This is a genomic window from Promicromonospora sp. NPDC057488 (assembly GCF_042802395.1).
Taxonomy (GTDB): domain Bacteria; phylum Actinomycetota; class Actinomycetes; order Actinomycetales; family Cellulomonadaceae; genus Promicromonospora.
In genome coordinates, this window is sequence record NZ_JBHVEG010000005.1 from 1 (window position 1) to 57,187 (window position 57,187).

General features: G+C 73.4%; 48 protein-coding genes and 1 pseudogene (1 of these 49 cut by a window edge). 24 read left to right on the forward strand and 25 right to left on the reverse strand.

Annotated elements, in window-relative coordinates:
- Nucleotides 1-58: 58 nt before the first annotated feature.
- The 3 genes from ACFU5G_RS01850 to ACFU5G_RS01860 all read right to left on the reverse strand — a co-directional run bounded on the left by ACFU5G_RS01850 (nt 59) and on the right by ACFU5G_RS01860 (nt 4,918).
- Entirely contained in the window at nt 59-2,629 is a 2,571-nt protein-coding gene (locus ACFU5G_RS01850; RefSeq protein ID WP_377240184.1) for an amylo-alpha-1,6-glucosidase, read from the reverse strand.
- Nucleotides 2,630-2,922: 293 nt separating this feature from the next.
- Nucleotides 2,923-3,576 carry a response regulator gene (locus ACFU5G_RS01855; RefSeq protein ID WP_377240186.1) on the reverse strand — a complete coding sequence of 218 codons (654 nt, stop codon included), beginning with the start codon at nt 3,574-3,576 and terminating at the stop codon, nt 2,923-2,925.
- Nucleotide 3,577: 1 nt separating this feature from the next.
- A complete protein-coding gene (locus tag ACFU5G_RS01860) occupies nt 3,578-4,918 on the reverse strand; it encodes a sensor histidine kinase (RefSeq protein WP_377240189.1) in 1,341 nt (446 codons plus the stop codon).
- A gap of 131 nt (nt 4,919-5,049) precedes the next feature.
- Between ACFU5G_RS01860 and ACFU5G_RS01865 the strand changes: the two genes are divergently transcribed.
- The 3 genes from ACFU5G_RS01865 (at nt 5,050) to ACFU5G_RS01875 (ending at nt 10,390) form a co-directional block, all read left to right on the forward strand.
- Complete coding sequence (locus ACFU5G_RS01865; protein WP_377240191.1) at nt 5,050-6,714, forward strand: glycosyltransferase family 2 protein; 1,665 nt, start codon at nt 5,050-5,052, stop codon at nt 6,712-6,714.
- 183 nt (nt 6,715-6,897) lie between these two features.
- Nucleotides 6,898-8,151 carry a LacI family DNA-binding transcriptional regulator gene (locus tag ACFU5G_RS01870; protein ID WP_377240193.1) on the forward strand — a complete coding sequence of 418 codons (1,254 nt, stop codon included), beginning with the start codon at nt 6,898-6,900 and terminating at the stop codon, nt 8,149-8,151.
- Between the two features lie 37 nt (nt 8,152-8,188).
- Nucleotides 8,189-10,390, forward strand: a complete 2,202-nt coding sequence (locus ACFU5G_RS01875; RefSeq protein ID WP_377240195.1) for a beta-galactosidase — start codon at nt 8,189-8,191, stop codon at nt 10,388-10,390.
- A 13-nt stretch (nt 10,391-10,403) separates the two neighbouring features.
- Here ACFU5G_RS01875 and ACFU5G_RS01880 read toward each other — a convergent pair whose 3' ends face one another.
- A complete protein-coding gene (locus ACFU5G_RS01880; protein ID WP_377240197.1) occupies nt 10,404-11,084 on the reverse strand; it encodes a MarR family winged helix-turn-helix transcriptional regulator in 681 nt (226 codons plus the stop codon).
- Nucleotides 11,085-11,257: 173 nt separating this feature from the next.
- Here ACFU5G_RS01880 and ACFU5G_RS01885 point away from each other — a divergent pair, with 173 nt between their 5' ends.
- From ACFU5G_RS01885 to ACFU5G_RS01895, 3 genes are all read left to right on the forward strand, one after another.
- Nucleotides 11,258-11,704 (forward strand): pyrimidine dimer DNA glycosylase/endonuclease V, encoded by a 447-nt coding sequence (locus ACFU5G_RS01885; protein WP_377240199.1) that lies wholly within the window; start codon nt 11,258-11,260, stop codon nt 11,702-11,704.
- Nucleotides 11,705-11,802: 98 nt separating this feature from the next.
- Complete coding sequence (locus tag ACFU5G_RS01890; RefSeq protein WP_377240201.1) at nt 11,803-13,944, forward strand: MMPL family transporter; 2,142 nt, start codon at nt 11,803-11,805, stop codon at nt 13,942-13,944.
- 288 nt (nt 13,945-14,232) lie between these two features.
- Nucleotides 14,233-15,891, forward strand: coding sequence for a DUF222 domain-containing protein (locus ACFU5G_RS01895; protein ID WP_377240203.1), 1,659 nt, complete (start codon nt 14,233-14,235; stop codon nt 15,889-15,891).
- Between the two features lie 181 nt (nt 15,892-16,072).
- Here the strand turns inward: ACFU5G_RS01895 and ACFU5G_RS01900 are convergent, their stop codons facing one another.
- From ACFU5G_RS01900 to pcaC, 3 genes and pseudogenes are all read right to left on the reverse strand, one after another.
- On the reverse strand, nt 16,073-16,789 hold the full coding sequence (locus ACFU5G_RS01900) for a ferredoxin reductase (protein WP_377240205.1): 717 nt from the start codon (nt 16,787-16,789) through the stop codon (nt 16,073-16,075).
- 166 nt (nt 16,790-16,955) lie between these two features.
- Entirely contained in the window at nt 16,956-17,618 is a 663-nt protein-coding gene (locus tag ACFU5G_RS01905) for a sulfite oxidase-like oxidoreductase (RefSeq protein ID WP_377240207.1), read from the reverse strand.
- A gap of 256 nt (nt 17,619-17,874) precedes the next feature.
- Nucleotides 17,875-18,234, reverse strand: a pseudogene (gene pcaC / locus ACFU5G_RS01910) (4-carboxymuconolactone decarboxylase); the annotation flags it as partial.
- Between pcaC and ACFU5G_RS01915 the strand changes: the two are divergent.
- Nucleotides 18,193-18,372, forward strand: coding sequence for a hypothetical protein (locus tag ACFU5G_RS01915; RefSeq protein ID WP_377240324.1), 180 nt, complete (start codon nt 18,193-18,195; stop codon nt 18,370-18,372). The pseudogene pcaC and the gene ACFU5G_RS01915 overlap by 42 nt on opposite strands.
- A gap of 272 nt (nt 18,373-18,644) precedes the next feature.
- Here the strand turns inward: ACFU5G_RS01915 and ACFU5G_RS01920 are convergent, their stop codons facing one another.
- The 4 genes from ACFU5G_RS01920 to pcaH form a co-directional block, all read right to left on the reverse strand.
- On the reverse strand, nt 18,645-19,487 hold the full coding sequence (locus tag ACFU5G_RS01920; protein ID WP_377240209.1) for an alpha/beta fold hydrolase: 843 nt from the start codon (nt 19,485-19,487) through the stop codon (nt 18,645-18,647).
- A gap of 71 nt (nt 19,488-19,558) precedes the next feature.
- On the reverse strand, nt 19,559-21,601 hold the full coding sequence (locus ACFU5G_RS01925) for a lyase family protein (RefSeq protein WP_377240211.1): 2,043 nt from the start codon (nt 21,599-21,601) through the stop codon (nt 19,559-19,561).
- Entirely contained in the window at nt 21,594-22,574 is a 981-nt protein-coding gene (locus ACFU5G_RS01930) for a hypothetical protein (RefSeq protein ID WP_377240213.1), read from the reverse strand. The genes ACFU5G_RS01925 and ACFU5G_RS01930 overlap by 8 nt, the downstream gene beginning before the upstream one ends.
- A complete protein-coding gene (gene pcaH / locus ACFU5G_RS01935) occupies nt 22,567-23,571 on the reverse strand; it encodes a protocatechuate 3,4-dioxygenase subunit beta (RefSeq protein WP_377240215.1) in 1,005 nt (334 codons plus the stop codon). Before pcaH ends, ACFU5G_RS01930 begins: the two co-directional genes overlap by 8 nt.
- 18 nt (nt 23,572-23,589) lie before the next feature.
- On the opposite strand from pcaH, the gene ACFU5G_RS01940 reads away from it, so the two are divergent.
- Complete coding sequence (locus ACFU5G_RS01940) at nt 23,590-23,781, forward strand: hypothetical protein (protein ID WP_377240217.1); 192 nt, start codon at nt 23,590-23,592, stop codon at nt 23,779-23,781.
- Here ACFU5G_RS01940 and ACFU5G_RS01945 read toward each other — a convergent pair.
- From ACFU5G_RS01945 to ACFU5G_RS01970, 6 genes are all read right to left on the reverse strand, one after another.
- A complete protein-coding gene (locus tag ACFU5G_RS01945; RefSeq protein ID WP_377240219.1) occupies nt 23,739-25,199 on the reverse strand; it encodes an FAD-dependent monooxygenase in 1,461 nt (486 codons plus the stop codon). The genes ACFU5G_RS01940 and ACFU5G_RS01945 overlap by 43 nt on opposite strands.
- 127 nt (nt 25,200-25,326) lie before the next feature.
- Complete coding sequence (locus tag ACFU5G_RS01950) at nt 25,327-26,085, reverse strand: IclR family transcriptional regulator C-terminal domain-containing protein (protein ID WP_377240311.1); 759 nt, start codon at nt 26,083-26,085, stop codon at nt 25,327-25,329.
- 67 nt (nt 26,086-26,152) lie between these two features.
- Nucleotides 26,153-27,085, reverse strand: a complete 933-nt coding sequence (locus ACFU5G_RS01955) for an ABC transporter ATP-binding protein (RefSeq protein WP_377240221.1) — start codon at nt 27,083-27,085, stop codon at nt 26,153-26,155.
- 1 nt (nt 27,086) lies between these two features.
- Entirely contained in the window at nt 27,087-27,872 is a 786-nt protein-coding gene (locus ACFU5G_RS01960; protein ID WP_377240223.1) for an ABC transporter permease, read from the reverse strand.
- Nucleotides 27,873-27,976: 104 nt separating this feature from the next.
- Complete coding sequence (locus ACFU5G_RS01965) at nt 27,977-28,789, reverse strand: ABC transporter permease (RefSeq protein WP_377240225.1); 813 nt, start codon at nt 28,787-28,789, stop codon at nt 27,977-27,979.
- Nucleotides 28,786-29,769 carry an ABC transporter substrate-binding protein gene (locus ACFU5G_RS01970; RefSeq protein WP_377240227.1) on the reverse strand — a complete coding sequence of 328 codons (984 nt, stop codon included), beginning with the start codon at nt 29,767-29,769 and terminating at the stop codon, nt 28,786-28,788. Before ACFU5G_RS01970 ends, ACFU5G_RS01965 begins: the two co-directional genes overlap by 4 nt.
- Nucleotides 29,770-30,077: 308 nt before the next feature.
- On the opposite strand from ACFU5G_RS01970, the gene ACFU5G_RS01975 reads away from it, so the two are divergent.
- Nucleotides 30,078-30,962 (forward strand): NPP1 family protein, encoded by an 885-nt coding sequence (locus ACFU5G_RS01975; protein WP_377240229.1) that lies wholly within the window; start codon nt 30,078-30,080, stop codon nt 30,960-30,962.
- A gap of 234 nt (nt 30,963-31,196) precedes the next feature.
- Here ACFU5G_RS01975 and ACFU5G_RS01980 read toward each other — a convergent pair whose 3' ends face one another.
- Nucleotides 31,197-32,159, reverse strand: coding sequence for a sigma-70 family RNA polymerase sigma factor (locus tag ACFU5G_RS01980; RefSeq protein ID WP_377240232.1), 963 nt, complete (start codon nt 32,157-32,159; stop codon nt 31,197-31,199).
- A 493-nt stretch (nt 32,160-32,652) separates the two neighbouring features.
- Between ACFU5G_RS01980 and ACFU5G_RS01985 the strand changes: the two genes are divergently transcribed.
- Both ACFU5G_RS01985 and ACFU5G_RS01990 read left to right on the forward strand, forming a co-directional pair.
- Complete coding sequence (locus ACFU5G_RS01985) at nt 32,653-33,810, forward strand: alpha/beta hydrolase (protein ID WP_377240234.1); 1,158 nt, start codon at nt 32,653-32,655, stop codon at nt 33,808-33,810.
- Nucleotides 33,807-34,523, forward strand: a complete 717-nt coding sequence (locus tag ACFU5G_RS01990) for an alpha/beta fold hydrolase (protein ID WP_377240236.1) — start codon at nt 33,807-33,809, stop codon at nt 34,521-34,523. The genes ACFU5G_RS01985 and ACFU5G_RS01990 overlap by 4 nt, the downstream gene beginning before the upstream one ends.
- 130 nt (nt 34,524-34,653) lie before the next feature.
- Here the strand turns inward: ACFU5G_RS01990 and ACFU5G_RS01995 are convergent, their stop codons facing one another.
- Together ACFU5G_RS01995 and ACFU5G_RS02000 are read right to left on the reverse strand one after the other, a co-directional pair.
- The gene (locus tag ACFU5G_RS01995; RefSeq protein ID WP_377240239.1) at nt 34,654-35,487 is read right to left on the reverse strand and encodes a helix-turn-helix transcriptional regulator; all 834 of its coding nucleotides are present in this window, start codon (nt 35,485-35,487) and stop codon (nt 34,654-34,656) included.
- A 55-nt stretch (nt 35,488-35,542) separates the two neighbouring features.
- Nucleotides 35,543-36,571, reverse strand: a complete 1,029-nt coding sequence (locus ACFU5G_RS02000) for an SDR family oxidoreductase (RefSeq protein ID WP_377240313.1) — start codon at nt 36,569-36,571, stop codon at nt 35,543-35,545.
- A gap of 313 nt (nt 36,572-36,884) precedes the next feature.
- On the opposite strand from ACFU5G_RS02000, the gene ACFU5G_RS02005 reads away from it, so the two are divergent.
- A complete protein-coding gene (locus tag ACFU5G_RS02005; RefSeq protein WP_377240242.1) occupies nt 36,885-38,420 on the forward strand; it encodes an NAD(P)/FAD-dependent oxidoreductase in 1,536 nt (511 codons plus the stop codon).
- Nucleotides 38,410-40,044 carry a cytochrome bc complex cytochrome b subunit gene (locus tag ACFU5G_RS02010; RefSeq protein ID WP_377240244.1) on the forward strand — a complete coding sequence of 545 codons (1,635 nt, stop codon included), beginning with the start codon at nt 38,410-38,412 and terminating at the stop codon, nt 40,042-40,044. The genes ACFU5G_RS02005 and ACFU5G_RS02010 overlap by 11 nt, the downstream gene beginning before the upstream one ends.
- Here the strand turns inward: ACFU5G_RS02010 and ACFU5G_RS02015 are convergent.
- Together ACFU5G_RS02015 and ACFU5G_RS02020 are read right to left on the reverse strand one after the other, a co-directional pair.
- On the reverse strand, nt 40,007-40,186 hold the full coding sequence (locus ACFU5G_RS02015; protein ID WP_020015117.1) for a hypothetical protein: 180 nt from the start codon (nt 40,184-40,186) through the stop codon (nt 40,007-40,009). The two genes, ACFU5G_RS02010 and ACFU5G_RS02015, sit on opposite strands and share 38 nt — an antisense overlap.
- Before the next feature lie 133 nt (nt 40,187-40,319).
- Nucleotides 40,320-41,162: a phosphotransferase gene (locus ACFU5G_RS02020; protein ID WP_377240246.1), complete on the reverse strand. Its 843-nt coding sequence runs from the start codon at nt 41,160-41,162 to the stop codon at nt 40,320-40,322.
- Nucleotides 41,163-41,446: 284 nt separating this feature from the next.
- Here ACFU5G_RS02020 and ACFU5G_RS02025 point away from each other — a divergent pair, with 284 nt between their 5' ends.
- The 10 genes from ACFU5G_RS02025 to ACFU5G_RS02070 all read left to right on the forward strand — a co-directional run bounded on the left by ACFU5G_RS02025 (nt 41,447) and on the right by ACFU5G_RS02070 (nt 52,639).
- On the forward strand, nt 41,447-42,541 hold the full coding sequence (locus tag ACFU5G_RS02025; RefSeq protein ID WP_377240316.1) for a type I restriction enzyme HsdR N-terminal domain-containing protein: 1,095 nt from the start codon (nt 41,447-41,449) through the stop codon (nt 42,539-42,541).
- A gap of 392 nt (nt 42,542-42,933) precedes the next feature.
- Nucleotides 42,934-44,256, forward strand: a complete 1,323-nt coding sequence (locus ACFU5G_RS02030; protein ID WP_377240248.1) for a hemin ABC transporter substrate-binding protein — start codon at nt 42,934-42,936, stop codon at nt 44,254-44,256.
- A gap of 161 nt (nt 44,257-44,417) precedes the next feature.
- Nucleotides 44,418-45,419, forward strand: coding sequence for a FecCD family ABC transporter permease (locus ACFU5G_RS02035; protein WP_377240319.1), 1,002 nt, complete (start codon nt 44,418-44,420; stop codon nt 45,417-45,419).
- Complete coding sequence (locus ACFU5G_RS02040) at nt 45,416-46,336, forward strand: heme ABC transporter ATP-binding protein (protein ID WP_377240250.1); 921 nt, start codon at nt 45,416-45,418, stop codon at nt 46,334-46,336. The genes ACFU5G_RS02035 and ACFU5G_RS02040 overlap by 4 nt, the downstream gene beginning before the upstream one ends.
- Complete coding sequence (locus ACFU5G_RS02045; protein WP_377240252.1) at nt 46,333-47,664, forward strand: hypothetical protein; 1,332 nt, start codon at nt 46,333-46,335, stop codon at nt 47,662-47,664. The genes ACFU5G_RS02040 and ACFU5G_RS02045 overlap by 4 nt, the downstream gene beginning before the upstream one ends.
- 59 nt (nt 47,665-47,723) lie before the next feature.
- Nucleotides 47,724-49,073 (forward strand): hypothetical protein, encoded by a 1,350-nt coding sequence (locus ACFU5G_RS02050; protein ID WP_377240255.1) that lies wholly within the window; start codon nt 47,724-47,726, stop codon nt 49,071-49,073.
- A gap of 43 nt (nt 49,074-49,116) precedes the next feature.
- Nucleotides 49,117-50,835 (forward strand): HtaA domain-containing protein, encoded by a 1,719-nt coding sequence (locus ACFU5G_RS02055; protein ID WP_377240257.1) that lies wholly within the window; start codon nt 49,117-49,119, stop codon nt 50,833-50,835.
- 6 nt (nt 50,836-50,841) lie between these two features.
- Entirely contained in the window at nt 50,842-51,930 is a 1,089-nt protein-coding gene (locus ACFU5G_RS02060; RefSeq protein ID WP_377240260.1) for a WxL protein peptidoglycan domain-containing protein, read from the forward strand.
- Nucleotides 51,927-52,310, forward strand: coding sequence for a YidH family protein (locus ACFU5G_RS02065; RefSeq protein ID WP_377240263.1), 384 nt, complete (start codon nt 51,927-51,929; stop codon nt 52,308-52,310). Before ACFU5G_RS02060 ends, ACFU5G_RS02065 begins: the two co-directional genes overlap by 4 nt.
- Nucleotides 52,307-52,639 (forward strand): DUF202 domain-containing protein, encoded by a 333-nt coding sequence (locus tag ACFU5G_RS02070; RefSeq protein WP_377240266.1) that lies wholly within the window; start codon nt 52,307-52,309, stop codon nt 52,637-52,639. The genes ACFU5G_RS02065 and ACFU5G_RS02070 overlap by 4 nt, the downstream gene beginning before the upstream one ends.
- A gap of 145 nt (nt 52,640-52,784) precedes the next feature.
- Here ACFU5G_RS02070 and ACFU5G_RS02075 read toward each other — a convergent pair whose 3' ends face one another.
- Entirely contained in the window at nt 52,785-54,011 is a 1,227-nt protein-coding gene (locus ACFU5G_RS02075; protein WP_377240268.1) for a family 16 glycosylhydrolase, read from the reverse strand.
- A 382-nt stretch (nt 54,012-54,393) separates the two neighbouring features.
- On the opposite strand from ACFU5G_RS02075, the gene ACFU5G_RS02080 reads away from it, so the two are divergent.
- Nucleotides 54,394-55,566 carry a MarP family serine protease gene (locus ACFU5G_RS02080; RefSeq protein ID WP_377240269.1) on the forward strand — a complete coding sequence of 391 codons (1,173 nt, stop codon included), beginning with the start codon at nt 54,394-54,396 and terminating at the stop codon, nt 55,564-55,566.
- Here ACFU5G_RS02080 and ACFU5G_RS02085 read toward each other — a convergent pair.
- Nucleotides 55,563-56,495, reverse strand: a complete 933-nt coding sequence (locus ACFU5G_RS02085; protein ID WP_377240271.1) for a DNA-3-methyladenine glycosylase family protein — start codon at nt 56,493-56,495, stop codon at nt 55,563-55,565. The genes ACFU5G_RS02080 and ACFU5G_RS02085 overlap by 4 nt on opposite strands.
- 32 nt (nt 56,496-56,527) lie before the next feature.
- On the reverse strand, nt 56,528-57,187 hold the 3' portion of the coding sequence (locus ACFU5G_RS02090) for an esterase/lipase family protein (protein WP_377240273.1). Its footprint extends 36 nt past the window's final position; the window shows 660 of its 696 coding nt (coding positions 37-696); its start codon lies off the right edge, out of view — the gene reads right to left on this strand; the stop codon is at nt 56,528-56,530.

Genomic DNA, 57,187 nt, shown 5'->3' on the forward strand with positions numbered 1-57,187 from the left:
CAGGTCACCAGAGTGACCTGAGGGTCTGACACGTCTGCCGGGATCCGACGGTCTCGGGTCACCAGGTCAGGTGGGTGTCACCCTTCTTGACCTGGAAGACGCGCGGCGCCTTGCCCGGGACGGTCACCGTGATCGTCGTGCGCGACGTCGCCGTGACGTCCATGCCGTTCTCGCCGCGGGCGGCGTCGAGCACCACGTTCCGGGCGACGACCCGCCCGCCGACGGCGCGCACCACGGTGCGGCCGTCCCGCTCCAGCGTCGTCGTCCGCGGACCCGCTGTCACGGACCACGCGTGCCCCTTCAGGGGCACCTCGGAGACCGTGTTGGTGCCGGGCAGGCCGAGCGTGCCGAAGCGGAAGCCGGCGGCGTCGCCCCACGGCTCGTCCGCGATGAGCTCCTGCGTGCTCATCAGCGGCATCAGGTTGGACCACGAGTAGGTGCGCCACGCGGTGTCGGTCGCCACGTTGTTGATGAGCTGACCGGGCTCGGCGTCGAAGTACTCCGGGAACCAACCGATCTCCTGGTACGAGGTCAGCCACATCTTGGTCGACTTCGTCGCCAGCTCGGCGGCGGCCTCGTCCAGGCCGTACCGCTTGAGGCCGTCGTAGACGGTCGCGTTCATGGGCGGCCAGGCCGCGCCCTGCCACTCCTCGCAGGAGTCCTCCTCGCCCGGCGACTGGAAGTACCGGTACGCCTCCGTGGACGGGTTGGCCCGCCCGGCGCAGAACGCCGGGTCGTTGCGCGCGACGCTCGGGATCACGAACTCGCCGCCGTACTCCTCCGGGTTCTGCAGGTGGTCGCGCACCAGGATCTCCGCGCGCTCCGGCGTCGCCAGCCCGCCGAACAGCGGGTAGAACACCGTGGGCGTGTTGGTCGGCTCCCAGCTCCCGTCGAGGTACCGGTTGAGGTAGAGGCCGCGCTCCTCGTTCCACAGGTGCTCGTTCATGCGCACCTCGAGCCGCTCGTGCAGCGCCGTGTACCGCTCGGCCCCGGCGGTGTCGCCGAGCTCCGTGGCCATCTGGGCCAGGTTCTCGGCCATGAGCCCGTAGTAGGAGTTGAGGGCGACGTCGGTCAGGTTCGTGTTCTCGCGCGTGTCCGTGCCGCCGTCGCGCGGGACCTCGACGTAGTTCCAGTACTGCGGGCTGTCGTCCAGGCCGAGGTGGTTGCCGCGGCCGCCGCGGCGCTCCTCGACCCACGGGCTCTCCAGGAGCCCGTCCTGGTCGGTGTCGAACTCCGGCATCCGCTCGATGTACCGGGTCATGATCGGGTAGACCAGCTCGAGGATGCTGCGGTCCCCCGTGCGCGTGTACGCCCGCCAGGCGGCATAGGTGTGCATCGGCCCGGCGTGGAGCTGGTCGTAGCGCGGGCCCTTCTGGTCGTAGAAGTCGCGGATGTGGTCGAGCGCCGTGGCCGGGTCGACGCTCAGCTCGGTGATCGCGTCCCAGGCCGAGTCCCAGCCGAGGAAGATGTCGTCACCGCCGCCGCCGAGGCCCCACATCACGAACGACCGGTCGTACTTCTCGTCCCAGTTGTCGTTCAGCGACATGGCGTCGCGCATGTAGGTGGCGGCCTGGCCGGTCGGACCGCGGCCGTTCAGGTTGTCGTCGTCGGCCCGCGCCTCGGCGCGGTCCAGGATGCGCGTCACGTCGCGGGTGCTCAGGCGCGAACGCTCGGGCGCCGACGTCGAGACGGCGGCGTGGAACGCGACCGTCTCGCCCTCGTCGAGGGCGTACCGCTGCGCGACGGCACCCTCGCCCGCCGCGTACTCCTTGCCCACCAGACCCTTGAGGAGCTCCGCGACGCTCGCGTAGCCGGTGGTCTCCTCGGGCGTCTCGGTGGAGTCGAGCCGGAAGCTGCCCACCTGGGACGCGTCGCGCACCCCCGCCGACGTCGCGACGATCGAGCGCTCCCCGTCGGGCCGGTAGGTGCTCGGCTCCGCCCAGGGCGGGCTGGCCTGGAGGAACACCTCGGTGTGGTCGGTCAGCGCGGTGGCCGAGCCGACGATCTCGCCGTCGTCCGTGGTCGAGAACCGCAGCCGGACGGTACGGGTGTCGCGCAGGGCGGCCTCGTACGCGGCCTCCTGGACCGGCAGCTGCTCGCGCGCCTTGGCGACCTCGGCGTCGGACCAGTCCTCGGGGTGGGCCAGCACCGCGCGCAGGGCGCCGATGGTCTCGGGCGTGATGTTGCGGTTGTCGGTGGTCATGTCGATCTCGTAGTACGAGCCGTCGGGCGTGACCGTCCCGATGCGCTTGATCCACGGGACCATGTTGTCGTCGAGCACGCGGCCCGCCGGCGTCACCATGTTGAACGCCAGCGAGAACCGGGCGTGCCCCTCGCCGACCAGGAGGGCGCCGTCGAACTCCTGCTCCTTGAAGCCCGGCAGGGCGAACGGGAGGGAACGCGGGGCGTACTCGTCGTCGGACGAGCCGGCTCCGGTGCCGGCGGCTTCGGTGGACTGCGGGGCGGTCGTGCTGGTCGCAGTGGTGCTGGTGGCTGTGGTGGCGGCGCCGTTGCCGTCTCCCTGGACGCTGGTGCCGTCGGCGGCCAGCGCGCCCGCTGCCAGCGGGACGGTGACCAGGGCGCTCGCCACGAGGGCAGCGCCGAACCGGGCGGTCGTTCGTCGGTTCATCTATGAACCTTTCACGTCGATGTGAGCGCTAACAACCCGAACAGTAGATGCTGGTCACATGACACACAAGTGCCAAGTGAGGGGTTTCGCCGGGCAGGCCAGGAGCCGCCGACGGGCCAGGCGGACCCGAGCCGGCCCGCCGCCGGTGCCGTCGATGTGCGCTTCTACCCCGTCATTCGGCCAGGAAACATCGTGATTTCGGGCCCAATGACTGGGTAGAAGCGCACATCGGCGGCCCATCCGCCGTCCGGCGGGCGCGCTGCTCAGCCGGCGCCCGGTCAGCCGGCGCCCGCTCAGCCGCGGAGGTACGCGAGCACGGCCCGCACCCGGCGGTGTCCGGTCTCGTCGACGGTGAGGCCGAGCTTGGCGAACACGTTGCCGATGTGCTTGGCCACCGCGGCGTCGCTCACCACGAGCCGCTGGGCGATCTCCGGGTTGGACCGGCCCTCGGCCATGAGCGCGAGCACCTCGCGCTCGCGGGGCGTCAGAGAGTCCAGCGGCGACGCCCGCCGGTCGAGCAGCGACCTGACGATCTGCGGGTCGATGACCGTCCCGCCGGCCGCCACGACCTCCAGCGACGTCATCACGTCGCTCACGCGCCCGATCCGGTCCTTGAGCAGGTAGCCGATACCGCCCGCGGATCCCGCGAGCAGATCGCGCGCGTAGGCGTCGGCCACGTACTGGGACAGCAGGACGACGGGCAGGGCGGGATGGTGGCGCCTGAGCTCCGCCGCCGCGTCGATGCCGTCGTTCTCCAGCCGGGGCGGCATCCGGACGTCCGTCACGACGAGGTCGGGCAGCTCGCCGTGCACGCCGTCGGCGAGCACCAGGCGCACGAGCTCGTCGGCGTCGCCGGTCACGTGCACCACCTGGTGCCCGACCCGTTCGAGCAGCCCGACCAGTCCGTCCCGGAGCAGCACCGAGTCCTCGGCCAGCACGACCCGCACCTCAGGCCGCCCCGCTCGGCATGGCCGCCCCGCTCGGCATGGCCGCCCCGCTCGGCATGGCCGCCCCGCCCGGTACGGCAGGCGCACGCGCCGGCAGCAGCAGCGCGATCGTCGTCGGACCGCCGGCCGGGCTGGTCACCGTCAGGTTCCCGTCCGCCGCCTCGGCGCGCTCGCGCAGACCGGCGAGCCCGGTCCCCGCGCGTGGGTCCGCGCCGCCTACACCGTCGTCGTCGACCCGCACGGTCAGGACGTCGCCGTCCCGCACCACCTCGACGCGTGCGCTGCGCGCCCGGCTGTGTCGCGCGACGTTCGTCAGGGCCTCGCTGACGACGAAGTAGGCGCACAGCTCGATCTCGGCGTCGAGGCGGTCCTCGACGGTGCTGGTCAGGTCCACCGGGATCGGCATCCGGGACGTCAGCTCGTGCACGGCCGCGGGCAGCCCGTGGTCGGCGAGCACCCGCGGGTGGATCGCCCGCACGGTCGAGCGCAGGTCCTCGAGCGCGGCCTCGGCGAGGTCGTGCGCCTGGTCGAGGTGGGCCCGCAGCCGGGTGACGTCGGCCCCCGCCCGCGCGAGGTCCGCGGCGTCCAGCTCGGCGGACCCGAGGGCGATCGTGAGGGTGACCAGCTTCTGCTGGGCGCCGTCGTGCAGGTCCCGCTCGATCCGCCGCAGGTCGCCCTCGAACGACCGGACGAGGTTCGTCCGCGACGCGGTGAGCCGCTCGATCTGCCGGCGCAGCTCGTCGCCACGCGGCGCGAGCAGGGCACGGGCCAGCGCTGTCTGGGCCAGCGCGAGCAGCCCGACGACGTAGCCGAGCGCCGGGAGACTCACCACGGCCACGGCGAGGCCGAGGATGACACCCGCCGGGTTCGCGTCCCAGACGGGATCCCCCGCGACCAGCCGCTCGGGGATGGTCACCGCGGCCGTCACCGCCGCGACGACGAGGAAGTGCGCTCCGGCGCAGGCCCAGCCGATCACGAGGCAGGCCGCCACGTAGAGCGCCTCGCGCCACGTCGCTGCCTCCCCCAGACGCAGCCGCACCCGGTCGACGCCAGACCGGTCCGACGGCGCGTGCGGGTCGGCGATCCGGTCCTGCCCGACCAGCGTGCCGCGCAACCGGTCGAGCCGGGCGATCAGAGGGCTGCACGCCAGGGTGACGGCCACCAGGAGGGCGATCAGCGCGTACAGCGGCTGCGACTGCAGCACACCGCTGAAGACAAGGATCGCGAACGGACCGGTGAGCAGCGCACTCGTGAGGGTGAACAGCCAGGCCCGGGGCAGCCACGCGGACACCAGGTAGCCGGGGTGCCTCAGGGCGAGGGCGAGGCTGTCGGGTCGGCGCACGCCCTCACGGTACCGCCGGGGCACTCGGCCGCGGAGGGTGCCGGGTGGACCTCAGGGGTAGTGCCAGGTCTACCCCTGCTGTCGCCCGCACGCCCGTGACCAGGGCACTCTCCCCGGCTGGGATGTCAGGCATGGTGATCACAGGTCCCGACGGGCCCCCTCCGCGTCCCGGACGACCGGCTGCCCCGGCAGGCACGCCTTCCGCCGTTCTGCCCGCCCTCTCGCTCGCCCTCGCCTGGGGCGGGCTCGCGGTGCTCGCCTGGCTCGGCCTCACCGCGGCCACGCCGCCATCGAGCCCGGCACTCTGGTTGACGACGCCGCTCGCCGCCGGCGCGATCGCCGGGGCCTGGCTCGTCGGCGTACGCGCCGCCCTGCTCCTGGCCGCGTCGTACCGCCGCCGGCACCCCTCCGTCGGGTCCCGGGCACGCCAGTCGCACCCGGACCTGGAGCGGGACCTGGACCTGGTCGTCGTCGCACTCCTGTACCCGACGGCGGACGACTTCAGGCCCGAGGTGGTTCGACGCAGCATGCGCCAGTCCCACCCGCGCGTGCGGACGGTGATCCTGGACGACTCGCGGACCAGCGATGCACGCGCCGCGGTCGACGCCTTCGCGGCGAGCTGCGCACCGGCCTCCGTCGAGGTGGTGCGGCGCAGCAGCCGACAGGGGTTCAAGGCCGGGAACCTCAACAACTACCTGCGGCACCACGCAGACGGCGTCGGTGCCGTGGCGATCCTGGACGCCGACCAGGAGATCGGCCCGGACTTCGTGCGCGTCGCCCTGCGCCACCTCTACGCCTACCGGGAGGTGGCCGTGGTGCAGGGAGAGGTCCGCTCGCGACCCGGCGGGACCCGCTTCGTCAGGGACTTCCGCGGGATGTTCGACGCCCACCTGCGCGCGATGTCGGCAGGCCGCTCCTACCTCGGCATCTCGACCTTCGCCGGTCGCGGCGCCCTGCTCGACGTGGCCGCGCTGCGCGAGGCGGGCGGCTTTCCCGAGGTCGTCGCCGAGGACGCGGCACTGACCCTCGAGCTCGCGCGGCGCGGGCGCACCGTGCGGTACGTGCCGGACCTCGTCTCCGTCGAGGACGCCCCCGCGGACTACACGGCCTTCGCCGTGCAGCTCGGCAAGTTCTCGGAGGGTGCCATGCAGTTCCTCGGCCGCGGCGGCAGCCTGCTCTTCGACTCCCGATTGCGCCCGGCGCGGCGGCTGGACGTGTTCGTGGACCTCGCCGGGCCGCTCGTGGGCGCCGTGATGACGGTCTCCCTGTTCGTGTTCGCCCTGGCGGCAGCGGCCGGACGAGCGCCGGGACTGCCCGTTCCGTTCGGCGCTTCGCTCGGGATCCTCGGCGCCGTGCCGCTGCTGCCCGAGGCCCTCCGGCGGTTCGGGCGGGCCCGGCAGGTCGGGCGGGCCCGGCGGAGAGGACCGGTGTCCGCTTCCTCCATAGTCGGCGCGGTGTCCTCCGTCGCTCGCTCCGTGGCGGCCGCGACCATCTTCCTCATGCGGGGCGGCATGCTCTACGCGTCCGTGGCGGTCGTCGCGCTGCGAGCGGTGCTCCGGGTCGCCGCGGGGAACCGGGCTCGGTTCGTGGTTACGCCCAAGGAGAGCGCCGGGCCGGGACTGCGGTCCACGCTCGGACGACGCCGGCCCGAGCTCGCCGCGGCGAGCGCCGCCCTGGTCGTCGCCGTGCTGCTGACCGGGACGGTCACGCCGGCCGGGGTGTTCTGCGCGGTCGCTATCACAGCCGTCGGCTTCTCGTGGCTGGGCGGGCGGCCGGCACGGGAGCGCGCAGAGTGAGCCGGGCCCACGGCAGACCTCTTGACTACGTAGTCAGCCCGTGGTTCGCTCCCCCCATTGACTACGTAGTCAGGGCGCGGTCGAAGCACACTCGCGACCCCGCCCGGGACCGGCAAGGGAGCTGCTCGGATGGGTGCCGTACCGCACGGGCCGATACCGCTCACGCCGAAACCGCGCGTGTCGATGACCGACGTCGCCCGCCGCGCCGGCGTCTCGCAGAAGACGGTCTCGCGCGTCGTCAACGGCGAGCCGCATGTGGCCGAGCCCATCCGCGCGCGGGTCCAGGCCGTCATCGAGGAGCTGGGCTTCCGCCCGAACGCCGCGGCCCGGGCGCTGGTCACGCGGCGGAACCAGCGCATCGGCATGGTCACGATGGGCACCGCACTGTACGGTCCGACGTCGATCCTCCAGGGGGTCGACGCCGCCCTGCGGGGCACCGGCTACCACCTGAGCGTCGCGCGCACGCAGGGCGGCGGGGTCGCCGACCTGCAGGCCGCGATCGACGAGCTGACCGCCCAGGACGTCGCTGGTCTCGTGCTCTCCGAGCCGATCGACCTGGGTCACCCCGAGCTGCGCCTGCCCGCCGGGCTGCCGGTGCTCAGCTTCGACTCGCCGACGGCCGAGCCCCCGGCTGGCAAGACCTCGGCCGACAAGACCCAGGCAGACAAGACCCAGGCAGACAAGACCCAGGCAGACAAGACCCGGGCAGACGAGACCCCGGCAGACTGGACCCAGGCAGACGCGGGCCGTCCCGGCGAGCTGGTGCTCGGGGCCGACGAGATCGCCGGGGCCAGGGCCGCCACCGCGCACCTGCTGTCGCTCGGGCACCGCACGGTACACCACGTCGCGGGCACCGCCGGGTGGGCCGCCACCGCACGCCGGATCTCCGGCTGGCGCGGTGCGCTGGCCGACGCCGGGGTCGAGGCGCCCGCGGTGCTGCACGGCGACTGGAGCCCCCGGTCTGGGTACGAGGCGACGAGGGAGCTCTTGCGCCGCGCTGCCGGCGCGCCCGACGCTGCACCCGACACCACGCCCGTCCCGGCGCCCGTCACTGCGATCTTCACCGCCAACGACCACATGGCGATCGGCGCGATCCGGGCCGTGGAACAGGCCGGCCTGCGCGTGCCGGACGACGTCAGCGTCGTCGGCTTCGACGACGCCCCCGAGGCCGAGTACCTGTCCACCCCGCTGACGACGGTGCGCCAGGACTTCGCCGAGGTGACCCGGCTGGCCGTGCACCGGCTGGTTCGCGCCATCGAGGGCCGCCCGCCCGCCGAGCGGCACCGGCTGGTCCCGACCCAGCTCGTGGTCCGGGAGAGCACGGCGCCGCCGTCCGGCACCACGCCGGAGACCACCGGGCCGGAGACCACCGGGCCAGAGGCCACCAGGCCAGAGACCACCGGGACGGAAACCGCAACGGAGACCACCACACCCTGAGCGCCCAGCACCGCCGCCACCCACCCGAGAGGCCAGCATGAACCCCCTGCACCACCTGAGCGACGGCGTCCTGTTCGGCGCCGCCTACTACTACGAGTACCACCGCGCGGAGGACCGCCGCGGGCGCCGCCTGGAGAAGGACCTGGACCTGATGGTCGAGGCGGGCTTCTCGGTGATCCGCGTCGGCGAGTCGGTCTGGTCCACCTGGGAGCCCGAGAACGGGCGCTTCGACCTGGACTGGCTCCAGCCGGTGCTCGACGGCGCGCACGAGCGCGGCATCAAGGTGGTGCTCGGCACGCCGACGTACGCCGTGCCGATGTGGCTGGCGCGCCTGTACCCGGAGATCAACGTGGTGCGCAAGGACGGCCGCGAGATGGGCTGGGGCGCGCGCCAGGAGATCGACTACACGCACCCGGCGTTCCTGTTCCACGCCGAGCGGGTCATCCGCGCCGTCACCGCCCGGTACGCCGACCACCCCGCCGTCGTCGGCTTCCAGGTGGACAACGAGCCCGGGAACGAGATCTTCTACAACCGGCAGGTCTTCGAGCGGTTCGTCGACCACCTGCGCGGCACCTACGGCACGGTGGAGCGGATCAACGAGGAGTGGGGCCTGACGTACTGGTCGCACCGGCTGTCCTCGTGGGCGGACCTGTGGACGCCGTCCGGCAACGCGCAGCCGCAGTACGCGCTCGCCTGGCGCCGGTTCCAGGCGCAGCTCACCACGGACTTCATCGGCTGGCAGGCGGACGTCGTGCGCGAGTACGCGCGCGAGGACCAGTTCGTCACCACCTGCATCTCCTACGAGCGACCGACCGTGCAGGACGACGCCCTCACGCGCGAGCTGGACGTGACCGCCGGCAACCCGTACTACCGCATGCGGGACCACCTGACGCTGCCCCCGAGCGTCGACGACGACCAGGCCTGGATGACGACGGGCACGTGGTCGCTGTACGCGACGGCGGACCGCATGTACGCCTCGAAGCAGGCGCCGTTCCTCGTCACCGAGACCAACGCGCAGGCGATCGGCGGTCCCTGGCAGAACGAGCCCGCCTACGACGGCCAGTGGCGGCAGGCTGCCTGGGCACTGGTGTCCCGCGGCGCCACGATGATCGAGTACTGGCACTGGCACACGCTCCCGTACGGCACCGAGACCTACTGGGGCGGGGTCCTGCCGCACTCGCTGGAGCCCGGCCGGGTCTACCGGCAGGTCGCGGAGCTCGGCGCCGAGCTGCGCGCGGCCGGTCCGGCGGTGGCGAACCTGACCCCGGACGCCGACGTCGCCCTGGTCTGGTCCAACCCGAGCAAGTGGTCCCTGGCGGAGTTCCCGCAGCTCGGCGGCGGCGCGGGCCCGGACCCGCGCGGCTGGCACCGCATCTTCGACTCCTTCTACCGCGGGGCGTTCGACGCCGGCCTGCAGGCGCGGCTCGTGCACGACGCCCAGCTCACCGACGGCAGCCCCGAGGACGCCGCGCGCGAGCAGCCGGTGCTGGTCGCGGCGGGCGTCACGATCGCCGACGACGCCTGGCTGCAGTGGCTGGAGCGGTACGCGGCGGCGGGCGGGCACCTCGTGCTCGGCATCCGTACCGGCTACGAGGACGAGGAGGCGCGGGCCCGGGCAGAGCGCAAGCCCGCCCACCTGAGCGCGGCGGCCGGTGTCTTCTACGACGAGTTCGCCAGCATCGACGCGCCGCTGCCCGTGCGCGGCGTGGCGCCTCAGGACGGAGCAGTGGGCTTCGACGTCCCCGCCGAGGCCCTGGCCGAGGCCCACGCGACGAGCTGGGTGGACGGCCTGCAGGTGCTCGACGCCGACCCGCTGGTCGAGTACGAGCACCCGCACTTCGGGCGCTGGCCGGCCGTCACCACGCGGGCGCACGGCGCCGGGCGGGTCACCACGGTCGGCACGGTGCCCGACCCTGCGCTGGCCCGGGCGGTGCTCGACTGGGCTGCGCGGCACAGCGGGGCGGCGGTCGGAGCTCTGGTCGATGCTACGGCCGAGGCGGAAGTGCCGACCGAGCCGGGCGCCGGCCCGGTGTGGCGACCGCAGGCGCCGTCGCAGACCGTGACCGGGGCGCGGAACCCGGCCGGCGGGCGGGTGCGGTTCGTGCACTCGTGGTCCTGGGAGCCGAGCACGTTCGTGCTGCCGGGTGCGGTCCGCGACCTGATCAGCGGCGAGGAGCTCGCCGCGGGCGCCGAGCTGAGCCTGGGCGCGTGGGACGTGCGGGTGCTGCTGGAGGTGTGAGTGCGGCGCCGGGTCAGTCCTGGTCCAGAAGCTCCTCCGGACCCACCTCGATGACCCGGCGCCAGCTCCCGCCCGGTCCGCCGTCCGTCCCGTGCCCGGCGACCTGGTGCGTACCAGGGTGACCCACGCCTTCGCCGTCCCTGCTTCCGGGCTCGCGGTCGGTGTTGGCCAGGTCGTCGAGGAAGCGCGCCACGATCTCCCGCTCCTTCGGCGTCAGGCGCGCGGCGGCGTCGAACCGGCGGGCGTGGCTGCGCCCCACGGACTCGCGGGCCGCCCGCCGCGTCTCGTCCGTCACCTCGATCGCGAGGCTGCGCCGGTCCGACGGGTGCGGGAAGCGGAGCACGTGCCCGCCGGCGGTGAGCCGGTCGATGAGCTTGGTGGTCGACGCCGTCGTGATGCGGAGGTGCTCCGCGATGGCGCCCGGCGTCACGATGCGACCGTGGTTCTGCATGGCGATGATGTAGCGCAGGGCACGCATGTCGGTGTCGCCGAGCTTCATGTAACGACGCGACGCCTCGCTCATACGCCGCTCGGTCTCGCGCCATCCGCGCAGGGCCTCGAGGACGCGCACGACCTGGTCCACGTCCTGCTCGTCCATGCCGGCTCTGCGCACGATCTCCTCGTCGGGGTCCATGACGCGAGGGTCCAGCATCGACGGCTCGGGCTCGATGTCCGGCTCGGTTTCAGGCTCCACGCTCGGATTTTACCCCCGCACATAATGCGTCATACACTTGAATATAGCCTGGCTAGCTAAATTCTCGCTAGCTGCGGCACATCTTGCTCGACCCCTGATACATCCGAGCCGCCGGCAACAGTGCCGGTGACCGTGCTGGCAACCGTAACGATATGAAGGAGCCGACGACGCCCATGAGGCTCTGGTCGCTCGATCCCGCGCTGCTCGACCGTCAGGGGCTCGCCGCCTGCTGGCGCGAGGCGCTCCTGGCGCAGGCCGTACTGCTCGACCGCACCGCGGGATACACCGCACACCCCCAGCTCGAGCGGTTCCGGGCGCACCCCGACCCGACCGCCGCCATCTCCGCCTACCTCCACGGCGTGCGGGACGAGGCGACGCGCCGCGGGTACCAGTTCGACGCCGAGCGCATCTCGCGACCGCTCGATCCGAGCACCCGTGATGCCCGGATCGTGGTGACCTCCGGGCAGCTCGACCTCGAGTGGCAGCACCTGCTGCGCAAGCTCGCCGTCCGCTCCCCCGGGCACCGGGCCACGATCGTCTCGGCCGGCCCGCCCGCCGCCCACCCGCTGTTCGCCGTCGTACCCGGCGGCGTGGCGAGCTGGGAGCGGGTCACCTCGTGAGCGGCACCGTCTACTCCTCTTCATCACCCTCTTCATCACCCTCTCAATCCCCCTCCCACTCCCCTTCCCACTCCCCCTCTCAGACAGGCTCCTCGAAGATGACCACCCGCGTTCCACGCTGGCTACGGGTGATGCTGCCCGCCGTGCTGATCCTCGTCTGGCTGGTGGGCGCCTCGGTCGGCGGCCCGTTCTTCGGCCGCATCGACGAGGTCTCCTCCAACGACCGCACCGCCTACCTGCCCGAGACCGCCGAGGCCACCGAGGTGCAGGAGCGCCTGTCCGGCTTCACGGAGGGCGACGCGATCCCGGCGCTGGTCGTGTTCGTCTCCCCGGACGAGCTCTCCGACGACGACCTCACCGCCATCGGCGACCGGCTGACCGCCGTCGGCGACCTGGACGTGGTCGACGGCGACGTCTCCCCGGCGATCCCCTCCGACGACGGCGTGGCCGCGCAGGCGTTCGTGCCCTTGTCCGGCGACGCCGACGTCGGCGAGGCGACTGCCGAGCTGCGCGAGGTCCTCGCCGAGGACCTGCCGGACGGCGTCGACCTGTACGTAACGGGCCCCGCGGGCTTCACCAGCGACCTGGCCGCCGCGTTCGCCGGGATCGACGGGATCCTGCTGGGTGTGGCGCTGGCGGCCGTGCTGGTCATCCTGATCATCGTCTACCGGTCGCTGCTGCTGCCGCTCGCCGTGCTCGCCACCAGCATGTTCGCGCTGTGCGTCGCGCTGCTCACGGTCTGGCACCTGGCGAACTCGGGGGTGCTGCTGCTGAGCGGGCAGACCCAGGGCATCCTGTTCATCCTCGTGATCGGTGCCGCGACCGACTACGCCCTGCTCTACGTGGCCCGGTTCCGCGAGGAGCTGCTGCACAACCCCGACAAGTGGACGGCGACGCTGCGTGCGCTGCGCGGCTCGGTCGAGCCGATCCTGGCGTCGGGCGGGACCGTCATCGCGGGCCTGCTCTGCCTGCTGTTCAGCGAGCTGCGCTCCAACAGCACGCTCGGCCCGGTCGCCGCCGTCGGCATCGCCTTCTCGATGCTCGCCGCGCTCACCCTGCTCCCGGCCCTGCTGCTGGCGTTCGGCCGGGCGGCGTTCTGGCCGCGGCGACCCGTGTACGACCCCGCCGCGGCGGAGTCCGGCGCGCTGGAGACCGGCCTGTGGGGGCGCGTGTCGCGCGTCATCCGCGCCAGGCCGCGCACCATCTGGATCACGACGGCGGCGGTGCTCGCGCTCGGCTGCGTCGGCATCACCCAGCTCCAGGCCTCCGGTGTGCCGCAGTCGGACCTCGTCCTCGGCTCCTCCGAGGCGCGCGACGGGCAGGAGCGGCTCGCCGAGCACTTCCCGGCCGGCTCGGGCAGCCCCGTCTACGTGATCGCGCCGCAGGAGGACCTGCAGCGTGCCGCCGACGTCCTGCTCGCGGACGACGGGATCGAGGGCGTCGCGGTCACCGCCGACACCGCGAGCAACACCGCCACGGTGACCGAGGACGGCGTCCAGCCGTTCGGCCCGCCCGGGTCCCCGGCCCCCGAACCCGTGGTGTCCGACGGCGCCGTCCTGCTCCAGGGCACGCTCGGCGACGCCGCGGACTCACTGGCCGCGGAGGAGACCGTGCGCGACCTGCGCGCGACCTATGCCGACGAGCTGCCCGCCGCCCTGGTCGGCGGCGAGTCCGCCACCGACCTGGACACGAACGACGCCTCGATCCGCGACCGCACGGTCATCGTGCCGATCGTGCTCCTGGTGATCCTCGTGATCCTGATGCTGCTGCTGCGGGCCGTGCTCGCGCCGGTGCTGCTCATCCTGACCACGGTGCTGTCCTTCGGCACCGCTATGGGCGTCTCGGCGCTGGTGTTCAACGACCTGCTCGGATTCCCCGGGGCCGACCCGGCGGTGCCGCTGTTCGGCTTCGTCTTCCTGGTCGCGCTCGGGATCGACTACAACATCTTCCTGATGACGCGGGTCCGCGAGGAGTCGCTGGTGCACGGCACCCGGGAGGGCGTGCTGCGCGGGCTGCGGCTGACGGGCGGCATCATCACGTCGGCCGGTCTGGTGCTCGCCGCGACGTTCACGGCGCTGGCCGTGATCCCGATCCTGTTCCTCGTCCAGCTCGCCTTCATCGTGGCGTTCGGCGTGCTGCTCGACACGTTCATCGTGCGGTCCCTGCTGGTGCCGGCGCTGACGTACGACATCGGCCGGGCGGTCTGGTGGCCGTCCAAGCTGGGGCGCGGGAGGCAGTAGATGGTGGGCAGCAAGTAGTAGGTAGCGCTGGGGCGGCTGACTCTGGCGCAAGGGTCTCGGGCCCGTCGGCGGGTGTTCCTCGCCGGCGGGCCCGAGTTGTACCTACTCCTCTGCGCGAACTCCCCTGCCCGGAATCCCCCGTCCGACGCGGTCCCACCCTCCCGCCGATGCGGCTCGAAAGAGTTATCCACAGATTCTGAATCTGCCCAATCGCGAGGACATTTGTTCTATAGGCTGGAGACAACGTCGGAGTGGCGGGACGGTGGCGCAGGAGAGGTGGTGGGGACCATGGTCGGAGCGGAGGGCAACGACACCGCACGCCCGCTGGAAGACGTCCTTGCCGACCTCGACAAGCTGCTCGACGAGCTGACCCGCTCCCTCACTCCGGGTACCGACACGTCGGAGGCGAAGGCTGCGACCACGAATCCTGTGACGACGGAGCCCATGACGACCGCACGCCTCGTAGCTGCCTCCGCCCGCCTCCGGGTGGCCGGCACCCGGTTGGACGCCGCGCGCTGGTCGATCCTGCCACGCATCGAGAGCGCTGGACTCTGGGCCCAGACCGGAGCTCGCTCGTTCGCCGTCTGGCTGGCCCGCACCGAGGACACCCGGACCCAGACCGCCCGCCGCGACGTCCGCACCGCGAAGGCACTGCGCGACCACCTGCCCGCCACCCTGTTCGCCGCGTTGTCCGGCCGGGTCGGCGCCGACAAGGTCCGTGCCCTCGTCGACCTCGCCACCACCAGCCCGACCCGCACCGAAGCCCTGGCCTCGCCGGCGATCGACGTCGCCACCGTCGAACCAGCTGCCGTCGAACCAGCCGCCGTCGAACCAGCTGCCGTCGAACCCATCACCATCGAGCCGGTCGCTCCCACCAGCGGCCCGACGGCTGTCCCGGGGACGGACGGGACGGCCGAGGTCGACTGCCCGACGGACGACGCACTCGCACCGGCCGTTCCGACCTGGGAGGAGCAGCTGCTCGTCTGGTCGAACGAGAACGGGCCCGACCGGTTCCGTGGCCTGGTGCGCTACTTCGCCCGGCACGCCGACCCCGACGCCGACGAGCGCGGCTTCACCAGGGCCGGCCAGCGCGAGTACCTCGACGTGGCACCCACCACGGGCGGCTACCACCTGAGCGGCTTCCTCACCGAGGAGCACGGCCAGACGCTGACCACCGCGATCGCCTCGGTCATGGGCGCTCCCGCCGCCGACGACGACCGCACACCTGGCCAGCGCCGCGCCCAGGCCCTCGCCGACCTGAGCCGCGTGGTGCTCGACAACGGCCACACCGGGACGGGAGCCGCCGTCCGACCCCACCTGAGCGTCACGGTCTCCTGGACCGAGCTCCAGGCCCTCGCTGCCAAGAACGTCGCCCGGGTCACCGCCCAGGCCAACACTCGGCCGACCACCGATGACCACCCTGCCGGGACAAGCGTTTCTGGGCCGAACGGCACGAGGGTCAAGCCCCTTGGACCAGGCCGAAACGGGATGAGCGATGCCGGGCCGAGCACTCCGGCGGGCGTCCCCGACATCAAGCGTCCAGCGGTCTTCACGGAGACCAGCAGCCCGGTACCGGCCTCACTCCTCCGGCGCCTCGCCTGCGACAGCGAGGTGACCCGCATCGTGTTCGGACCGGACTCGCAGATCCTGGACGTAGGTCGGGCCAAGCGCACGGTCACGGGTCAGCTGCGCCGAGCCGTCATCGCCCGCGACAGGCACTGCGTGTACGACCAGTGCGACCAACCGCCCACGCGGTGCGAGGTCCACCACGCGTTACGCCACTGGGCGCACGGCGGCGAGACCTCCACGACCAATGCCGCCCTGCTCTGCTACCACCACCATGACCTGGTCGACAAGCAGAACATCGTCATGCACTACGACAACGGCTGGCACTTCACCCACCCCAACGGGCACGTCACCCGCCCCACCCGAACGACCGGCACATGACCGGCCGACCGGGCTGGACCAGATCGGGCCGGGCCGAGTCGCGACACTCCGGACCGGCCCGGGCCACTCGAGCTGAGGAACACCGAGTCGGGAAGCATGAGCCAGACCGAGCCCGACCCGTCCAGACCGCATCGAGCTCGGCCGGGCGGCGACGGGCTGGGCAACGGCAGGCTGGAGTCGGTCAGTCCCCCGACGGCCCGAAGCGTTCCGTCCGGATGCGCGCCGGGTCGTGTCCCTGGGCCACGAGCATGCGTGCTATCGCCTCGACGAAGCCCGTCGGACCGCAGATGTACACCCGGGGTTCGAGCTCAGGCGGCCAGCCCCATGTCGCCAGCTCGGAGGAGGTGAGCCGACGCGGGCCACGAAGCGCCGTCAGCGAGACCGCCCGCGTGTAGACCGTACTGACCTCGAAACCGTCACCACGGGCGGCGAGCGCATCGAGCTCGTCGGTGTAGAGGCGGTCCTCCGGCGTGCGCACCGAGTAGATGAGCCGGAACGGGGTGCGGTCGCCCGCTGCTCGGCGAGCGCGGACCATCGACATCACCGGGACCAGTCCCGAACCGCCGGCCAGGAGCAGCACGGGCGTGCCGGCGTCCCGCACGGGATCCCAGACGAACCATCCCCCGATGGGTCCGCGCACTTCGATCGCGGCACCGGGCGGGAACTCCTCGACGAGGTAGGGCGAGACCTCGCCGTCGTGCACGCGCTGGACGGTGACCTCCACGCCCCCGCTGCCCGACGGCGTCGGTGCGCTCGCCAGGGAGTAGGACCGTTCGGCGGTGTAGCCGTCCAGTGCGGTGAGGCGCAGGTCGAGATGCTGTCCGGCCTGGTGGCCGGGCCAGTCGGGGATGTCGAGCACCAGCGTCTCGGCCGAGCCGCTCTCGGTGCGCCGCTCCACGAGCGTGGCGACCTGCCAGCCGGAGGGGACGGCGTAGCGCGCACCGAGCCGTGCGCCCGCTGCCCCAACTTCTGCCGCACCGGTCGCCGCTGTCCCAGTCCCTGGTGTCCCAGCTCCTGTTACCTCGGTCCCCGTTGTCGCAGCTCTCGCTGCCCCGGTCGCTGCCTCAGTCACCCTGGTACCTCTGCTCGCGCCACGGGTCGCCGAGGTCGTGGTAGCCGAGCTTCTCCCAGAAGCCGGGCCGGTCCGTCGGCATGAGAGTCAGCGAGCGCACCCACTTGGCCGACTTCCAGAAGTACAGGTGCGGCACGAGCAGCCGGGCGGGACCACCGTGCTCGGGGTGCAGCGGCTTGCCGTCGAAGGTGTGTGCGATCCAGGCCTTGCCGCCCAGCAGCTCTGCGACCGGGATGTTGGTCGTATAGCCGCCGTACGAGCCCACCATCGCGAAGTCGGCCGTGGACTCGACGTCCGCGAGGAGCACGTCGAGAGAGACGCCGCGCCAGCGGGTACCGAACTTGGACCAGCGCGTGACGCAGTGGATGTCGACCGTCGGCCGGTCCTGGGGCAGCGCCATCAGGTCCGACCACGTCCAGGTCTTCGTGGCGCCGGACTCGGCGGTGACGGTGAAGCTCCAGGTCGAGGCGTCGACGTTGGGTGTGGGGCCGGCCGAGAGGACCGGGAACCCTGTCTCCGCGTACTGCCCGGGAGGGAGCGTGACGCCCTCGGGGCGGGCCCTGCCGCGGAAGCCCGGGGTGAGTGTTGCGCCGAGGCCGTGGTCGAGACCGACGGGGTCGGGGCCGCCCGCTGCGGGCGGGGTCGTGCTGGTCATGCCTCAAGGTAGTGCGACGACGGCGTCGCCGTCATCCGCCGGGACCTCGATCCGGGCGAGAGTACGCCGACCCGCGCCTGGCGGAGCCGGACCGAGCCGCGCCTGGCCGGGCCGGGCCGGGCCGGGCGGGCTGATCCGCGCTGAACCGCGCTGAACCCCGCTGAACCGCGCTGAACCCCGCTGAACCCCGCTGAACCCCGCTGAACCCCGCTGAACCCCGCTGAGCGACTCAAGCCGAGCGATGACGGAGCACCCGTCAGGCCGGGTCTTCCTCGGTCAGCGCGTCCTGCGCGATCTTGAACGCGCGGTTCGCGCTGGGCACCGAGCAGTAGATCGCGGTCTGGAGGAGCACCTCCTTGATCTCGTCGGCGGTCAGCCCGTTGCGGACGGCGGCACGGACGTGCATCGCGAGCTCGTCCCAGTGGCCGCCGGCCACCAGTGCGGTGAGCGTGATCATGGAGCGGCTGCGCCGGTCCAGGCCGGGCCGGGTCCAGATCTCGCCCCAGGCATATCGCGTGATGAGGTCCTGGAAGTCGGCGGTGAACGCCGTCGTGCCCGCCATGGCGCGGTCCACGTGCGCGTCCCCGAGAACCTGGCGTCGGACGGCGAAACCGTCGTGACGGCGGTCGTCGTCGACCCGTTCGGGGCGGAGATTGAATCCGGCGAGCGGGTCAAGTTCCGCACGACGGCGGGGCCGACTCGCGCCGCCGGATGCCGCCCCGTGCGCGTCGCCGTCCGCCCCGCCCGAACGTGAGCCCGACCCGGCGCCTGCGCCTGAGCCCGAGCCCGAGCCCGAGCCCGAACGTGAGCCCAACCGTGCGCCCGTGCCCGTGCCCGCGCCTGAGACCGCGCCCGCGCCCGAACCCGAGCCCGAGCCCGAGCCCGAGCCCGAGCCCGAGCCCGAACTTGCGCCCCCGCCTGAGCCCGAGGCCGAACCCGGACTCGAACCTGGACTCGAACCCGGACCCGAACCCGAACCAGCGCCCCTAGCCGCACCCGTCTCGTCGGGTGTCCCGCTGCTCCTGGTCACGCTGTCACCCTTCCCGCGACGAGGTCGCGAACCAGTTGGGCCACCGCCTGCGGCCGCTCCGCCGGCGCGAGGTGCGCCGCGCCGTCCAGCACTACGAGCCGGGCGCCCGGGACGGCGTCGGCGATCTCCTCGAGCCTCTCGGGCGGCGTCGCCGGGTCGTCGCTGCCCGCGACCGCGACGACCGGAGCGTCGACCGCGCCGAGCCGGCCGCGCAGGTCGTGGCCCGAGACCGCACGGCAGACCGCCGCATAGCCGAACCGGTCGGCGGTCTGCAGGCTGCCGAGCAGGCGGAGACCCACCCTCGGTTCACGGTCGAGGAAGCCCGGCCCGAACCAGCGGCGCGCCGCCGCCTCGACCTGGGTCGGGGTGCCCGCCCGCTGCACCAGGTCGGCGCGCTCGTGCCAGCCCGCCGCCTCGCCGAACCAGGTCGCGGTGCAGATCAGCGCCGCGCCCGACACCCGGTCGGGGGCGTCGAGCAGCAGTCGCTGCCCCACGGCCCCGCCCACTGAGACGCCCGCGTACCAGAACGGCGCCCCGACGTCGCCACGTCGTTCCTGCGCGCGCTCCACCACGCCGAGGACGGCGTCGGCGAGGTCACCGACGGTCAGCTCCTCCAGCTCGTCGGCGGTGGGCGACGGCGAAGCCCCGTGGCCCGGCAGGTCCCAGCCGATCACGTCGACGTCGTCAGATCCCTCAGACCCGTCGCCGGCGATCAGTGCGGCGGCCTCCGCCCACAGTGCGGACACCGAGGTGCCCAGCGACGGTCCCAGCACCAGCAACGGGCGCGAGGCGTCGCGCAGGACGAACTCGACGGCACCCAGCCTGGGTCGTGCGGTCATCTGCCCTCCGAAGTCGTCCGACTGATCCATCACGCCGTGTTCTACGACGACCGATCCTTCTCGCCCCGAGGTCATTCTCGTCCTGCGGCAGGTCGGGTCTGGGTAGGTCCAGTCTGGGCAGGCCGGGTCTGGGCGGGCCGGGTCTGGGCAGGTCCGGTCTGGGCGGCGAACTGGTCCAGCACCCGGTCGACGACGGCGGCGGCCGGGTCGACGTCGGGCGCCGGACCCGCGGCGGGCAGTCCTTCGCGGAGGTTGCGGGCGACGGCGTCGGCATCGACCTCGAGACCGTCCAGCAGCTCGGTCGCCACGTGGGCCGACGCGACCGCGTGCCGCGCCAGCTGCTGCAGCGCGGGCCACTCGGCGTGCCAGGCGCCGTCGGACCGCTCGTCCACGGCGAGGCCCGCGGCCGCGAGCACCTGCGCCGCGAGATGTGGCGCCGCGATCGCGGAGCGCCGCACCAGCACGGACAGCACGGGATTGCGCTTGTGCGCCATAGCCGACGACGTCCCGCGGCCCGGTCCGCTCGGCTCCCGCAGCTCGCCGACACCGGGGCGGACCGCCTGCAGCACGTCGTTCGCGACCTTGCCCAGCGCGGCGCACGTCTCCGCGAGCGCCGACCCGAGGCGGACGACGGGGGTTCGCGTGGCATGCCACGGTCCGGGGCCGACCGGCAGACCGAGCTCCGCGCCCCACTCCTCGATCAGCGCGAGCTCCGGGCGCGAGGTCCCGGCCCCGGCACTGCCGGCCACGCGCTCGGTACCGCTGCCGGCCGCACGCTCCGTGCCGCTGCCGGCGGCCGGGCCCGCCGCAACGCCGCCGACTGGCGAGTCTGCCTTGCCGCCGACCGACGGATGCGCCCTGTCGCCGACCGTCGGGTACTCGGTCCCGGCGACCGTCGGGTGCGCGGTCCCGGCGACCGTCGGGTGCGCGGTCCCGCCGACCGTCGGGTACTCGGTCCCGGGGACCGTCGGGTGTGCGGTCCCGGCGACCGGCGGCTCCGCCGTCGGGATCTCGCTGGTCCCACGCGCGAGCGCCGCCACGCCTGACAGCTCGCCTGCCGCGCCGCCGTAGGCCAGGGGCAATGCGTCGGCGACAGAGGACAGGAAGCCCCGCGCGGCCAGGATGCCCTGCAGCCAACCGGCGAACCGTGCGCCCAGCGTGGTCGGCACGGCGGCCTGTGCGAGGGTGCGGGCGAGCGCGGGCCGTCCGCGGTGCGCGGCGGCCAGGCGGGCCGCCGCCACGGCGGCTTGGTCGAGATCCTCCACGACGGCGTGGGCGGCGTCGCGCAGCATGAGGACGAGGGCCGTGTCGAGCACGTCCTGGGACGTGAGCCCCGCGTGCACGACGGGCGCGATGCGCGGGCCCACCGCCGCACGCAGTGCACCGACCAGCGGGATCACCGGATTGCCGCCGGCTCCGCTCTCCCGGGCGAGTCGCGTCGCGAGCGCGAGCGCCTCGTCGTCAGATCCGGCCAGGCGTTCGACGGCGGCGTCGACCACGGCGGAGATGTCGGCGGTGTCGTGGGCGTGCGCGTCGGGGATCTCGACGATGTCCTCTGGATACGCCTCGGTCGGGTCGACGGCGCCGGATCCGTCGATCACCTGGTCCTCGGCCGTGGGGTGCGCTTCTGCAGAGCCAACGCCTGCGGAGCCAACGCCTGTGGAGCGAGTGCCTGCAGAGCCAGCGTCTGCAGAGCCAGCGCCTGTGCTGCCCGCGTCTTCGATGCCCGCGCCCGCGCCCGCGCCCCTGCCCGCGCCCGCGCCCACGCCCGCGTCCATGCCCGTGCCCACGCCCGCGTCCATGCCCGTGCCCACGCCCGCGTCCATGCCCGCGTCCATGCCCGTGGAGCCTGAGACGGCGGGGTCCACAGCAGCGGAGCCCGCAGTCGCAGAGCCCGCGGCCGCTTGTCCAACGCGGGCGACGCCGATGCGGGCGACGCCGATGCTCGACGCTGCTCGTTGGATGTCCGCCGCTACACCGTTCCGGACGAGGACGTGCACCCACGCCGCCTCGACGCGGAGCATCGCGCGCAGCAGGGCGACGTCGTCGGTCACGGCGGCCGGGGACCCCGGCGCGAGGTCGGCGCCGGGCGTCAGGAGGCCGACGTCAGGCATCGATGCCGTCCTGAGGCGGGACGAGCCCGATCGGGTACGACCCGGGCTCCTTCACGGCAGGCAGGTTCGGGCCTTCGCCGGTCGCGGCGACGTGCTGGTTCAGGTCGTCCGCGGTGCCGGCGGCCTCGTTCGGAGCGGTCCTGGTCGGACCGGGCGCACCAGCACCAGCACCAGCACCAGCACCAGCACCAGCACCAGCACCAGCACCAGCAAGGATGGCACGGGGCGGGTCGTACGTGAGGAACACGGTCTCCTCCTCCCCCTGGGGTCCGCCCTGGAGGCGGATGTCGAACCGCAGCGATCCGTCAGTTTCGCGCGATGTGACCAGGGTGGCGCGCCGTTCGGGTTCGAGCGAGGCGAGGAGCGGCTCAGCGTCCAGCAGTCGGGTGCCCGACGCGGTGCCGCCGTCGTCCGGCCCGGCTCCGGCGCTCTCCGGCCCAGCGTCGTCGTCGCGCCCGGTGTCCTCGTCCCGCCCAGCAGTCTCGTCCCGCCTGGCACCCTCGCCCCGCCCAGCACCCTCGCCCCGCCTGGCACCCTTGCCCCGCCCGGCACCCTCGTCCTCCGGCAGGTAGGCGCGGGTGAACAGCCTGTCCTGGAGACCTCGGGCGAAGACCGTGACCGCGAAGAACGGGGCCCGGCCCGGCTCGGTCATGCCCGGCTCGAGGGTGCGGAACCAGTAGCCGCCCTCGCGGTCGGTCTCGGCCCGGCCCCAGCCGGTGAAGGTCCCGTCGCGCAGGAGGGAGCCGCTCCGGGCGACGACGGCGCCCGCCGGGTCCGCGTGCCAGATCTCGATGAGCGCGTCGGGGACGGGCGCGCCCGCGCCGTCGTACACGGTGCCGTGCAGGCGCACCGCGCCGGACGTGCCCGGTTCGACCAGCTCGTTGCCGCGCGCGTAGGGCAGCGCGTAGCCGAAGAAGGGGCCGACGGTCTGGGCGGGGGTCGGTGGGATGGGCTCGCGGGTGGGGTCACTCATCGACTACTCCTCGGTCGTCCGCCGGCTCGGTCCAGGTGCGGTGCGATCCCGACAGGACGATGTCCCACCGGTACCCCGTCGCCCACTCGTGCTGCGACACGTCGTGGTCGTAGGTCGCGACCAGCAGCTCGCGCGCCCGCGGGTCCTGGATGGACTGGTAGATCGGGTCGAGGGCGAACAGCGGGTCGCCCGGGAAGTACATCTGGGTGACGATCCGCTGGGTGAACTCGGTCCCGAACAGGGAGAAGTGGATGTGCGCCGGGCGCCAGGCGTTGAAGTGGTTCTTCCAGGGGTACGGGCCGGGCTTGATGGTCTGGAACTGGTACCAGCCGTCGTCGTCGGTCAGCATGCGGCCGACGCCGGTGAAGTTCGGGTCGACCGGCGCCGGGTGCTGGTCGCGCTTGTGGACGTAACGGCCCGCAGCGTTGGCCTGCCAGACCTCGACGAGCTGGCGGCGCACCGGCCGGCCCTCGCCGTCGACCACGCGGCCGCGGACGACGATGCGCTCGCCGATCGGCTCGCCGCCGTGCTGCACCGTGAGGTCGGACTCCAGGGCGCCGATGTCACGCTCGCCGAAGACCGGCGCGAACAGCTCGATCGTCTCGGGGTCGGCGTGGTGCAGGTCCTTGGTCGGGTGCCGCAGGATCGAGCTGCGGTACGGCGGCCAGTCGCGCCGCGGACCGTGCTCCCGGGGTGCTCCGTGCGCCAGGCCGTCGGCGTAGGCGCGGTGCGCGGCCTCGATCTCGGCGCTGAGCTGCGCCTGGGTGTCGGCGGCAGCGTCGGGTGCCGTGGTCGGCAGGAGAGCAGAGCCTGGCGGAAGAGCAGAGCCTGGCGGAAGAGCAGAGCCTGGCGGAAGAGCAGAGCCCGGCAGGAGAGCAGAGCCCGGCAGGAGAGCAGAGCCCCGGGGTTCGGCAGGGCCCTGCGGTTCGGCGGGTTCCGGCCGATCGGCAGATTCCGGCCGATCGGCAGCGCTCGGTGGTGCGGCAGCGTCGGTCATCGTCGTCTCCGTGTCGAGTTGCTCAGGATCGTCGAGGTAGTCGGGGTCGTCGGGGTCGTCGAGGTGGTCGAGGTGGTCGAGGTGGTCGAGGTCGTCTCCGTGCAGGGGTCGTCGGTGCCTCGGTGCGTCGTCTGGCGCGCCAGCGGGTTCGTCGCGCGCGGCCCCGGTCACGGCGTCGCCTCCCCCAGCACCGGGCCCCAGCCGGTGTAGCCCTCCGCGAGGAACTTCCGCCCCGACTCCGAGGCGACGAGCATGCGGAGCTCGGCCAGGCGCCGTCGGGCCGCGAAGTCGGTCTCGCCGGGGTGGGAGTGCAGCATGCCGCTCATCCACGCGGAGAAGTGCTGCGCCCGCCAGACGCGCTCGGCGACGCGGCGGCCGTACTCGTCGAGCACCGTGTCGTTGCGGCGCCCCGTCCGGCCGTCGCCGGCGAGCCAGGTCAGCAGCACGTCGTGCAGCACGACGACGTCCGCGAGCGCCAGGTTCAGGCCCTTGGCCCCCGTGGGAGGCACGGTGTGGGCGGCGTCGCCGGCGAGCAGCATGCGGCCGTGCCGGACAGGCTCGACGACGGACGAGCGGAAGCGCAGCACGGACCGCTCCTCGACGGGACCCTCGACGAGCCGGAAGCCGTCGGGCCCGGCGACGCGGCGTTGCAGCTCGGCCCAGATCTGGTCGTCGCTCCATCGGTTCGGGTCCTCGTCGGGGTCGCACTGGAAGTAGAGGCGCTGGTGGGTCTCGGTGCGCTGGCTGATCAGCGCGAACCCGTGCTCGGACGCCGTGTACACGAGCTCGGGCGCGCTGCGCGGCGTCTCGACGATCACGCCGAACCACGCGTACGGGTACTCGTGGACGAACGTGCGCCGCTGGGACTCGGGCAGGGTGTGCCGCAGGGTCGAGTGCGAGCCGTCCGCCCCGACCAGGACGTCGCAGCGCAACTCGTGGGTGCCGCCCTGCCGGTCGGTCCAGAGCACGCCGGGGCGGTCGCCTCCGCCGGCACTGGCGACGGCACTGGCGACGACACTGCCGCCGACGCTGCCGACGCCGCCGCTGCTGCTGCTGCTGCTGCCGCTACCGCTACCGCTACCGCCAACGACACTGCCGCCGTCGAGCACGTGGGTGACGGTGGCGCCCCAGCGGACCTGGTCGCCGACGCCGCCGGCTCCCCCGACACCCGCTCCCCCGACACCCGCACCGTCGGCACCCCCTCCGTCCCCGCCCCCGGAGCTGTAGGCGCCGTCGGCCGCGCGCTGGTTCGCGAGGTCGATGAAGACGTCGGTCTGCGGGTAGAGCCACACGCTGCGCCCGGTGAGGCCGGTCAGGTCGATGCGGTGGTCGGCGCCGTCGAAGCGCAGCACGATGCCGTCGTGCCGGGAGCCGTCGCGCAGCACGCGGTCCAGGCCGGCGTCGACCAGGGCCTGCACGGCACCGGCCTCGAGGATTCCGGCGCGGTGCGTGTGCTCGATCTCCTCGCGCGAGCGCGCCTCCAGCACCACGTGGTCGACGCCGGACCGGTGCAGCAGGTGCGAGAGCAGCAGGCCCGCCGGACCGCCGCCGACGATCCCGACCAGGGTCCGTTCGGGCGCGTGCGCGCGGCGCGGCGCCAGGGTGGCCGGCGTTGGCGCATCAGCCACTGGTGGGTCGGCCCCTGGTGGTACAGGCAAGAGTTCCTCCCTGAGTTCGTTCAGTCGCCTCGTTCAACAGTTCCCTCGTCCAACAGCCGCCTCGTCCAACAGCCGACTTTCAGCAGTCCCCGCCGCCTCACCGCATCCGCGCCAGGTCCGCCTCGATCGCGGCGGCCGCCTTGAGCAGCGGGGGCAGCAGGTGCCGCACTATCTCGCCGATCTCGCCGCGCCGCACCGGCGCCGAGACGTTGACCGCGGCGACGACGCGGCCGGTCCCGTCGCGCAGCGGCGCCGCGACGGAGCGCAGCCCGTCCTCCAGCTCCTGGTCGACCAGCGCCCAGCCCTGCTCGCGCACCCGCGCGAGGGCGTCCCGCAGCTCCCGGGGGTCGGTCACCGTGCGCGCGGTCAGCGGCACGAGCCGGTCCGACGGCGCGGTCCGCGCGAGGTAGGCCTCCAGCTCCGCGGGCTCGGCGTAGGCGAGGATCGCCCGGCCCATCGACGTCGCGTACGCCGGGAACCGCGTGCCGACCCGGATCGTCGCGCTCATGATGCGGCGAGTCGCGACGCGGGCGACGTAGACGATGTCCGCGCCGTCGAGCACCGCCACGGACGACGACTCGCTGACCTGTTCCGACAGCTTCTCGAGGTGCGGGGTGGCGAGGTCCGGCAGCGTCAGGCTCGACAGGTACGCGTACCCGAGCTCGAGCAGCGCCGGCCGCAGCGTGAACTCGCGGCCGTCGGTCGCGACGTACCCGAGCTCGACCAGGGTGTGCAGGAACCGCCGCGCCGACGCCCGGCTCAGCCCGGTCTCGCGGGCGACGTCGCTCAGCGTGAGGGACCGCCGGTCGCCGTCGAACGCCCGGATCACCGCCAGGCCCCGTTCGAGCGACTGCACGAACTCGGACGAGCGGGCCGAGCCGGCGTCCCCTCCGTCAGGCACGCCCCCGTCAGAGACTCCTCCGTCACCCATCAGTCCCACCCACCGCATGCGTGAGCCGAGCCTCCGCGAGGCTGCGGATCCCCTGCTTCGCCTGCTGCACCAGCTCGTACACGTGCGTGCGCAGGCGGGCGAACTCGGCGGTGCCGCGGGTCTCGAGCTGGTCGCGGTCCGGGCCGAGGGCGACCTCGACGTCCTCCAGCACGACCGTGGGCCGGGCCGACAGGACCAGGACGCGCTCGCCCAGGTAGATCGCCTCGTCGATGTCGTGGGTCACGAAGACGACGGTGATGCGCAGCCGCTTCCACAGCGCGCGGACCAGGTCCTCCAGGTCGAACCGGGTCTGCGCGTCGACGGCGGCGAACGGCTCGTCCATGAGCAGGACCCGAGGCTCGTAGGCGACGGCCCGCGCGATCGCGACGCGCTGCTGCATCCCGCCGGACAGCTGCCACGGGTACGCGCCCGCGACGTCGCCCAGGCCGACCGCCGCCAGGGTCTCCCGCACCAGATCGGCCCGACGGCGTCTCGTGACGCCCTTCTCCTTCAGCGGCAGCTCGACGTTCTGGGCGACCGTCATCCAGGGGAAGAGCGACCGCCCGTACTCCTGCAGCACCACGGCCATGCCCTCGGGCGGGCCGGTGATCGCGGACTCCCCCAGCACCACCTCGCCCGACGTCGCCGGCAGGAGGCCCGCCATGCAGCGCAGCAGCGTGGTCTTGCCGGCACCCGAGGGGCCGACGACGCAGACCAGCTCACCCGGGCGCACCTCGAACGTGAGGTCGGCGATCGCCTCGACGGGCGCACCGGCTCCGCTGTTCCCGGACCTGCCGCCGGTCAGTCCGCTTCCGGCCCGGCCGCTGCCCGGATAGACCTTGCGCAGGCCGCGGACGTCGAGGCGCGCACCGCTCGGGCGGTCGTCTGCGAAGCCGGCTGGAACCGAACTGGCTGGGCTGGTCATCTCAGGCACCTCCGTGCTGGGACTGCCGGTACCCGAGGTACCAGCTCAGGACCGCGTTCGTCACGGCCCGGAAGACGAGGGACAGCAGCACGCCGACGACGCCGAGCAGGATGACCCCGCTCCACATCTCCGGGATGGCGAAGCTGCGCTGGAACTGCACGATCGAGAAGCCCAGGCCGTCCTTGGCCGCGAACATCTCGCTGATCACCATCAGGATGATCCCGATCGACAGCGCCTGCCGGGCGCCGGTCACGATCTGCGGGCTCGCGCCGGGCAGCACCAGGTGCCGCACCGTCGCAGCGCGCCCCAGCCGGTAGGCGCGTGCGGTGTCGCGCAGCACAGGGTCCAGGCCGCGCACGCCCTCGACGGTGTTGAGCAGGATCGGCCAGAGGCAGCCGGTCGCGATCACCACGATCTTCATCGACGTCCCGATGCCGAGGAACAGCATCAGGATCGGCACCATGACCGGCGGCGGGATGGCCCGGAAGAACTCCAGCACCGGCTCGGCGTACGCGCGCAGGGCGCGCGAGGACCCGATCGCCACACCCAGGACGACGCCGACCACCAGCGCGATCCCGTATCCCGCGAGCAGGCGCAGGACCGAGGGGACGACGTCCTGCACGAACCGGCTCTCCGCGAACGGCGACCCGAACCAGGTCTCGCCGAACGTGCCGACGATCTCGCGCAGGGGCGGGTTGAAGTACGACGTGCTGCCGTCGGTCAGCACCCACCAGGTCGCGAGCAGGACGGCGGGCAGGCCGACGACGAGCAGGCCGGACCGCAGCACCCGGCCGATGCGGGCCCCAGCGCCGAGCCGAGACCGAGCCCCAGCCCCAGCCCCAGCCCCAGCCCCAGCCCCACGCACGCTGCCGCGCACATCACTCGTACCGCTCATGCCGCCGCCTCCCCACGCACCGAGGGGTGCCAGAACAGCGTCCGGCGTTCCAGCGCACGGGCCACGAGGTTGACCGCCACGCCCAGCAGGCCCGCGACCACCACGTAGGCGTACATCGACGCGACCGCGCCGGAGGACTGCGCCACCCCGAGCAGCCGCCCGATCCCGGGGGTGCCGATCAGCAGCTCGCCGGTCACGGTCAGGATCAGCGCGACGCTCGCGGCGAGCCGGAGGCCCGTCATCGCGTACGGGAGCGTCGTCGGCCACACGAGGGTGCGGATGCGGGTCAGCGGCGAGAAGCGGTAGGAGCGCGCCGTGTCGGAGGCGACCGGGTCGACGTCCTGCACGCCGGACAGCACCTGCACCAGCACCTGCCAGAAGCTCGCGTAGACCACCAGCAGCAGCGTCGAGGCCATGCCGGTGCCGTACAGCAGGATCGCGACGGGGATGAGCGCGACCGACGGCACCGGCCGCAGGAACTCGATGGTCGACGCCGTCACGGCGCGCAGCCACGGCACCGACCCGATGACGATGCCGAGCACCACCCCCGCCACGAGCGCGATCGCCAGCCCCGTGAACCACGTGGTCAGCGTCTGCCCGAGCGCGGTCCAGAGCTCGGCCCGGCCGAGGCGTTCGGCGAGGGCGCCCAGGATCTGCGACGTCGGCGGCAGGTACCGCGCGTCGACGATCCCGAGCCGGGGCACCAGCTCGACGACCAGGAGCAGCGTCGCGACCCCCGCGCCGCCGAGCGCCCAGGCAGGAGCAGGACCGGCACCCCGCCGACCCCCAGCCCCGACAACCCCGCTCACGGCAGGAGCGCGCTCGTGTCGACGGCCTCGTCGAACATGCCCTGCTCCAGGCCGAGGTCGGCGAGCACCTGGAACGACGACGCCTCCAGCCCGGGTGCGAACCGGGGCATCACCATGGCCTCCTTCACCGCCGGGTCGATCTCGGTGTAGGTGTCCAGGACGGCGCGGGTCTCGTCGGGGTGCTCCTCGGCGTAGGCCAGCGACTGCTCCATGGCGGCCGTGAACGCCTCGACCGTGTCCGGATCGGCGGCGATCTGCTGGTCGGACGTGAAGTACGCGGCGATCAGCAGGTCGGGGTCCGTCTCGGCGAAGTTGGACGTGACGACGCGGGCGTCCTGCAGCGCCCTGGTCAGGTGCGGCTCGACGATCCAGGCGGCGTCGACCTGGCCCCCGGCGACGGCGGCCGGCATGTCGGGGAAGCCCATCTCGACGAACTCGACGGCGTCGGCGTCGCCGCCGGCGTCGGCCACGACCTTGCGGATCGTGGTGTCGCCGATGTTGTTCAGGGTGTTGACGGCGACGGTCCGGCCGGCCAGGTCGGCGGCGTCCTCGACGTCGGAGTCCTCCGGGACGACGACGGCGCTGAAGTCCTCGCCGGCCACGCCGGTCGTGGAGTTACCGGGCGCGACCGCCTTGAGCGGCAGCCCCTGCGACGACGCGACCAGGAGGGACGTGACGTTGCTGAACCCGAACTGGTACTCGCCGGCCACCACGGCGGGCACGACGGCGGCCCCGCCCTGGGCCAGCTCCAGCGTGACGTCGAGGCCCTCCTCCTCGAAGAACCCCTCCTGGACGCCGAGGTAGATCGGGGCGACGTCGACGATCGGGATGACGCCGACCTTGACGGGCGTCAGCCCGCCGTCGGCCCCGCCGTCCCCGGAGCCGGTGCCTGCCTCGGACGGGCCGCCGCACGCGGCCAGGAGCAGGGCCGCGGCTGCCGCCACGGCCACGGCGGGTACGGCCGGAAAGGTACGTCGCACTGGAGTTCTCCTTTGAACAGGGTGCTCGGTGGAACAGGTTGCTCGTGGAACAGCGTGCTCGGGGGTGCTCGCTTGCCTCAGTTCTCGCCGTCGAGAGTGTTCGCGATACGAACGATTGTGCCCACAAAGAACATAGCGACCCCGGCGGCGCGCGGTCAACGGGGCAGGCAACGGGGTAGGCAACGGGCTAGGCAACTGGGTCTTCAACGAGGTAAGCGATCACCCTCATTGCCCGGCCCACCCTGCGGCAATAGCATCCGTCTGCCCGGCTTTTCACCCGCTCCGCACGGACTCACGAGAGGCCCGCCATGGACCGCACGGACCGCCCGAACTCCCCCGTCCCAAGAGTCGACCCGAGAGTTGCACCGAGAACAGCACCGAGAGCAGCACCGAGAGCCGCGCCACAAGCCAAACCGCGCGCCGTCCCGCGGGTCGCGGCCGCCGCCGTCGGCGTCCTCGCGACGCTGCTCACGCTCGCCGCTCCGGCGGTGGTCGCGCAGGCCGACCCGCCGCCCAACCTCCCGCAGAACGCCGGCGGGACCGAGCAGTCCTTCTCCCCTGCCTACGACTACGACGGCGACGGCTGCTACGCGACGTCCGCGATCGGACCCGACGGGACGCTGGCGACGGGGCTGGCCATCGGCGGCGCCGTCAACGGGAGCTGCCGCGACCAGTGGGACCTGGACGCCTCGCAGACCTACTCGCGCGAGAAGTGCAACAACGGCTGGTGCGCCGTGATGTACGCGAGCTACTTCGAGAAGGACCAGACCATGGACGGCCCGGTCGCGGTGGGCAGCCACCGGCACGACTGGGAGCACGTCGTGGTGTGGGTGAACCAGTCGGCCAACCAGGTGGAGCACGTGTCGATCACCGAGCACAGCGGCTCGGCGACCTACCCCCGCTCACAGGTCCGGTTCGAGGGCTCGCACCCGAAGATCGTCTATCACAAGGACGGGCCGAGCACGCACCTGTTCCGGCTCGCCAACGACAACGACGACCCGCCGGAGAACCACTACGGCACCTGGCGCTACCCGCCCCTGGTCGGCTGGGACGGCTGGCCCAGCACGTCGCTGCGCGACCGCCTGATGACCGCCGACTTCGGCGGGGCCACCATCAAGATCGACGACGGCGACTTCACCTACTGGCTGGACCGGATGAAGCCCGCCGGCATCCCGTTCGACCCGGCGGCGTAGTGCTCTGTCGCAGCTAGACATCCGGTATGTGACGCAGCGTTGGTCACGCTGCTGTTACCGCCGGCCGACCTCCGAAGTTCTGTTCAAGCCACGATGTTGCAACGTTTCAAGCTCGCTCCTGCGGGCAGAAGTTCGCGGTCTGAACAGAACCTCAGGAGCGAAGGATGAATCACGCCGCGATGTGGACTGTCACTCGGCGCGTGGCGGCGGAACCAGCGACCGCCGGCACGCGCGTCACCCCAGCGCCCCGACGGCGACGTCGGCCCAGAACGGCAGGGCGCAGGCGTGCGCGAGCCGCGCGACCGCCCACCGACCGACGACGGGGGCCGGCACGGCGGGGGCACGCGCAGCGGGGGCACGCACGGCGGGGGCACGCACGGCGGGGGCACGCACGGCGGGGGCACGCACCACAGGCGGGGGCACCACCGGTGTCCGCACGTTCGGCGTACTCACAGCAGGGGTACCCACGGTCGGGGTACATACCTTTGGCGCACTCACAGTCGGGATACGCACGTCTGACGCACTCACAGCCGAGGTACGCGCAGCAGGCCGTTCGACGTCGGCCCGGCTGTCTCCGTCGGCCCGGCCGACGACGCCCGGCCGGCCGGCGCCGTCCGCCCGGTCGACGACGTCCTGGGCGAACAGTCGCTCCAGGCGCGCGAGCTCGCCGGACCGGGCCGCCGCGACGAACGCCTCCAGGAGCGCCCGCCGCTTGTCGGCGAGCACCGTGCTGCGCCGCCCGGACGCGAGGTGCCTGCGCGCCCGGCTCACGAGCTGCCGCGCGGCGGCCTGCGAGAGCTGGACGATCTCCGCGATGTCGGCGTAGGCGTACTCGAACGCCTCGCGCAGCACGTAGGCGGCGCGCTCGGTGGGCGTGAGCCGTTCGAGCAGCACCAGCACCGCGACGCCGAGGGCCTCGGAGTGCTCCGCGCCGAGCGCCGGGTCGGGGCCCGTGTCGACCGGTTCGGGGAGCGCGGGGCCCGCACAGGTCTCGCGCCGGGTGTGGGCGCTGCGCAGCACGTTGATGGCCAGGCGGGTCGTCGTCGTGGTCAGGAACGCGTGCGGGTTCCGGACGACGGACCGGTCCGTGGTGTGCCAGCGGATCCAGGCGTCCTGCAGCACGTCCTCGACCTCGGCCGTCGACCCGAGCATGCGGTACACGATCCCGAACAGCTGCGGGCGGACCTCCGTGAACACGGCCACCGCCGCGTCGAGCCCCAAACCGTCCGGGTCCGATCGGCCACGGTCCGCGCCGGCCGGGCCTGATCTGTCCGGGCCTGATCCTGATCCGTCTGATCCTGATCCGGCCGAGACTGATCTGTCCGAGCCTGAGCCGTCCGCGCTCGCGCCGTCCGACCCTGCCTCTCCCTGCTCGGAACCACCCGGATCTGGGGCACCTGAAGCGGTCATGTCGTTACCTCGGGGACGAACGGCTGTCACAGCCGGCGCCCCCGACCGGTCGTACGTGTGAGGCCGATAAAAACACGGTCCGGTCCCCCTGTCCTGCGATGGCCGAGCCGTGATCCGGCATGCGACACCCATCGAGATGCATCGACACCATCGAGCAGCGGACGCGGGTACATCCACCGGCAACACCATCCACGCGCAGACGAACCCACGAACGACCGAACTCACGCGCAACCAACTCACGCGCGATCACCTCACGCGCAACCAACGCAAGGAGACACACATGAGCGAGCACGTGCTCGAGCCGGCGGCCCAGGCGTTCGCCGACGCGACCGCCAAGCCCCCGCTGCTCTACGAGCTGGGTGTCGACGGAGCCCGCAAGCTCCTCGACGACGTCCAGGCGGCACCGGTCGACAAGCCCGACGTCGACGAGAAGTGGATCACCGTCCCGGCCGACGTTGGCGACGTGCGGGTGCGCATCGTCAAGCCCCTCGGTACGAACGGCACGAACAGCGAGGGCAGCCAAGCCGGCAGGCACAGCGCGGCAGGCCGGCCGGAACTCCTGCCGGACCTGCTGCCGGCCGGTTCGTCTTCCGGATCGCCGAACGGGTCGCCGAACGGGTCGCCGGACGGTTCCCCGGCCGGTTCGGAGCCCCTGCTGCCGACCATCCTCTACGTGCACGGCGGCGGCTGGATCCTCGGCAACGCGGGCACGCACGACCGCCTCGTGCGCGAGCTGGCCGTGGGCGTCGGCGCGGCCGTGGTGTTCGTCGAGTACACCCGGTCGCCGGAGGCGCAGTACCCCGTGGCGATCGAGCAGGCGTACGCGACCGCGCGCTGGATCGCCCGGGAGGGCGCGGCGGAGGGCCTCGACGCGGCGCGGCTCGCCGTCGTCGGCGACTCGGTGGGCGGGAACATGACCGCCGCCCTGGCGATCCTGGCGAAGCAGCGCGGGGACGTGCGGTTCGTGCACCAGTCGCTGTACTACCCGGTCACGGACGCCGGGCAGGACACCGGAAGCTACCGCGAGTTCGCCGACGGCCCGCACCTGACGGCCAAGGCCATGGCGTGGTTCTGGGACGCCTACCTGCCGGACCTGGAGCGGCGCGGCGAGATCACCGCGTCCCCGCTGCGGGCCACCGCCGAGGACCTCGCTGGCCTGCCCGAGGCGTTCGTGGTGGTCGACGAGAACGACGTGCTGCGGGACGAGGGCGAGGCGTACGCCCGTCACCTGATCGCCGCCGGCGTGCCGACCACGACGGTCCGTTACAACGGCACGATCCACGACTTCCTGATGCTGAACCCCCTGCGCGGCACCGCGGCCACCACCGCGGCGCTGGAGCAGGCCGTCCACGTGCTGCGCAAGGCGCTGGGCTCCGGTTCCGACAAGCCAGCAGTACCGAACAACACAGCAGTACCGAGCAAGGGAGAGCAGTCATGACCACACCCACCGTCGTCCTGGTCCACGGGGCGTTCGCCGAGTCCTCGAGCTGGAACGCCGTCGTCGGGCACCTGCAGCAGCAGATGATCCCGGTGGTCGCCGCCGGCAACCCGCTGCGTTCGGTCGCGGGTGACGCGCAGTACGTGCGCGACGTCGTCGCCTCGATCGACGGCCCGGTCGTCCTGGCCGGCCACTCCTACGGCGGCATGGTCATCACCGAGGCCGCCGCCGCGAACCCGAAGGTCGTGGGCCTGGTCTACGTCGCGGCGTTCACGCCGGACACCGGCGAGAACGCGTTCGACCTGTCCGGCAAGTTCCCGGGCAGCACCCTGGGCGCGGCGCTCAAGGCCTACCCGGTCTCGACCGGCGGCAACGAGCTCGCGATCCGCCCGGAGGTGTTCGGCGAGCAGTTCGCCGCCGACGTCGACGCCGACCTCGCCGACCTGATGGCCGCGACCCAGCGGCCCGTGACCGAGGCGGCCCTGACCGACGGCCTGCCGGCGCCCGTGCCGGCGTGGCGCACCCTGCCGTCGTGGGTCGTGTACGGCGAGGCCGACCGCAACATCCCGGCCGAGCTGATCCGGTTCATGGCCGAGCGCGCCGGGGCCCGCGCGGTGACCGAGGTGCCCGGAGCCTCGCACGCGCTGAGCGTGTCGCACCCGGTCACGGTGGCCGAGACCATCATCACGGCGGTGCGGGCGACGTCGGACTGACGGGTACCCCACGCAGGACAACACAGGACAACACAGCACGACGCAGGAAGACGCAGGAAGACGCAGCACGACGCCGGCCGGGAGCCCTCCAGCATCCCGGCCGGCGTCGGCCTGCGGCCCTAACTGCTGCTCAGAGCGCGCCGACCACCGACAGGAGCTGGAGCCGTTCGTAGCTCTCCGTCCCCGGGACCGCGGTGAAGACCGTCAGGGCCTGGTTCTGGTCGGGGTCCAGCAGGGTCTGCCCGTGCACCTCCACGAGGCCCACCTCGGGGTGGTTCAGCCGCTTGGGCTCGCAGTACGGGCCGACGACGGGGTGCTCGTCCCACAGCGCAGCGAACTCCGTGCTGCGGTCGCGGAGGTTCGCCGCGATCTCTCCCGCCGGGGACCGGGGCCCGGTCTGCGCGTGCAGCGCCGCCAGGCGGGCCGCGAGCGTACGGCTGTGGTGGTCGTGGTCCTCCTCGGGGACCCGGTCCCGGGCCCGTGGGTCGGTGAACCACCGGTAGGCGCGCACACGGTCGGGCCCGGTGTACGACGTCTCGTCGCCGAGCAGCGCCGCCGCCAGGCGGGTCTGCCGCAGAGTCTCGCCCAGCACGTTCTCGACCTGGGCGGGCGCGTCCGCCAGCCCGTCCAGGATGCGCATCATCCCGGCGTTGATGTGGTCCCCGCGGTGGACCCGGCGGGGCAGCGCGTGCCCCGCCAGCTCCACGAGCCGGTCGCGCTCCTGGAGCGTCAGGTGCAGGCCGTGCGCGATGGCGCCGAGCACCTGCTCCGAGGGCACCGGCCCGCGCTGCTGCTCGATGCGGCTGTAGTAGTCGGCGGAGACGCCGCTCAGCGCCGCCACCTCCTCGCGCCGCAGCCCGCTGGTGCGCCGGCGTGAGCCGCGCGGCAGCCCGACGTCCTCGGGCTGGAGCGCCTCGCGCCGGGTCCTGAGGAAGTCGGCCAGCTGCTGGCGGTCCATCGTCATCTCGCTCTCGTGCTGATCCTGCTCGTCGTGCGCGTGCGGGCGCCGCCCGCGTCCGTCACGCGGCCGGGCCGTCCGGGAACCGGACGCCGGTCAGGCCCTCCGAGACGTCCCACAGCCGGCTCGCGGCGGCCTCGTCGGTCGCCGCACGGTAGACGCGCTGCGGTGCGGAGCTGCCCGTGAAGTGGCCAACGCCGTCGGGCCCGTAGAACGTCCCGCCCTCGGCCGTGACGTCCGTGACCGCCTGCAGGGCGGGCAGGATCCCCATCTCGACCGGCTGCACCATGACGCCCAGGCCGAGCAGCCGGCGCATGACGGCGTCCATCCGCGGGGGCTCGCCCGTGCTGGTTCCGGCTCCCGTGCCTGTGCCTGCGCCTGTTCCCGCGCCCGTACCCGTACCCAGAGCAGGGCCGGCCGCGTACAGGCCGGTGTAGGTGGTGCCGGGGTGGGCCGCGTTGCTCACGATGCCCCAGCCGTGCGCCCGGCTGCGCCGGTCCAGCTCGAGGGCGAACATGAGCTGGGCGAGCTTGGAGAAGTTGTAGGCCCGCACGGGCGAGTAGGCGCGCTCGCTGTTCAGGTCGGCCCAGTCGATCGCGCCGAACCGGGCCGCGGCGCTCGACATCGTGGTCACGCGGGCACCCGGCCGGCCGTCGGCAGCGATCAGCAGCGGCAGCAGCCGCCCCACGAGCGCCATGTGCCCCAGGTGGTTGGTGCCGAGCTGGAGCTCGAACCCGTCGACGGTCGTGTGCCGCGTCGGCGGCGTCATCACGCCGGCGTTGGCGACCAGCAGGTCGATCGGCCGCCCGTCGGCCAGCAGGTCGTCCGCGAGCGCCGCGACCGACCCCAGGGAGGCGAGGTCGAGCGGCCGGGTGCCGACGACGGCGTCCGGCACCGCGGCCCGCAGGCGCGCGACGGCCGCCTCGCCCTTGGCCGGGTTGCGCACGGGCAGCACGAGCTCGGCCCCGGCCCGTGCGAGCCGCTCGGCCAGCCCGAGGCCGATGCCGTCGCTCGCGCCGGTCACCAGGGCGCGGCGACCGCTCAGGTCGGGCACGACGACGTCGGTGTACCGGCGGGGGCGGTGCTTCACGGGGGTGCTGGTGCGGGTCGTCTTCTGCAGTGCTGTCTTGCTCTCGGCTGTCTTCTTCAGTACTGCCTTGCTCACGGCTGTCTTCCTCACGGCTGGTCCCACACCGGCCGGGCGGCCGGTCCACATCAGCGTGAGCGCGCCCCGGGACCTGATCCAGGTTCGAGTTGTCCGTGCCTACGGCCGCCCTGCCTGACCAGCGCCCCGACCAGCGCCCCGACCAGCGCGCACAGCACCTGACCTGCACTGTGACCACCACCACGTCACATCCGGCCGCGCTGTTTTGTCGAACTGGTAAGACCACCAGGAGGGTGTCATGGAGAAGATTCTGATCGTCGGCGGCGGCTACGCGGGCTTCTACACCGCGTGGGGCCTGGAGAAGAAGCTCCGCAGGGGCGAGGCCGAGGTGACGCTCGTCGACCCGCACGGCTACATGACCTACCAGCCGTTCCTGCCCGAGGTCACCGCCGGCTCGATCGAGGCGCGCCACGTCATGGTGTCGCTGCGCCGCCACCTGCACCGCACCACGATCATCGCCGGCCACACCACGAAGATCGACCACGCGAACCGCACCGCGACCGTCCGCACCAACGACGGCGCCCTGCGGGAGGTCGGCTACGACACGATCGTCGTCACCGCCGGCGCCGTGACCCGGACGTTCCCGGTCCCGGGCATCGAGCAGGAGGCGATCGGCCTCAAGCACGTGGAGGAGGCGGTCGCGATCCGCGACGCGCTGCTGACCGCGTTCGACCGGGCCGCGCTGCTCCCACCGGGGGTCGAGCGCCGCCGGCTGCTGACGGTCACCGTCGTGGGTGGCGGATTCACCGGCGTCGAGGTGTTCGGCGAGCTGCTGTCGCTGGCCACGGCGCTGCTGAAGTCCTACCCGGAGCTGGGCCGCGACGACCTGGCCTTCCACCTCGTCGACTCGAACAAGCGCATCCTGCCGGAGGTCACCGACGAGCCGGGCCGCTGGGTGGTGCGCCACCTGCAGGAGCGGGGCGGGCGCATCCACCTCGGCACGCAGGTCGTCTCGGCTGCCGAGGGCCGGATCATGCTCTCCACCGGGGAGTCGTACGGCAACGGCCTGCTGATCTGGGCCGCCGGCAACGGCAGCAACCCCGTCGTCGCGAAGAACACGGACCTGCCGGTCGACGAGCGCGGCCTCATCCGTGCACGCGCGGACCTGCGGGTCGGCACCGACGAGGCGCCCGTCCCCGACGCGTGGGCCGCCGGTGACAACGCCGCCGTCCCCGACCTGGCCTCCCCCGTGCCGGGCGCGCGGACCGTGCCGAACGCACAGCACGCCGTCCGCCAGGGCAAGCTGCTCGCGGCCAACCTGGTCGCGGACCTGCGGGGCAAGAAGGTCAAGCCGTACCTGCACCACAGCCTCGGCACGGTCGCCACCCTCGGCATCGGGCGCGGCATCTTCCAGTACAAGAAGCTGGTCATCAAGGGCTTCCCGGCCTGGCTCATGCACCGCGGCTACCACGTGCTGGCCGTGCCGACCTGGGAGCGCAAGGTGCGCGTCCTGCTGGTCTGGGCGTCGGCGGTGTTCTTCGGCCGCGACATCATCCCGCTGTCCACGGTGCAGAAGCCGCGCGCCGCGTTCCTCGCCGGCGGCGACCCGTTCGCGGGAGTGGAGCGGACGGCGTCGGCTCCGGCTCCGGCTCCGGTTCCGGATCCGGTTCCGGATCCGGTTCCCGCGACCACGACGCCGGCAGCCACGGCCTCGGCGGCCGCCGTCCCGGCGGCCCCGACGGTCACCGCGGCCGCCGACGCCGCCAACGCAGCCCCCGCCGCCGACGCTGCCCCCGCGCGGCCCGAGCTGAGCGTGGTGCGCGATGCAGGTTGACGTTGCCCGCAAGGGCGCACAGCGCCGCCGGGGCAAGCAGAGCCGCCGAACCCAGGCGATCCGTGCCCGGATCGACGAGCTGGGCCGGCGGCGGGTGCAGCTGCACTGGTCGAACCTGTTCGGCGTCGTGACCTTCACATGCTTCGTCGTCCTGGCCGTGACCGGCATCCTGCTGGCGTTCACCTACACGCCGTCGAACGAGCTGGTCACCTACACGGGGCCCTACGGGCCCCTGCAGGGGGCCACGGTGACCGAGGCGTTCGCCTCGACCATGCGCATCTCGTTCGAGCAGACCGGCGGCCTGCTGCTGCGCCAGACGCACCACTGGGCGGCGCTGGTCATGCCCGCGTCGATCATCATGCAGCTGCTGATCACGTTCTTCAGCGGCGGGTTCCGGCGGCCGCGGCAGCTGAGCTGGGTGCTGCTGGTGGCGGCGTTCGTGCTGGTGCTCGCCGCCGGCTGGAGCGGGTACGCCCTGCCGGACGACATGCTGTCGGGCACGGGCCTGCGCATCGTCGAGGGCGTGGTGCTGAGCATCCCGTTCATCGGCACCTGGATCGCCGGCGTGATGTTCGGCGGGCCGTTCCCCGGCCAGATCATCGAGAACCTCTACCCGCTGCACGTGGCGATCGCCCCGGGGCTGCTCGTCGTCGTCCTCGTCGCCCGTGCCGCCCTCGCCCTCCGGGACGGGCAGGCCAAGCAGTTCCGGCCCGAGCCCGTCCCGACGCTCGGCCTGCGTCTCTGGCCCGACGCAGCCTTCCGCGCCCTCGGCATGATGGGCATCACCGGCTCCGTGCTGGTGCTGCTCGGCGCGACGTCCACGATCAGCCCCGTCTGGTCCTACGGGCCGGCGTCGGTCGGCGAGGTCGGGGCGGGGAGCCAGCCCGACTGGTACATGGGGTTCCTCGACGGCGCCCTGCGCCTCGTGCCGGCCGGCTGGGAGACCGTGTGGGGCGGCTGGACGGTGACCTTCGCGACGCTGGTGCCGCTCGCGGTGGTGGGCGTCTGGTTCGGGCTGCTCGTCGTCTACCCGTACGTCGAGGCGTGGGTCACGCAGGACCGTGGTCGGCACGACGTGCTGGACCGGCCGCGCCACTTCCCGGTCCGCACCGGGATCGGCGTAGCGGGCGCGCTCTTCTACGGCATCCTGTGGGGCGCCGCGAGCGCCGACATCGTCTCGACGGAGTTCAACGTCAGCTTCGAGTCGGTGATCACGTTCCTGCAGGTGCTGCTGCTGGTCGGCCCGGCGCTGGCGTTCGAGGTCACCCGGCGGGTGTGCGTCGGGCTGCAGCGCAAGGACCGCGAGATCGCGCTGCACGGGCACGAGACGGGCCGGATCGTGCGGATGAGCAACGGCGGGTACGCCGAGATCCACCAGCAGGCCGACCCGGCCGAGCGGGCGCGGCTGGCGGTCGTCCCCGTGGCGGCCGCCCCGGGCCGCACGGACGGCGCGGGCCGCCTGCACGGCGCCGAACGGCTGCGCGGGGCGCTGTCCCGGGCGTTCGGCACGGGGCACGTGGTCCCGGCCGCGACGGCACGCGACGAGGCCCGGCAGGGCCGGGCGCTGGTGGGGCCGGGCGGGGCTGCTAGCCGCCGAGCGCCGAGAACGCCTCGTAGACCATGAAGGCGGGCCAGAAGAGGCCCTGGACGATGGCCCAGATGAACTCCCAGAAGCCGTCGGCCTGCTGCCAGAAGTAGACCCAGGCCCCGATGACGCCGAGCCCGTAGATGGCGCCGCCGCCGGCCGCCGCACGTGAGTCGCTCATGACGCACCTCCTGCGCCAACGCTACGCGGGCGACGGTCCGGCGTCCCGCTGAACAGGGCGGGGACGCCGGGAACCGCCTCTCCCCTTCGAGGCCTAAGTTTCTTCGCTCTGAGCCGGCTCAAAGCGAAGAAACTTAGGCCTCGAAAGCGTGCAGCGCGCGCACGAGCCAGTCGAGGAGCCGGGCCCGCTCCTCGGGCACGCCCTCGGACAGCCGGGCCGCGGCGTGCGCCACGAGCCAGGGCTCCAGGTCCCGCAGCGGGCGGTCCGCGCCGTCGGCGTAGGCGAGCGCGTAGCCGCGCGTGAGCATCGACCGCCCGGCCGCGACGAGCCCGCGGGACACGAGGCCGTCGGCCGGCAGCGGGTCGGCCCACTGCAGCAGGAGGATCGCCCGCGCGTGGTCGGACTCGGGCACGCCGCGGGCCGCGTTCGGCCAGTCGATGACGCTGACCCGCTCGCCGGAGACCATCACGTTGCCGGGGTGGTAGTCGCCGTGGCAAAGGCGGTCCCCTGACGGCAGACCGTCGAGCAGGCGCAGCGCGAACCCCCGCAGCTCCCGCGACAGGGACGCCTCCCCGATCCGGGCGGCGAGCACCTGGCGGACGTCGGGCAGGTCCTCGGGCGCCGCGACCTCGTGGACCGCGAGGTGCGTCTCGGCCAGGACGCGGGCGAGCGAGCGCACCCGCCACGGCCGACGCTGCAGCACGTCGAGCATGTCGGCGCCGGCCACGCGCTCCAGCACCAGGCCCGGCCGCCCGTCGCGCGTGACGACCTCGACCAGGTCGGGCGCCACACGGTGCCCGGCGAGCGCGGCCAGGGCCGCGGCCTCGGCCTGGTGCCCGTCGAACCCATCGCGGTAGAGCTTCACGACGGCGTCGGCGCCCCAGGCGTACACCTCGGCCTCCCGGCCCACGCCGATCCGGGGCCCGAGACCGGGACCTTCGGCGGCGCGGCCTGCGCCGTCGGTCGAGTCGATCATCGGGCCAGTGTGCCGGGCGGACGGCGGCGCTCACCACCTCCGTTTCGGGTGGTCTCCGAGCGCGCCATTAGTTCAAGAAACGAACGCCGGGCCTTGTCGCAGGACGGTTTGCCCCATGAAATGCGCCCAGAGATGAGCCAGGTGGTGGAACACCAGACCAAATCATGAATAGATCACCCGGGTGATCCTTTGTTCTGCAACCTGCTTTTCGGGTCCTCAAACTTGCACGGCGACTAACATCTGGCCCCTGAGGAGTGACCGGTCATCAGAGCAGAGGCCCGCACATGGACATCGCAGAGCGAATTGCATCCCTCGCAACCAAGATTGAACAGCAGAAGGCCAACATCGCCACGGAAGAGGCGACCAAGAACGCATTTATCATGCCGTTCATCGCGCACGTTCTCGGTTACGACGTCTTCAACCCTGACGAGGTGGTGCCGGAGTTCACGGCCGACATCGGCACCAAGAAGGGCGAGAAGATCGACTACGCGATCGTCAAGGAGGGCGAGGTCCAGATCCTGATCGAGGCCAAGGCCGTCGGCGCACCGCTCACGCTCAACCACGCCTCTCAGCTGTTCCGCTACTTCGCGGTCGCGAACGCACGGATCGCCATCCTGACGAACGGCCAGCGCTATCACTTCTTCACCGACCTGGACCGGCCCAACCGGATGGATGACACACCATTCCTCCAGCTGGACCTGCTGGAGCTCGACGAGTCGCTCATCCCCGAGGTCCAGAAGCTGACCAAGGAGACCTTTGACGTCGACTCCGTGGTCAGCGCCGCCGAGGAGCTCAAGTACATCGGAGCGCTCAAGCGAACCCTCGCGGCGCAGTTCCGGGACGCCGACGACGAGTGGGTCAAGGGGCTGACCAGCCGCGTCTACAAGGGCTCGTTCACGCAGAAGGTTCGTGAGCAGTTCCGCGTCCTCGCCTCAAAGGCGATGCAGCAGTTCCTCGCCGACCAGGTGAACGACAGGATCAAGGCCGCACTCGGCGGAAAGGTGTACGCCACGGTCGGCACCACCGACCTCACAGCAGAGGCATCGGTGGAGACAGAGCTCGACGATTCGAGCTCCGGATCGGAACGCGGTCTGGAGACGACCCTCGAGGAGATCGAGGCGTTCCAGATAGTTCGGGCGATCGCCTGCAGCGAGGTACCTCCGGTCCGCATCGTTCAGCGCGACACGAAGAGCTACATGGGCGTCCTGCTCGACGACAACAACCGCAAGCCCATCGCGAGGCTCCACTTCAACACCGGGCAGAAGTATCTGGGGCTCTTCGACCACGAGAAGGTCGAGACCCGGCACGCGATCGAGTCCCTCGACCAGATCTACGACCACGCGGAACACATTCGCAAGACGGTGCACTACTACGAGTGACGCACCGAGCGCCGCAGGCAGGGCTTGACCGCCCCGGCCTGCGGCGCTTTTTCGTGCCCAACGTCGCTCGCCCGCACACCGGGCGCCCCTGCTCCGACCAACACCGCGCCGCAGCCGCGGCGGTCGCCGAGCCGTCGAGCCGTCGAGCCGTCGAGCCGTCGAGCACAGCAGTTGCTGCCAGGCCGGCCCGATCCTGGCAGTAACTGCTGTGGTCAACGCCGCCCGCCTGACGACACCGCCGCTCCCTGACGACGCCGGTCCGGCCGGGCCGCGGTCGGGTGATTTATCCCGGGAAGTGCCGACCTGGCTTGACTTTATCAGGCTCGCCTCGCCTAAGTTAGGCACACCTAATTCCATACCGGGCTGTGCCCCGGCGTACGAGGGAGTGTTCGATGCCGCGCCAGTCCGGAGCCGATGATCGCGCCGCGAGACCGACGGCCGTCATACCGACGTCGGACCTGGTCAGCCGCAACGGACGGCTCAGCCGCACCGCACCTCACCGGCACTCCGCACCTCAGGGGCACACCACACCGCACAGCCACACCGGACCCCACAGCCACACCGGACCGCACAGCCACACCGCGCCGCACGATCCCACCGTCCCACGCCGGCGCTCCCCCCGCGCCCTCGCGGCCGTCGCGGCTCTCGGCGTCGTCGCGCTCCTCGCCGGGTGCGGGCTGCAGCTTCCCCTGGCGGGCCACGCGGACGACGGCGGCGCCGTCGTCGGCACCGAGCCGCTGAGCGAGCTCGAGCCGATCGCCGACCCGCGCGACTGGACCGGGGAGCTCACCGTGGGGACGCCCGAGCGCGCCGTCGACCCCGTCGCCACCGACCCGAGCCCGGCCCTGCCCGCGACCGTCACGGACGCGCAGGGCACCGAGGTCACCGTGACCGACACCAGCCGCATCCTCGCCCTGGACCTGTACGGGTCGCTCTCGCGGATCGTGTTCGAGCTCGGCCTGGGCGACAGCGTCGTCGGTCGGGACGTGTCCTCGGGGTTCCCGGAGATCGCCGACCGGCCGCTGGTCACGTCCAACGGGCACGAGCTCACCGGGGAGGCGATCCTCGACCTGGCGCCGACCGTGATCCTCACCGACACCACGCTCGGGCCGTGGGACGTGGTGCTGCAGATGCGCGACGCCGGCATCCCCGTCGTCGTCCTGGACGCTCACCGCAGCCTGGAGACCTCCGCCGACCTGGCCCGCGCCACGGGCGAAGCGCTGGGCCTGCCGGCCGAGGGCGCGGCCCTGGCCGAGCGTACCGAGGCCGCCGTGGACGCCACCCTGGAGCAGGTCGCGGCCCTCGCCCCGGACGACGCCGCCGTCCGGCCGCGCGTGATCTTCCTCTACGTGCGCGGGCAGTCCGGCGTCTACTACCTGTTCGGCGACGAGTCGGGCGCCGACTCCCTCATCGAGGGCCTGGGCGGGATCGACGCCGCCGCCGAGGTGGGCTGGAAGGGCATGCGGCCCCTGAACGACGAGGGCCTGGTGTCCATGCAGCCCGACCTGGTGCTGCTCATGACCGGCGGCCTGGAGTCCGTGGGCGGCGTCGACGGGCTGCTGGAGCAGGTGCCCGCCCTGGCGCAGACTCCGGCCGGCGAGCACCGCCGGTTCGTCGCCATGGACGACACCGAGATCCTGTCGTTCGGGCCGAAGTCGGCGGACGTGCTCGACGCGCTCGCCCGGGCGTTCTACGCGCCGGAGAGCCTCTCGTGACCCCGACGACGCGCGCGTCCGGCAGCCCTTCCGTGAGCCCCACGGCCCGCCCGCCGGTGCAGCCTGGGCAGCCCGACGCCGGTTCGGTCGCGAGCGCACCCGCCGGTACGCCCGCCCTTCCGCCGTCCCGCCCGGCCCGTACCGCGCTCGTCGCGGGCGGCCTGGTCGTCGCGCTCGGCGTGCTGGCCGTCGTGGCCGCCGGCTCCGGCCAGCTCAGCGTGCCGCCCGCCGAGGTGGTGGGCTCGCTGCTGCACCACGCGGGCCTCGACGTCGGACGCATGCCGAGCCACCCCAACGGCGACGCCGCGCTGTGGACCATCCGGTTCCCGCGCGTGGTCATGGCCGCGCTGGTGGGGGCGGCGCTGGCGACCGCGGGCGCCGTCATGCAGGGCGTGTTCGGCAACCCGCTCGCCGAGCCCGGCGTCGTCGGCGTCTCGTCGGGGGCCGCCGTGGCGGCGTCCGTGACGATCGTCCTGGGCCTGACGGCGCTGGGGCCGTGGACGACCGCCGTCGCCGCCTTCGCGGGCGGCCTGGCGGCGACGTTCCTGGTCTACGGCCTGGCGCGCTCCGCGGGCCGCACCGAGATCGTGACGCTGGTGCTCACCGGCGTGGCCGTGAACGCCGTCTGCGGCGCGGGGCTCGCCCTGACGACGTTCCTGGGCGACACGCAGGCCCGGGAGCAGATCGTGTTCTGGCAGCTCGGCTCGTTCAACGGCACCCGGTGGGCGTACGTCGGCGTGGTCGCGCCGCTCGTGCTGCTCGGCCTGGTCGGCGCGCTGCTCCTGGCCCGCCGCCTCGACCTGCTGTCCCTGGGTGAGCGGTCGGCGCGGCACCTCGGCGTCGACGTCGAGCGGCTGCGCGTGCTCAGCATCGTCGTGGTCGCCGTGCTCACCGCGGCGGGCGTGGCGTTCTGCGGCATCATCGCGTTCGTCGGCCTGGTGGTGCCGCACCTGATCCGCATGGCCGTGGGACCGGCGCACCGCGTGCTGGTGCCGCTCAGCGCCCTCGGCGGGGCCGTGCTGCTGCTCGGCGCCGACCTCGTGGCGCGCACCGCTGTCGGCTACGCCGACCTGCCGATCGGCATGCTCACCGCGCTGGTCGGCGGACCGTTCTTCTTCTGGCTCATCCGCCGCACGCGCCGCACGGCGGGAGGCTGGGCATGAGCGGGCAGGCAGACGGGCAGCTGACTCCCCTGCTCACGCTGACCGGCGTCCAGGTCCGCGCCGGGGACGCCGTCCTCCTGGACGACGTCGACCTCGACGTCCGGCCGGGCGAGGTGCTCGTCGTCGTCGGCCCGAACGGCGCCGGCAAGTCCACGCTGGTCTCCGTCCTGGCCGGCGACCGCGCGCCCGACGCCGGCCAGGCGGCCTGGACCGGCACGCCGCTGGGCGCCGTCCGGCCCGCCGAGCTGGCTCGGCTGCGAGCCGTGCTGCTCCAGGAGAACCAGGTCAGCTTCCCGTTCCGCGTGATCGACGTGGTCCGGATGGGCCGGGCGCCCTGGCAGGGCTCAGGCAAGCAGGGCTCAGGCAGGCAAGCCTCCGGCACCCCCGCCGACGACGACGCCGTGGTCGCCCGCGCCCTGGACGCCGCCGACGTCGCCGGGCTGGCCGAGCGGCGCTTCCCGACCCTGTCGGGCGGCGAGAAGGCGCGCACCTCGTTCGCGCGGCTGCTCGCCCAGGACACCACGCTGCTCCTGCTCGACGAGCCGACCGCCGCGCTGGACGTGCGGCACACCGAGCACGTGCTGCGCCAGGCGCGGCGGCACGCGGCCGGGGGCGGCGCCGTCGTCGTCGTGCTGCACGACCTGGCGCTCGCCGCCGCCTGGGCCGACCGGGTGCTGGTGCTCGACGGCGGGCGGGTCGCCGGGCTCGGCGCCCCGGCCGAGGTGCTCACCGCCGACCTGCTCTCCCGGGTCTACGAGCACCCGGTCGACGTGCTGCGGCACCCGCTCACGGGCGGGCTGCTGGTGCTGCCGCGGTACGGCCACACCTGGGACTCGACCCGCCCGGAGCACCCGACCGGCAGCACCCCGCCCCACCCCGACGAGCAGCCGCAGCCCACCGTCAAGGAAGCCGTATGACCTCACGTCACCTGCCCCGTCCCGCGATCTCCCTGGTCGCCCTCGTCGTCGTGGTCGCGGTCGCGCTGCTCGGCCCGGTGCTGACGGCGCACGCCGCCGCCCGCGTCGCCGTGTCCGGCTCGCTCGACCCGGACCGGGCCTCGACCGTGCGCGTCTCGGGCAGCGGGTTCCAGTCCGTGCCCAAGGCGTTCGGCGGCGTGTACGTGTTCTTCGGCTGGGTCTCGGACCCGTCCGGCGGGTCGTGGGCGCCGAGCCGCGGGGGTGTGTCCGGCGACACCTACCGCTACGTCCCCGACGCGGAGACCGCGCAGAACGCCGGCTACCAGCGCTTCGTCGCGTTCCCCGGCTCGAGCACGGAGGCGGAGGCCAACGGCGGGACGCTGGCCGCGAACGGGACCTGGTCCACGAACCTCGTGATCCCCGGCGCCCGCTTCAAGGCCGCCGACGGCGGCACCGTGGACTGCACCGCCGTGCAGTGCGGCATCATCACGATCGGCGCGCACGGGGTGCGCAACGCGAACAACGAGTCGTTCACACCGGTGCGGTTCGCGGGAAGCGGTTCGGGCTCCGGCTCCGGCTCCGGCGGTACCTCGGACGGCGGGGGCGGCGGAGGCGCCGGAGCGGGCGCCTCAGGTGCCGGCACGGCCGACGGCGCGGGTGCCGGCGGATCCGACGCCGGGGCGAGCGGTTCCGCGAACGGCACGGGCTCGGGCGGCACCGACGGCGGCACCGGTGACGCCGCCGACGGCGACAAGAAGCGCCCCAGCAAGGCCAGCCTCGGCGTCGACCAGGCCACGGCCGTCGTCGGCCGGGTGCTGAGCTTCGGCGCGCAGGGCCTGGAGCCCGGCGAGCAGGTGAGCGTCACGCTCGACGACGGCCTGGTCGCCGTCGGGCCGCTGGTCGCGGGCAACCACGGCGAGGTCGCGGGGCTGCTGGAGCTGCCCTCCGGCCTGCGGACCGGAACGCACGTGCTGCGGCTGACGGCGGCGTCGTCCGGCACCACGGTCGAGACGGAGCTGACGGTCACCCGCGACCCGGCCGAGGTCTCGGCCGCGGAGGCCGCCGCGGAAGCGGCCGGAACCGCGGCGGGCGCCGTGGGAGGAGCCGGAGCCGACGGAGGCGCGAGCACCGACGCGAGCACCTGGCGGCCCGAGGAGATCGCCGTGGGCGTCGCGGCGCTGCTGCTGCTCGTCGTGATCCTGTCGTCGCTGGTCACGTCGCTCAAGCGACGCGCGGACCGCCGCCGGGCGGAGCGGGACGCAGCAGAGGCGTCGGAACCCGCGAGCGCCGCCCCGGTCGAGCAGGCCGACCAGGAGGTGCGCGCATGACCCGCCGCACGCCCCGCCGTCGCACCGCCTCAGCAGTCGCGGCCCTAGCAGCCCTGACTGTGCTTCTGTCGACGGCCGCCGTCACCTCCACGGCGGCGGCGACAGCAACAACTGCGCCCGACGACCAGGGCCCCCTCCTCCTCACGGTCACGGTCCCCGAGGACGAGACCACGCCGCCGGGCGGGTCCGAGGACGGCGAGCTCACCGACGCCGAGCTGCGCTGGGCCGTGAGCGTGCAGGCCGGTTCGGAGAGCCACCTCGCGGGACAGTGCAACTTCCTCGTCGCGGGCCGCCCGGGCATCAACGGGAACGCGGGCGGCGGCCGCATCTGGACCGACGCCGACCGGGACCTGTACCACGGCACCGCCGGCGACGTGCGTGTGGTGCGCACCGTCGGCCGGGGCGCGGACGCCGTCCAGCGCACCGCCTCGTTCGGCACGCGCTGCACCTCGCCGGACGGCCGTCCCGTGTCGTACGCCGCGGGCCGCACCACGGGCGCCGAGGTGGTGCTCACCGGCGGCACGGGCACGCGCGAGGCCGACGGCTCGGTGCGCATCCGGTGGACGGGCAGCTTCACCGTCGTCTTCTACGGCGGCCTGGTCTACTGGTGGGTCACCGACCCGGAGCTGCGCCTGGACGCCGCCGGGAACGGCGCGCTGACCGGCACGCTCGGCGGGTACGGCACCGACCAGCAGGACATGACCCGCTGGGAGCCGCTGCCCTCGACCCGGGCGAACCTGGTCACGTTCACCGGCCGCCGCCTCGACCCGGGCTCGCGCGGCGGGCACCTCGTGCCGGACTACTGCGGCGTGCGCGTGACCACGGGCAGCAGGGTGCCGCAGCTCCGCGAGGACCCGGCGGGGAGCTGCTGGGGCTCGTTCCCGCAGGCGTTCGTGACCTTCCACCAGCTCGTGGGCGAGCCGGAGTTCTGGTACTCCACCGGTACCCGGGACGACATCAAGACCCCCGCGAACGTCAGCGTCAGCTTCGACGCCGCGGAGTCGGTCGGCAGCGCGGACCCCGGAAACGGCGGGACCGGCGGCGGAAACGGGAACGGGAACGGCGGCGACGGCGCGGCACCACCGCCGACGACGGCCCCGCCCACCACCGCTCCCCCGGGCTCCGGGAACGCCGGCAGCGGCGCGGGCGGCAGCCCAGCTGGCGTCGGCCCCGGCACGCCCCCCGGCAACGGCACCGACGACGAAGCCGCCAACTCTTTCCTCCCTGTCGCCGCCGCGACCCTCGACGCGGCCGGCGCCGACCTGATCCCCGACGGCCTGCTCCCGGGCGGCGCTACCGGCCGCCGGCTCGCTGTCCTGACCGCCGTCCTGCTGGTCGCCGCCTCCGTGGCGATCCTCGGCTTCCGGCAGGGCTGGCTCGTGCTGCCCTTCCGGCGGCGCGACACCTGAGACCCCCAGTCCGCAGTCCCTCCCCAGAGAAAGGCAAGAACTGATGACAAGCAGCAGACCGGCGGGCCGTACAAGGCGCCGCGGGCACGCTCTGATCGCCACCGGACTGGCCGCGACGCTCGGCACGGCGCTGGCCGTCGTGCCGGTCGTCGCCACGAGCGCCACGGCGGCCGAGCCCGGCGAGGTGACCGCCGACAGCGGCGACCTGGCCTGGGGCTTCCGCCAGAGCTTCCGCAACTACGTGGGCCGGCAGACGGCGGCGCTCCCGCCGATCGGGGCCGTCCCGGTGGGCGAGCGCATCACGCTCGTGGCGCCCGGTCAGTTCGACGAGGACGGCACGCCCGCCGCCGACCTCGACACCACCCCGCCGAACGAGACGCTCCCGTACCTGCTCCCGGTCACGGGCGGCTCGGTCACGGACGCGGACAACCTGACGGTCGCGTCCGCGGGCGGCGCCGTCTTCCACTTCCCGTCGCACGCGTTCACGGTGACGGTCAAGGACGTGGCCGTTGTGGTCGACGGCGGCGCGGGCACCCTGGTGGGTGACCTCGCCGTCGAGATCCCGGAGAACAACCTGGGCTACGAGCCCGGCACGTACGGCGGCGACGACGTGGTGCTGGGCGACGTCGCGACCACGACGGTGGACGTCTCGGGCGACACCGTGACGGTCGCGGGCACGGGTGTGACCCTGACGGCGGAGGGCGCCTCCGCGCTCCAGGACTTCCTGGCCGAGGGCGCGGCGCTGGACGACTTCACGGTGAGCGCGCAGGTCGGCGCCCCGACGGAGGAGCCGGGCGACTGGAACCCGACCGTCACGCTGTCGGCGGCGTCGGGCCTGGACCCCGAGGGTCAGACGGTCACGGCGACCGGCTCGGGCTTCGACCCGGCGGCCAACGTGAACGCCTCGGGGCGGCCGCCGGTCGCCGCGGGCGCGCCCACGGGCGTGTACGTGGTGTTCGGCTCCTTCGGTAACCCGTGGCGGCCCTCGGAGGGCGCCGGCTCGGGTGCCCGGGCGGTGCTCGACCAGAAGTGGGCCCTGCCTGAGCCGTCGTACTCGCAGGTCAAGGCGGACTTCCCGAACGTGGCCGGGCAGCTCGTGCTGCTCAACCCGGACGGGACGTTCACGGCGGAGCTGGCCGCGGCGCCGTCGGACACCGCGACCGGCACGTACGGCGTCTACACGTACGCGGCGGGCGGGGCGGCGGCCAACGCCGCCCAGGAGCTGGCCGTCCCGGTGTCGTTCGCGACGCCGGGCGGTTCCTCGGACGACATCGACCTGGAGGTCACCGTCCCCGAGGGCGAGGACCCGGGCGAGCCGGGTGAGCCGGGCGCGTTCACGTGGACCGTCGTGGGCGGCGCGGGGGCCGTGAGCCTCGGCACCGCGCAGGCCGGGGCGGGTGCCCTGACCGCCGCGGGCGACCTCAAGCGGGTCACCGTCAGCGACACCCGGGCGGGCGGGCCGGCGTGGAGCATCACCGGCTCGGCGACCGACTTCCTCGCCACCGGCGGGTCGGCGTCGTTCCCGGGCAGCAGCCTGGGCTGGGCGCCGTCGGTCGCGGACAACACCGGCGGTGCCGTGGCCGGGCCGCTGGTGCGGCCGAGCACCGGCTCGGGTCTGACGGCGGGCGCCACCCTGGTGTCCGCCCCGGCGGGCCACGCGCTCGGTTCGGTGACGGCGGACGCCGCCCTCGACCTGCGCATCCCGCTGGAGACGCCGGCCGGCGACTACGCGAGCGTGCTGACGCTCACCGCGGTGGGCTGACGTCCCGTGTCCGCGCTGCTCCATCGCGCGGGTCCGCTGCCGCGACGTGCCTCCGGGCGCGCCGCGGCAGCGGTCGCGCTGCTCACCGCACTCTTGCTGGCCGCGCCTGCCGCTGCGCCCACCGCCATGGCTGACGCCGTCGCCGTCCAGGCCGGTACTGCGGGCACGGCCAGCACCGCCGCCGACGACGGCATCTCGTGGTCCGTCACGCCCGCCGACAACCGGCAGGGCGACGGCCGCGCCAACTACGCCTACGCCGTCGAACCGGGCGACCGGGTCGAGGACGCCCTGGTGGTGACCAACCGGTCGGCGGCCCCGCTGGCGCTGACCGTCTACGGCACCGACGCCTTCACCACGCCGAGCGGGCACCTCGACCTGCTCACCGCCGACGAGCCCCCGACCGGCCTCGGCACCTGGCTCACGTTCGAGCGGGGCAACTTCGAGCACGGCACGCTCGACCTCGATCCCGGCGAGTCGGCCGAGGTCCCGTTCACGCTGCGGGTGCCCGACGACGCAGCCCCCGGCGACCACTCGGGCGGCGTCGTCACGGCCCTGACCCAGACCGTGGGCGACACCGCCCTGACCGTGGACCGCCGCCTCGCGCTGCGCGTGCACGCCCGGGTCGCGGGGGCGCTCGCGCCCGGGCTGGACATCAGCGACCTGACCGTGAGCACGGACGGCACGGCCAACCCGTTCGGGACGGTCACCTCGACGGTCCGCTACCGCCTGACGAACACCGGCACCGCGCGGCTCGTGCCCACGGAGACCGTCGCGGTCGCAGGCCCCGGCGGCACCACCTGGCCGGGTGGGGCTGCGTCGGCGTCGGGCGAGCTCACGGAGATCCTCCCGGGATCGACGGTGGAGCGAGTGGTCGAGGTCTCCGGCGTCCGCCCGCTGGTGCGGGCCGAGGCGAGCGTCCGGGTGGACGGTCTGGTGGTCGGCGTCGGCGGAGGCGGCGTCACCTCGGTGCACGACGCCGCGAGCGGGTGGGCCGTGCCGTGGACCCTGCTCGCCTTCGTGCTGCTGGCCGTCGCGGCCGCGGTGGTGGTCCCGCTGGTGCGGGCGCGCCGGTCCAGGGGGATCATCAGGGAATGAGCGAGGGCTCGATCGCAGGCACGGGGCGCCGGTTCCCCGGGTCGGTGTTCCGGGTCGGCTCGGAGCCCGACGCGCGGTTCTCCCTCGCGAACGAGCGGACCTTCCTCGCCTGGATCCGCACCTCGCTCGCGCTCGTCGCGGGCGGCGTCGCCCTGGAGACCCTGGGGCTCGACCTGCAGCCCGGCCTGCGGCTCGCCGCGTCGATCGTGCTGATCGTGGCGGGCACGCTGCTGCCCCTGATCGCGTGGGTCTGGTGGATGCGCATCGAGCGGGCGCTGCGCAGCGGGTCGCCGCTCCCGGCGACGATCGTCGGGGTGGTCCTCGCGGTCGTCGTCGCGGTGGTGGGCGTGCTCGTGCTGCTCGGCGTGCTGCTGCGATGACGGCGCCCGCACTCGGGCTGCAGCCCGAGCGCACCGAGCTCGCCTGGCGCCGCACGGCGCTGGCGGTCGCCGCGGTCTCGCTGGTGGCCGCTCGGCTGCTGCCCGCACTTTTCGGGCACGCGGTCTGGCTGCTGCCCGGCCTGGTCGGGACGGGACTGGCGGGGTACCTCTGGATCGCCGCCCGACGCCGGCACACGCGGCGGACGCCGGTCCCGGCGCGAGGGCCGGGCCACGATTCCCCGGGTGCGGGGCTGCTCGCGCTGACGGCCGCCGTCGGGGTGACGATCGGCCTGGGCGCCCTGGCGGTGGTCCTGTCCCTGTACGTGTGACCCGGCGATGTCAGAGGTGCGCTTCTACCCAGTCATCAGGCCCAGATACGGCGTGATTTCGGGCCCAATGACTAGGTAGAAGCGCACCTCGGGTTGCGGGGTGGGGGCGGGGTGGCGCCGGTGTCAGGGCAGGGTCAGGACCGGGTCACGGCAGTGTCCACCGCTGCACCGTGCTCCCGTCGCAGTCCGCGATCTGCGTCCGCGTGCCGTCGTTCTGCACCCGGCCCACCGGCTGCAGGCACCGTCCGGACTGCGGGTTGCGCAGGGCCAGGGTGCCACTGGTCGAGGCCCACTGCTGGGCGCCGGTGCCGTTGCAGTCCCAGAGCTGGACGGCGGTGCCCGCCGCCGTGCCGCCGCTCGCGACGTCGAGGCACTTGCCGAGCGCGCGGACCGTGCCGTCGGTGCCGACCGTCCACTGCTGGGCGGTGTTGCCGTTGCAGTTGGCGAGCTGGATCGGGGTGCCGTTGGCCGTCGCCGCCCCGGCGACGTCGAGGCAGATCCCGTTGCTCGCCCGGATCGTGCCGGTGCGGCCGCCGCCCCCGCCCTGGGAGTCGTAGACGCGCACGTAGTCGACGAGCATCTGCTGCGGGAACTGCGTGGACCCGTCGGGGTAGCCGGGCCAGTTGCCGCCCACGGCGACGTTCAGGATGAAGAAGAACGGCTGGTTGAACACCCACGGGTTGCCGCCCGTGTTGGCGGGCGTGAACGTCTGGTACGCGTTGCCGTCCACGAGCCAGGTGATGGAGTTGGGGCTCCAGTCGATCGCGAACGTGTGGAAGTCGTCGGCGAACGACCAGCCCTGCGGGTGCTGGTACTGCCCGGTGATGGGGTTGCCGCCCGAGTAGCCCGGGCCGTGCAGCGTGCCGTGCACCAGGTGCGGCTCGCGGCCGATGTTCTCCATGATGTCGATCTCGCCCGAGCTCGGCCACGGCGTGCCCGGGAACTGGCCGCCGAGCATCCAGAACGCCGGCCAGATGCCCTGGCCGCGCGGGATCTTGATCCGCGCCTCGAGCCGGCCGTACTGCGGCTGCACCTTGCCCTTGGTCGTCAGGCGGGCGGACGTGTAGCCGCTGCCCTCCTGCCGGGCCGTGATGACGAGGTTGCCGTTGCCGTCCAGGGCGGAGTTCTGGCGGGAGTTGACGTAGTTCTGCAGCTCGTTGTTGCCCCAGCCGCCGGCGCCGGTCTCGTGGTTCCAGTTCGCGGCGTTGGGCGCGCTGCCCGCGGCGCCGTTGAACTCGTCGGACCAGGTCAGGGCGGCGGCGGCCTGCGCGGTCTGGTCCTGGGCAGTCTGGTCCTGCGCGACCCGGGCCTCGTCCGACACCGTCGGCGGCGCTGCCGAGGCGACGAGCGAGGCGGAGAGGACCAGTGTCACGGCGGCGACTGCCGTGACCAGCGTCCTGGAGGCTCTGGGGGTCCTGCTGGGGGTGCTGGCTCTGAGTGCACGACGCATCGGGGTGCTCCCTCGACGTGATCATCCCGCCGGGCGGGACTGCCCGGGCGGTCATCGCTGTGTCTTACGCGCGCGTGGCCCGAACCGTATATTCGGCCGCCGGAACCGCACAACGGATGGTCGCGCAGTTACGGGTTTTCCCTACCGGCCGTGAACGTTGCTGGCCGTGAACGCCTTGCTGGCTGTGAACTTCCCGGGTGTACCCCTTCCCGGGTGTGAACGTTCCGGTACGGATTCGCGGATCGGGTGCCGGGAAGGCGTGGCGGCGCCCCCGCCCGCCGGAATCACCGCTTACGGTCTACCCGTGACCCTTGTCGACCTGGTGCTGATCGTCGCCCTGCTCATCGCGCTGGGCGCCGGGCTGAGCCGGGGCCTGCTGGCCACGCTCGGCGGCCTCATCGGCCTGATCGTGGGCGGGCTCGCCGCCTTCTGGGCGGTGCCGGCGGTCAACGACGTGCTGCCGTCGTCCGAGTGGCGCGGCCCCGTTTCGATCGCGCTGGCCGTGCTGCTGCCGCTGTTCGGCGCCTCGCTGGGGGCCGGGTTCGGCCGCGACCTGCGCCGGGGCGTGGACCGCACCGCGCTGCGCCCGCTGGAGCGGCTGCTCGGCGGCGCCGCGAACGTCATCGTGGTGGCCCTGGCGCTGTCGTTCGTCGGCAACGCGGTCTCCGCCACGGGCACGCCTGGCGTCTCGTCCGCGGTGTCGTCGTCGGCGGTGCTGCGCACCATCGACCACCTGACGCCCCCGGCCGTGGGCCGGCCGCTGGCCCAGATGCGCGCCATGGTGCTCGACGACGGGCTGCCCCGCCTGAACATCCTGATGGTCCCGCGCCAGGAGCCGGTCGTGCCCGCCGTCGACCTCGGCAACGCCCAGCTGGAGGCCGCGTCCCAGTCGGTGGCCCGGATCTCGGGCATCGCGTACGCGTGCGGCAAGAGCTCGACCGGCTCGGGGTTCGTGGTGGCCACCGACCGGCTGGTCACCAACGCGCACGTCGTGGCCGGCGTGGACCGGCCCGTCGTCGAGCTGCCCGACCAGCCGGCCCGCGAGGGCCGCGTCGTCTACTACGACCCCGTGGACGACCTGGCCGTCATCGCGGTGCCGGACCTGTCCGCCGACCCGCTGCCCATCGCACGGACCCTGTCGGTGGGTGACCAGGCCGCCGTCCAGGGCTACCCGTACGGCGGCCCGTTCACCTCCCGCAGCGCGGGCGTGCTCAGCGTGAGCACCGCCCCCGTGCCGGACGTGTACGACGAGGGCGCCAGCCCCCGCGAGGTCTACTCGCTGGCCGCGCAGGTGCGCCCGGGCAACTCGGGCGGGCCGCTGCTGACCACGGACGGCCGGGTCGCGGGCGTCGTCTTCGCCCGCGCGGAGTCCGACGTCGAGGTCGGGTTCGCCATGACCGACGCCGAGCTGCGCCCCGTCGCCGCGCAGGCCACCGCCCTGGACACGCCGGTGTCGTCGGGCCGGTGCGCGAGCTAGAACGTCCGGTAGTCCGCGATCGGCAGCTTGGGCCCGCGGCGCGGCGCCCGGGCGCGGCCCGACAGCGACAGCAGCCGCACCACGCGGTGCCGGTGCGGCGCGTAGGGCGCGAGCAGGCGCAGCATGCCGGCGTCGTCCGTGCGCTCGCCCGTCAGCGCCCAGCCGACGGCGGCCGGGAGGTGGAAGTCGCCGACGGAGACGGCGTCGGCGTCGCCGAACGCCCGCTGGGCCACCTCGGCCGACGTCCACACGCCGATGCCCTGCACCTTCTCCAGCCGCGCGCGGGCCTCGGCGGGCGCCATGGCGGCCGCCTCCTCCAGGCGCGGGGCCACGGCGGCGCACCGCGCGACGGTCCGCGCCCGGCCGGGGTCGACGCCGGCGCGGTGCCAGTCCCACACGGGCACGCGGGCCCAGGTCCCGGCGTCGGGCGCCACGCGCAGGCCCCCGCGCAGCCCCTCCGGGGCGGGCCCGGGCGCCGGGGTGCCGTACCGCGCGACCAGCCAGCGCCAGGCCCGGTGCGCCGTGACGGTCTGCACGCGCTGCTCCAGCACGGCGGGCACCAGCGCCTCCAGCACCCGGTCGCTGCGCACCATCCGCAGGCCGGCCGCGCGGCGGTGGGCGACGGCGGCCTGGGGCGGCGGCTCGAAGCCGGCCGCGTCGTCGTCCTCACCGAGCAGCACCGGCAGCGCCCCGGCCGCCTCGCGTGCGCCGTCGCCCCAGTGGTGCACCACGACGTCGTGCGGGCCGGCCGGGACGAACCGCTGCGTCACCGGCCCGGAGCGCAGCAGGGAGGTGCGCCACACGGACCCGTCGGCGGCCCGGTGGAACGTGGGGTCGCCCGGGCCGTGGCCGAGCGGCCCGAGCGTCAGGCCGACGTCGAGCCGCCGCGGCGAGGTGTGGCGGACGGTGAGCACATCCCAGTGGACCACGCCGGACGTGCTTGCTGGGACAGCCGGACCGCTCACCCAGAGATCCGCGCCACCTCGTCCGCCACGGTCTGCACCAGCAGGCGCTGGCCGAGCGGCCGGAAGTGCCCCCACAGCGGCAGCTCGACGTTGCGCGCGCCGGTCAGCCGGCCGGTCTCGGGGATGTGCGGGTCGAACCGCGGGTAGATCGACGTGATGCGCTCGTTGACCAGGAGCTCGCCCGCGAGCGCCAGCAGCACCGGGTCGCGCGGGTCGAAGGACCGCAGGGCGCGGGAAAGCATGTACCGCGCCCAGCGTGAGCCGGCGAAGGGCGTGGCGATCGCGACCATGCCGAGCGCCCGCTCGCCCGCGGGCGAGAGCAGCACGCGCTTGCCGATCAGGCCGCCCTTGCTGTGCGCCACGAGCACGACGCCGGACAGGTCGGCGCGCTCCAGGTGCTCGGCGACGACGTCGGCCGACTCGGGCACGGGGCGGGCGTTGTGCCGCAGCCCGGGGACGGTGTGCACGGGGTGGCCGGCGCGGGCCAGCGCGGTGGCGACGGGGCCGAGGAACTCCCAGGTCTCGTAGATGCCGGGCAGCAGCACGACGGGTGCGGCGCCGCCGGGCCCGGTGGGCACGGTGGCGCGGCCGAGGAAGTGGCGGGCCTGCCGGTCGGCGGCCCAGGCGTAGTCCGCGGCGCGCTGCCCGAGCTGGAC

Excerpts from the sequence above, each read along its gene's own strand:
- ACFU5G_RS01850 (WP_377240184.1), bottom strand. The coding sequence starts at position 2,629 with ATGAACCGACGAACGACCGCCCGGTTCGGCGCTGCCCTCGTGGCGAGC.
- ACFU5G_RS02065 (WP_377240263.1), top strand. The coding sequence starts at position 51,927 with ATGAGCGAGGGCTCGATCGCAGGCACGGGGCGCCGGTTCCCCGGGTCG.
- pcaH (WP_377240215.1), bottom strand. The coding sequence starts at position 23,571 with ATGACCGACGCTGCCGCACCACCGAGCGCTGCCGATCGGCCGGAATCT.
- ACFU5G_RS02030 (WP_377240248.1), top strand. The coding sequence starts at position 42,934 with ATGCCGCGCCAGTCCGGAGCCGATGATCGCGCCGCGAGACCGACGGCC.
- ACFU5G_RS01865 (WP_377240191.1), top strand. The coding sequence starts at position 5,050 with ATGGTGATCACAGGTCCCGACGGGCCCCCTCCGCGTCCCGGACGACCG.
- ACFU5G_RS02020 (WP_377240246.1), bottom strand. The coding sequence starts at position 41,162 with ATGATCGACTCGACCGACGGCGCAGGCCGCGCCGCCGAAGGTCCCGGT.
- ACFU5G_RS02070 (WP_377240266.1), top strand. The coding sequence starts at position 52,307 with ATGACGGCGCCCGCACTCGGGCTGCAGCCCGAGCGCACCGAGCTCGCC.
- ACFU5G_RS01925 (WP_377240211.1), bottom strand. The coding sequence starts at position 21,601 with ATGCCTGACGTCGGCCTCCTGACGCCCGGCGCCGACCTCGCGCCGGGG.
- ACFU5G_RS01990 (WP_377240236.1), top strand. The coding sequence starts at position 33,807 with ATGACCACACCCACCGTCGTCCTGGTCCACGGGGCGTTCGCCGAGTCC.
- ACFU5G_RS01905 (WP_377240207.1), bottom strand. The coding sequence starts at position 17,618 with ATGACCAGCACGACCCCGCCCGCAGCGGGCGGCCCCGACCCCGTCGGT.
- ACFU5G_RS02025 (WP_377240316.1), top strand. The coding sequence starts at position 41,447 with ATGGACATCGCAGAGCGAATTGCATCCCTCGCAACCAAGATTGAACAG.
- ACFU5G_RS02040 (WP_377240250.1), top strand. The coding sequence starts at position 45,416 with ATGAGCGGGCAGGCAGACGGGCAGCTGACTCCCCTGCTCACGCTGACC.
- ACFU5G_RS01995 (WP_377240239.1), bottom strand. The coding sequence starts at position 35,487 with ATGACGATGGACCGCCAGCAGCTGGCCGACTTCCTCAGGACCCGGCGC.
- ACFU5G_RS01955 (WP_377240221.1), bottom strand. The coding sequence starts at position 27,085 with ATGACCAGCCCAGCCAGTTCGGTTCCAGCCGGCTTCGCAGACGACCGC.
- ACFU5G_RS02045 (WP_377240252.1), top strand. The coding sequence starts at position 46,333 with ATGACCTCACGTCACCTGCCCCGTCCCGCGATCTCCCTGGTCGCCCTC.
- ACFU5G_RS01975 (WP_377240229.1), top strand. The coding sequence starts at position 30,078 with ATGGACCGCACGGACCGCCCGAACTCCCCCGTCCCAAGAGTCGACCCG.
- ACFU5G_RS02005 (WP_377240242.1), top strand. The coding sequence starts at position 36,885 with ATGGAGAAGATTCTGATCGTCGGCGGCGGCTACGCGGGCTTCTACACC.
- ACFU5G_RS01985 (WP_377240234.1), top strand. The coding sequence starts at position 32,653 with ATGAGCGAGCACGTGCTCGAGCCGGCGGCCCAGGCGTTCGCCGACGCG.
- ACFU5G_RS01920 (WP_377240209.1), bottom strand. The coding sequence starts at position 19,487 with ATGACCGCACGACCCAGGCTGGGTGCCGTCGAGTTCGTCCTGCGCGAC.
- ACFU5G_RS01875 (WP_377240195.1), top strand. The coding sequence starts at position 8,189 with ATGAACCCCCTGCACCACCTGAGCGACGGCGTCCTGTTCGGCGCCGCC.
- ACFU5G_RS01895 (WP_377240203.1), top strand. The coding sequence starts at position 14,233 with ATGGTCGGAGCGGAGGGCAACGACACCGCACGCCCGCTGGAAGACGTC.
- ACFU5G_RS01885 (WP_377240199.1), top strand. The coding sequence starts at position 11,258 with ATGAGGCTCTGGTCGCTCGATCCCGCGCTGCTCGACCGTCAGGGGCTC.
- ACFU5G_RS02015 (WP_020015117.1), bottom strand. The coding sequence starts at position 40,186 with ATGAGCGACTCACGTGCGGCGGCCGGCGGCGGCGCCATCTACGGGCTC.
- ACFU5G_RS01870 (WP_377240193.1), top strand. The coding sequence starts at position 6,898 with ATGACCGACGTCGCCCGCCGCGCCGGCGTCTCGCAGAAGACGGTCTCG.
- ACFU5G_RS01930 (WP_377240213.1), bottom strand. The coding sequence starts at position 22,574 with ATGAGTGACCCCACCCGCGAGCCCATCCCACCGACCCCCGCCCAGACC.
- ACFU5G_RS01890 (WP_377240201.1), top strand. The coding sequence starts at position 11,803 with ATGACCACCCGCGTTCCACGCTGGCTACGGGTGATGCTGCCCGCCGTG.
- ACFU5G_RS02055 (WP_377240257.1), top strand. The coding sequence starts at position 49,117 with ATGACAAGCAGCAGACCGGCGGGCCGTACAAGGCGCCGCGGGCACGCT.
- ACFU5G_RS02010 (WP_377240244.1), top strand. The coding sequence starts at position 38,410 with ATGCAGGTTGACGTTGCCCGCAAGGGCGCACAGCGCCGCCGGGGCAAG.